Origin of the sequence: Granulicella sp. dw_53 (assembly GCF_018449545.1) — a bacterium.
Taxonomy (GTDB): Bacteria; Acidobacteriota; Terriglobia; order Terriglobales; family Acidobacteriaceae; genus Edaphobacter.
In genome coordinates this window covers 1-57,671 of sequence record NZ_JAAVUR010000016.1, presented here as the reverse complement: position 1 = coordinate 57,671, position 57,671 = coordinate 1, and the positions used below count along the sequence as shown (strand labels likewise).

General features: G+C 56.3%; 54 protein-coding genes and 1 tRNA gene (1 of these 55 running past the window's edge). 31 read left to right on the top strand and 24 right to left on the bottom strand.

All coding sequences use genetic code 11. From position 1 onward, the window contains the following. The 3 genes from HB393_RS20735 to HB393_RS20725 all read right to left on the bottom strand — a co-directional run. Positions 1–279, bottom strand: partial view of a hypothetical protein gene (locus HB393_RS20735; protein WP_213807118.1) — the 5' portion only. The gene continues 18 nt to the left of window position 1, outside the view; only the first 279 of its 297 coding nucleotides appear in the window; its start codon is at positions 277–279; the stop codon falls past the left edge of the window. 74 nt (positions 280–353) lie between these two features. Then, positions 354–683 carry a hypothetical protein gene (locus HB393_RS20730; RefSeq protein ID WP_213807117.1) on the bottom strand — a complete coding sequence of 110 codons (330 nt, stop codon included), beginning with the start codon at positions 681–683 and terminating at the stop codon, positions 354–356. 84 nt (positions 684–767) lie between these two features. Further along, positions 768–995 carry a hypothetical protein gene (locus tag HB393_RS20725; protein ID WP_213807116.1) on the bottom strand — a complete coding sequence of 76 codons (228 nt, stop codon included), beginning with the start codon at positions 993–995 and terminating at the stop codon, positions 768–770. A 46-nt stretch (positions 996–1,041) separates the two neighbouring features. On the opposite strand from HB393_RS20725, the gene HB393_RS20720 reads away from it, so the two are divergent. Together HB393_RS20720 and HB393_RS20715 are read left to right on the top strand one after the other, a co-directional pair. Continuing rightward, entirely contained in the window at positions 1,042–1,203 is a 162-nt protein-coding gene (locus HB393_RS20720) for a hypothetical protein (RefSeq protein ID WP_213807115.1), read from the top strand. A 1,025-nt stretch (positions 1,204–2,228) separates the two neighbouring features. Then, positions 2,229–2,465, top strand: a complete 237-nt coding sequence (locus HB393_RS20715) for a hypothetical protein (RefSeq protein WP_213807114.1) — start codon at positions 2,229–2,231, stop codon at positions 2,463–2,465. Between the two features lie 142 nt (positions 2,466–2,607). Here the strand turns inward: HB393_RS20715 and HB393_RS20710 are convergent, their stop codons facing one another. From HB393_RS20710 to HB393_RS20695, 4 genes are all read right to left on the bottom strand, one after another. Next, positions 2,608–3,978 (bottom strand): type II toxin-antitoxin system HipA family toxin, encoded by a 1,371-nt coding sequence (locus HB393_RS20710; RefSeq protein ID WP_213807113.1) that lies wholly within the window; start codon positions 3,976–3,978, stop codon positions 2,608–2,610. Beyond that, the gene (locus HB393_RS20705) at positions 3,975–4,229 is read right to left on the bottom strand and encodes an XRE family transcriptional regulator (RefSeq protein WP_213807112.1); all 255 of its coding nucleotides are present in this window, start codon (positions 4,227–4,229) and stop codon (positions 3,975–3,977) included. The genes HB393_RS20710 and HB393_RS20705 overlap by 4 nt, the downstream gene beginning before the upstream one ends. 686 nt (positions 4,230–4,915) lie before the next feature. Continuing rightward, positions 4,916–5,794, bottom strand: coding sequence for an SDR family oxidoreductase (locus HB393_RS20700; RefSeq protein WP_213807111.1), 879 nt, complete (start codon positions 5,792–5,794; stop codon positions 4,916–4,918). A gap of 530 nt (positions 5,795–6,324) precedes the next feature. Continuing rightward, complete coding sequence (locus HB393_RS20695) at positions 6,325–6,912, bottom strand: TetR/AcrR family transcriptional regulator (protein ID WP_213807110.1); 588 nt, start codon at positions 6,910–6,912, stop codon at positions 6,325–6,327. Positions 6,913–7,210: 298 nt separating this feature from the next. On the opposite strand from HB393_RS20695, the gene HB393_RS20690 reads away from it, so the two are divergent. Continuing rightward, positions 7,211–7,672 (top strand): DUF1569 domain-containing protein, encoded by a 462-nt coding sequence (locus tag HB393_RS20690; RefSeq protein WP_213807109.1) that lies wholly within the window; start codon positions 7,211–7,213, stop codon positions 7,670–7,672. Between the two features lie 118 nt (positions 7,673–7,790). Here HB393_RS20690 and HB393_RS20685 read toward each other — a convergent pair whose 3' ends face one another. Together HB393_RS20685 and HB393_RS20680 are read right to left on the bottom strand one after the other, a co-directional pair. Then, positions 7,791–9,260, bottom strand: a complete 1,470-nt coding sequence (locus tag HB393_RS20685; protein ID WP_213807108.1) for a sulfatase-like hydrolase/transferase — start codon at positions 9,258–9,260, stop codon at positions 7,791–7,793. A gap of 70 nt (positions 9,261–9,330) precedes the next feature. After that, positions 9,331–12,654, bottom strand: a complete 3,324-nt coding sequence (locus HB393_RS20680; RefSeq protein ID WP_213807107.1) for a TonB-dependent receptor — start codon at positions 12,652–12,654, stop codon at positions 9,331–9,333. A gap of 198 nt (positions 12,655–12,852) precedes the next feature. Between HB393_RS20680 and HB393_RS20675 the strand changes: the two genes are divergently transcribed. After that, positions 12,853–14,178 (top strand): hypothetical protein, encoded by a 1,326-nt coding sequence (locus HB393_RS20675; protein ID WP_213807106.1) that lies wholly within the window; start codon positions 12,853–12,855, stop codon positions 14,176–14,178. Positions 14,179–14,219: 41 nt separating this feature from the next. Here HB393_RS20675 and HB393_RS20670 read toward each other — a convergent pair whose 3' ends face one another. The 3 genes from HB393_RS20670 to HB393_RS20660 are packed head-to-tail and all read right to left on the bottom strand — an operon-like array spanning position 14,220 to position 17,397. Further along, positions 14,220–15,197, bottom strand: coding sequence for an ROK family protein (locus HB393_RS20670; protein ID WP_213807105.1), 978 nt, complete (start codon positions 15,195–15,197; stop codon positions 14,220–14,222). 3 nt (positions 15,198–15,200) lie between these two features. Then, a complete protein-coding gene (locus HB393_RS20665) occupies positions 15,201–16,607 on the bottom strand; it encodes a sugar porter family MFS transporter (RefSeq protein WP_213807104.1) in 1,407 nt (468 codons plus the stop codon). A 19-nt stretch (positions 16,608–16,626) separates the two neighbouring features. Next, entirely contained in the window at positions 16,627–17,397 is a 771-nt protein-coding gene (locus HB393_RS20660) for an SIS domain-containing protein (RefSeq protein WP_213807103.1), read from the bottom strand. Here HB393_RS20660 and HB393_RS20655 point away from each other — a divergent pair. The 3 genes from HB393_RS20655 to HB393_RS20645 are packed head-to-tail and all read left to right on the top strand — an operon-like array spanning position 17,381 to position 20,718. Continuing rightward, positions 17,381–18,874 carry an FAD-dependent oxidoreductase gene (locus tag HB393_RS20655; RefSeq protein WP_213807102.1) on the top strand — a complete coding sequence of 498 codons (1,494 nt, stop codon included), beginning with the start codon at positions 17,381–17,383 and terminating at the stop codon, positions 18,872–18,874. The genes HB393_RS20660 and HB393_RS20655 overlap by 17 nt on opposite strands. Continuing rightward, positions 18,871–19,890 carry a hypothetical protein gene (locus HB393_RS20650; RefSeq protein ID WP_213807101.1) on the top strand — a complete coding sequence of 340 codons (1,020 nt, stop codon included), beginning with the start codon at positions 18,871–18,873 and terminating at the stop codon, positions 19,888–19,890. The genes HB393_RS20655 and HB393_RS20650 overlap by 4 nt, the downstream gene beginning before the upstream one ends. 33 nt (positions 19,891–19,923) lie before the next feature. Further along, entirely contained in the window at positions 19,924–20,718 is a 795-nt protein-coding gene (locus tag HB393_RS20645; RefSeq protein WP_213807100.1) for an SDR family oxidoreductase, read from the top strand. Between the two features lie 23 nt (positions 20,719–20,741). Here the strand turns inward: HB393_RS20645 and HB393_RS20640 are convergent, their stop codons facing one another. Beyond that, positions 20,742–21,536 (bottom strand): DeoR/GlpR family DNA-binding transcription regulator, encoded by a 795-nt coding sequence (locus tag HB393_RS20640; protein WP_213807099.1) that lies wholly within the window; start codon positions 21,534–21,536, stop codon positions 20,742–20,744. A gap of 387 nt (positions 21,537–21,923) precedes the next feature. Here HB393_RS20640 and HB393_RS20635 point away from each other — a divergent pair, with 387 nt between their 5' ends. Then, positions 21,924–25,586, top strand: a complete 3,663-nt coding sequence (locus HB393_RS20635; RefSeq protein WP_213807098.1) for a TonB-dependent receptor — start codon at positions 21,924–21,926, stop codon at positions 25,584–25,586. A gap of 50 nt (positions 25,587–25,636) precedes the next feature. Beyond that, positions 25,637–28,213 (top strand): hypothetical protein, encoded by a 2,577-nt coding sequence (locus tag HB393_RS20630; RefSeq protein ID WP_213807097.1) that lies wholly within the window; start codon positions 25,637–25,639, stop codon positions 28,211–28,213. 454 nt (positions 28,214–28,667) lie between these two features. Here the strand turns inward: HB393_RS20630 and HB393_RS20625 are convergent, their stop codons facing one another. After that, positions 28,668–29,246: a ferritin-like domain-containing protein gene (locus HB393_RS20625; protein WP_213807096.1), complete on the bottom strand. Its 579-nt coding sequence runs from the start codon at positions 29,244–29,246 to the stop codon at positions 28,668–28,670. Between the two features lie 830 nt (positions 29,247–30,076). On the opposite strand from HB393_RS20625, the gene HB393_RS20620 reads away from it, so the two are divergent. The 3 genes from HB393_RS20620 (at position 30,077) to HB393_RS20605 (ending at position 32,699) form a co-directional block, all read left to right on the top strand. Beyond that, on the top strand, positions 30,077–30,559 hold the full coding sequence (locus HB393_RS20620) for a mobile mystery protein A (RefSeq protein WP_213807095.1): 483 nt from the start codon (positions 30,077–30,079) through the stop codon (positions 30,557–30,559). Continuing rightward, positions 30,556–31,146 (top strand): mobile mystery protein B, encoded by a 591-nt coding sequence (locus HB393_RS20615; protein WP_213807094.1) that lies wholly within the window; start codon positions 30,556–30,558, stop codon positions 31,144–31,146. Before HB393_RS20620 ends, HB393_RS20615 begins: the two co-directional genes overlap by 4 nt. Before the next feature lie 386 nt (positions 31,147–31,532). Next, positions 31,533–32,699 carry a site-specific integrase gene (locus HB393_RS20605; RefSeq protein WP_213807092.1) on the top strand — a complete coding sequence of 389 codons (1,167 nt, stop codon included), beginning with the start codon at positions 31,533–31,535 and terminating at the stop codon, positions 32,697–32,699. Between the two features lie 108 nt (positions 32,700–32,807). On the opposite strand, the gene HB393_RS20600 is transcribed toward HB393_RS20605, so the two are convergent. Beyond that, positions 32,808–32,884 (bottom strand) — tRNA-Val (locus tag HB393_RS20600). A 77-nt stretch (positions 32,885–32,961) separates the two neighbouring features. On the opposite strand from HB393_RS20600, the gene HB393_RS20595 reads away from it, so the two are divergent. Further along, positions 32,962–33,549, top strand: coding sequence for a CDP-alcohol phosphatidyltransferase family protein (locus tag HB393_RS20595; RefSeq protein ID WP_255551424.1), 588 nt, complete (start codon positions 32,962–32,964; stop codon positions 33,547–33,549). 43 nt (positions 33,550–33,592) lie between these two features. Here HB393_RS20595 and HB393_RS20590 read toward each other — a convergent pair whose 3' ends face one another. Then, on the bottom strand, positions 33,593–33,751 hold the full coding sequence (locus tag HB393_RS20590) for a hypothetical protein (protein ID WP_213807091.1): 159 nt from the start codon (positions 33,749–33,751) through the stop codon (positions 33,593–33,595). Between the two features lie 196 nt (positions 33,752–33,947). Between HB393_RS20590 and HB393_RS20585 the strand changes: the two genes are divergently transcribed. The 6 genes from HB393_RS20585 to HB393_RS20560 all read left to right on the top strand — a co-directional run bounded on the left by HB393_RS20585 (position 33,948) and on the right by HB393_RS20560 (position 39,919). Then, positions 33,948–34,427, top strand: coding sequence for an Rrf2 family transcriptional regulator (locus HB393_RS20585; protein WP_213807090.1), 480 nt, complete (start codon positions 33,948–33,950; stop codon positions 34,425–34,427). Between the two features lie 77 nt (positions 34,428–34,504). Next, positions 34,505–35,773 carry an IscS subfamily cysteine desulfurase gene (locus HB393_RS20580; protein WP_213807166.1) on the top strand — a complete coding sequence of 423 codons (1,269 nt, stop codon included), beginning with the start codon at positions 34,505–34,507 and terminating at the stop codon, positions 35,771–35,773. A gap of 20 nt (positions 35,774–35,793) precedes the next feature. Next, positions 35,794–36,072: a hypothetical protein gene (locus tag HB393_RS20575; protein WP_213807089.1), complete on the top strand. Its 279-nt coding sequence runs from the start codon at positions 35,794–35,796 to the stop codon at positions 36,070–36,072. 73 nt (positions 36,073–36,145) lie between these two features. Further along, positions 36,146–36,571, top strand: a complete 426-nt coding sequence (gene iscU / locus HB393_RS20570; RefSeq protein ID WP_213807088.1) for a Fe-S cluster assembly scaffold IscU — start codon at positions 36,146–36,148, stop codon at positions 36,569–36,571. Between the two features lie 239 nt (positions 36,572–36,810). After that, positions 36,811–37,179, top strand: coding sequence for an iron-sulfur cluster assembly accessory protein (locus HB393_RS20565; RefSeq protein ID WP_213807165.1), 369 nt, complete (start codon positions 36,811–36,813; stop codon positions 37,177–37,179). Positions 37,180–37,498: 319 nt separating this feature from the next. After that, positions 37,499–39,919, top strand: a complete 2,421-nt coding sequence (locus tag HB393_RS20560) for an EAL domain-containing protein (protein WP_213807087.1) — start codon at positions 37,499–37,501, stop codon at positions 39,917–39,919. Between the two features lie 395 nt (positions 39,920–40,314). On the opposite strand, the gene HB393_RS20555 is transcribed toward HB393_RS20560, so the two are convergent. Next, positions 40,315–40,716 (bottom strand): hypothetical protein, encoded by a 402-nt coding sequence (locus tag HB393_RS20555; RefSeq protein WP_213807086.1) that lies wholly within the window; start codon positions 40,714–40,716, stop codon positions 40,315–40,317. Positions 40,717–41,072: 356 nt separating this feature from the next. On the opposite strand from HB393_RS20555, the gene HB393_RS20550 reads away from it, so the two are divergent. Together HB393_RS20550 and HB393_RS20545 are read left to right on the top strand one after the other, a co-directional pair. Continuing rightward, entirely contained in the window at positions 41,073–41,864 is a 792-nt protein-coding gene (locus HB393_RS20550) for an alpha/beta hydrolase (protein WP_255551422.1), read from the top strand. Positions 41,865–42,228: 364 nt separating this feature from the next. Then, positions 42,229–42,672 (top strand): hypothetical protein, encoded by a 444-nt coding sequence (locus HB393_RS20545; protein ID WP_213807084.1) that lies wholly within the window; start codon positions 42,229–42,231, stop codon positions 42,670–42,672. Positions 42,673–43,208: 536 nt separating this feature from the next. Here HB393_RS20545 and HB393_RS20540 read toward each other — a convergent pair. After that, entirely contained in the window at positions 43,209–43,955 is a 747-nt protein-coding gene (locus HB393_RS20540; protein WP_255551421.1) for a DUF6624 domain-containing protein, read from the bottom strand. Between the two features lie 72 nt (positions 43,956–44,027). Between HB393_RS20540 and hscB the strand changes: the two genes are divergently transcribed. Continuing rightward, complete coding sequence (gene hscB / locus HB393_RS20535) at positions 44,028–44,669, top strand: Fe-S protein assembly co-chaperone HscB (RefSeq protein ID WP_213807082.1); 642 nt, start codon at positions 44,028–44,030, stop codon at positions 44,667–44,669. Here the strand turns inward: hscB and HB393_RS20530 are convergent. Beyond that, positions 44,666–45,154 (bottom strand): DinB family protein, encoded by a 489-nt coding sequence (locus HB393_RS20530; RefSeq protein WP_213807081.1) that lies wholly within the window; start codon positions 45,152–45,154, stop codon positions 44,666–44,668. The genes hscB and HB393_RS20530 overlap by 4 nt on opposite strands. Before the next feature lie 27 nt (positions 45,155–45,181). After that, a complete protein-coding gene (locus HB393_RS20525) occupies positions 45,182–45,619 on the bottom strand; it encodes a VOC family protein (protein WP_213807080.1) in 438 nt (145 codons plus the stop codon). Positions 45,620–45,823: 204 nt separating this feature from the next. Here HB393_RS20525 and hscA point away from each other — a divergent pair, with 204 nt between their 5' ends. From hscA to HB393_RS20510, 3 genes are read left to right on the top strand one after another with little or no spacing between them, the layout of a single operon-like run. Continuing rightward, positions 45,824–47,845: a Fe-S protein assembly chaperone HscA gene (hscA, locus tag HB393_RS20520; protein ID WP_213807079.1), complete on the top strand. Its 2,022-nt coding sequence runs from the start codon at positions 45,824–45,826 to the stop codon at positions 47,843–47,845. Positions 47,846–47,848: 3 nt separating this feature from the next. Beyond that, positions 47,849–48,277, top strand: coding sequence for a 2Fe-2S iron-sulfur cluster-binding protein (locus HB393_RS20515; RefSeq protein WP_213807078.1), 429 nt, complete (start codon positions 47,849–47,851; stop codon positions 48,275–48,277). Between the two features lie 56 nt (positions 48,278–48,333). After that, a complete protein-coding gene (locus HB393_RS20510; protein WP_213807077.1) occupies positions 48,334–48,816 on the top strand; it encodes a hypothetical protein in 483 nt (160 codons plus the stop codon). A gap of 11 nt (positions 48,817–48,827) precedes the next feature. Here the strand turns inward: HB393_RS20510 and HB393_RS20505 are convergent, their stop codons facing one another. Continuing rightward, on the bottom strand, positions 48,828–49,682 hold the full coding sequence (locus HB393_RS20505) for a hypothetical protein (RefSeq protein ID WP_345945347.1): 855 nt from the start codon (positions 49,680–49,682) through the stop codon (positions 48,828–48,830). 71 nt (positions 49,683–49,753) lie between these two features. Here HB393_RS20505 and iscX point away from each other — a divergent pair, with 71 nt between their 5' ends. After that, positions 49,754–49,969, top strand: coding sequence for a Fe-S cluster assembly protein IscX (gene iscX, locus HB393_RS20500; RefSeq protein WP_213807075.1), 216 nt, complete (start codon positions 49,754–49,756; stop codon positions 49,967–49,969). 110 nt (positions 49,970–50,079) lie between these two features. Here the strand turns inward: iscX and murJ are convergent, their stop codons facing one another. The 3 genes from murJ to HB393_RS20485 all read right to left on the bottom strand — a co-directional run bounded on the left by murJ (position 50,080) and on the right by HB393_RS20485 (position 52,717). Then, positions 50,080–51,681 carry a murein biosynthesis integral membrane protein MurJ gene (murJ, locus tag HB393_RS20495; protein ID WP_255551419.1) on the bottom strand — a complete coding sequence of 534 codons (1,602 nt, stop codon included), beginning with the start codon at positions 51,679–51,681 and terminating at the stop codon, positions 50,080–50,082. Between the two features lie 98 nt (positions 51,682–51,779). Further along, positions 51,780–52,073, bottom strand: a complete 294-nt coding sequence (locus HB393_RS20490; RefSeq protein ID WP_213807074.1) for a hypothetical protein — start codon at positions 52,071–52,073, stop codon at positions 51,780–51,782. A 95-nt stretch (positions 52,074–52,168) separates the two neighbouring features. Continuing rightward, positions 52,169–52,717 carry a MerR family transcriptional regulator gene (locus tag HB393_RS20485; protein WP_213807073.1) on the bottom strand — a complete coding sequence of 183 codons (549 nt, stop codon included), beginning with the start codon at positions 52,715–52,717 and terminating at the stop codon, positions 52,169–52,171. 222 nt (positions 52,718–52,939) lie between these two features. On the opposite strand from HB393_RS20485, the gene HB393_RS20480 reads away from it, so the two are divergent. From HB393_RS20480 to HB393_RS20460, 5 genes are all read left to right on the top strand, one after another. Next, on the top strand, positions 52,940–53,551 hold the full coding sequence (locus tag HB393_RS20480) for a hypothetical protein (RefSeq protein WP_213807072.1): 612 nt from the start codon (positions 52,940–52,942) through the stop codon (positions 53,549–53,551). 73 nt (positions 53,552–53,624) lie between these two features. After that, the gene (locus tag HB393_RS20475; protein WP_213807071.1) at positions 53,625–54,320 is read left to right on the top strand and encodes a hypothetical protein; all 696 of its coding nucleotides are present in this window, start codon (positions 53,625–53,627) and stop codon (positions 54,318–54,320) included. Between the two features lie 55 nt (positions 54,321–54,375). Then, entirely contained in the window at positions 54,376–54,963 is a 588-nt protein-coding gene (gene pyrR / locus HB393_RS20470) for a bifunctional pyr operon transcriptional regulator/uracil phosphoribosyltransferase PyrR (RefSeq protein WP_213807070.1), read from the top strand. Between the two features lie 136 nt (positions 54,964–55,099). After that, entirely contained in the window at positions 55,100–56,056 is a 957-nt protein-coding gene (locus HB393_RS20465; protein ID WP_213807069.1) for an aspartate carbamoyltransferase catalytic subunit, read from the top strand. Positions 56,057–56,215: 159 nt separating this feature from the next. Then, positions 56,216–57,571 carry a dihydroorotase gene (locus HB393_RS20460; protein WP_213807068.1) on the top strand — a complete coding sequence of 452 codons (1,356 nt, stop codon included), beginning with the start codon at positions 56,216–56,218 and terminating at the stop codon, positions 57,569–57,571. Positions 57,572–57,671: the final 100 nt, after the last annotated feature.

Below are 57,671 nucleotides of genomic sequence, written 5' to 3'. Positions count from 1 at the left end.
TACAGGCTCAAGGCGAAGGATTTCCAGCTGTTTCAGAGAGAGGACAACGTCTTCACAGCAAGCTGCGGCATTGGGAGCGGTGGTGCCAGCAGCGATAGCTTTGACGATCTGGGCATGAGTCTCTGGCGTAATCTCTGCCCGTGACACGAGCTCCAAAAAGACCCTCTCGTGTGCGTACTGGGCGACGACAGGCTCAGGAGCGTTGCGACCGCCCAAGATAACGGCATTGACTCGAAACTGACCCAGAGAAGTGTGGCCGAATGCAAGCTTGATATGCATGATATCCACCTTAGTCTATGACGTACCTTTGCGTCATGAGGCGGCTGTGTTGTCCAGCCAACAGATCAATATCACTACACCGTCAATTCACTCACATGACGTAAGAAATCTTCAGGGGGAACGGAGCAAGAAAGCCTGTAGATCTCTATGTTTGCCTTCACCGATATGCCACCAATCGTCTGGTGCTCCTCAGTTGAGACGGTGTGACTAAGAATAAATAGATCGTAGGGAATCTGAGATTGAGTGATATATTCCTTGAACTCATCAGCGGTGGTAGCAACGTCGGCAATAAAGCCCGCAATTTGAAGGAGTAAAGTTCTTGTCTCCAGCAGCCCTTCTTCAGGGCCTAAGATGAGAACACGGCGTGAATTGGACAGTGAGCTAAAAAACATTGCTGAAAACACCCCTCAGATGTTCGTCACCCGTTTTACTGTTAGGTGCCTGACATAGCCTTTTAAAAAAACAACCCTCATCTACCCAGTTACATCTCAGGTTTGACGACACCAACGCAAGGCAGATTCACGTTGACCACCAACCTTAGAGGCTGCTTGCGAGACGTAGATCAAATCGCAAATGAACAGAACCTTCATCAGATGGTTGAAGCTCTGGTCAATTTGGTTTATCTCATTGAGCTTGAACTTGACCATCCGGCCAAGGTGTTGGAACTTACGCGAATGGCTGACGGTCAACTCCGTCGTCTGATCAAGATTGTTCACGAAAATTCAATCGCCCTGTCGATCCATCGGCGGAATAGAGAACATTATGCAACGTCTGTTGATTCTGAATTCGGAACAACTGGATGGCGACCAACTGATCGTTCATTTCTCGGACGGAACTTACGCCATTTACACACCGGAACAACTAGCAACACTTGCGCCCGACAGAAAACTAGAGGAGCCAGAATCGGAAAATTCAAATCCTTGACTCGTGCCAGCATAGCCACTTGTCCTCAAGGCGTCTACTGAATCCGCTCTTTGCCTGATTGAAAGTCGTACCGATTTGGGAAATAGGATCCGTAATCGGTCGAGTCTAGTTCACCCTGTTTATTTTCTGTTCGACAAATCCAATCGCCCTTAATACGTCGGGATGAACATCTCTCTTAAAAACCAGCATTGTGCAATTGCAACTGAAATCTTCAGACAGAGCTTCCTCTGATTCTTCAGGGCTGATCAGGTCAGCGCATAGTAGTTCACATATACAAAATGACTTGGTCCGGTAGACCTTCAACCAACTACGGGTCGGTTTGCCTGGAGCTAATACGTGAACTCTGTAGCCTTCTGCTGCGGGGACGATGAGTAGACGGGTATCCATGCCGGGAAGTATAGAACAAGACAGTGAAAGCCTCGCGTCTATTGTGTACCAGGGGAATAATCCGGTTGCGTTTGGAATTTGCTGCTATTCATTGCAGAGAAATCAACCCTTGAAGCCACGTTGAACTTTTGTCTTTGTTGGGTTTGTGCATGGATCGTGGAAGATTGCTACTTGCTGCAAAAGGGCCAAAAACATATTTCCAGTCGGGTGTATTAACTGGGGTTGCCATTTCTCCGTTGGTTCGTGCCGGCATCACCTCATGGCCTCGATAGGGCGACGCTCTACAAGATTAGATACTGAGTATGCTCCTCAGCATGACCAAGCCAGCGATTGCGTCGAGGGATTCTCTTCCTTGGGTGAGGATCAACTTCCTGCGAGTGCAGCACTCGATCAACAGTGATTAAGGTCAGCGCTCATTGATATGTCCTGCGTTGTTATTGACTGAGATGGAACGGTCGGTATGAAAATATATCAGTCGCATATTCCTTCTGCTTCAGAAGGCGGAATCTGTACGTGCAGTCCTACAAGACATACGGCGTGAAGATATCCCGGACGAGATAATCAGGGTGCTTCAATGACTGGCTCGGATTCTTCTGCGCCCTAATGAGATTCGAGACTTGGCGGAAGCTTCTGGAGTAATGGAAACGGCAAACTTTGGAAGCCTCTGTTTCCTCGCTTTTGACAGGGAAGGTCGATCATTGAAAGCAATGAGCGCCTCTCCTCAGGACCACTACGTTCAGGCACGCTATCTTGAAGGATTTCTCGATCCACCTAACGACAAGCTTTTGGTGCTATGGCCGCCCGCCGTCCTGCCGCCTATTCCGCAGTTCCCGATAAGCTTGCTCGCTAACGCGATTTCTATCGGCTATGTTTGACGATAAAGGTCGCGACAATAATGAGAGTACCTAGGATAACGAGCAGACCTGATGTTTGGAGAAAAATCTCTTAGCTCTCCGATGAAACCGAGGGGGAATGATGCGTCGCATATGATTCGACACCTCATGTTCACGGCAATGACTACTCTTCCGAGCGCGAGGTGCGGGAACCAAGGAGCGGCGAGCGACCGAAGATCGTCCTTGGGTTTTCGAGCTTTGGCGGGTCGGAAATGCCTTCAAATACTTTATCTGCGGGCCAATCCCCGGCAGCGTAAGCCCGGCGATCGCGAAGATTAGTTATGCCTTCCTGCCAGGCCAGAAGCATCCGCTTCCCGATGTCCCTGAACTCGGGAAGCTGGGACATCCTTTCACGGACCAGAGGCACGGTGTCGGCAACCGCATCACTGATGCGCTCCAATATGACCGATTGCTCGCGTAAAGGTATGCCGAATGTGCCCGCGATGAACTTGGATAGACTCTTGCCCGGCGTCCATGTCTTCTTGCCGAGAAACGATATGCCCGGCGGATTTCGCTGATAGCCCGCGTAGACGCTTGTCGTCAGGAAATCGTAGGCCGGAGAGAGGTGTACATCAGCATGCGAGGTATAAAGCAGAGCGACGTTTTTTGAGTGACAGTCGGCATTATGCAGAGCGTAGGTCAATAAGAGTGTTTCGGTCAATCGTTGGAATGTTTCGTACTGACGTGGACCTGGTACGTGATCCCGCACGGCGCGGGCGATCCGCTCCCACGTTGTCTCATACTTTTGTGCGGGACGCAGACCAAGCAGAGCGCAGAAATCTTCCATCCCCCAAAGTGGCTGTCCCTCATCATCCACATCGAAGCGGTACACCACGAGGGCATTGCCATCCCGTGATACCTCGACCTTCGCGCTGGGAAGCACCTTTCCTATGACCTGCATACACAAGTACTCATTGAGTGCGGCAAATGGCAACCGCCCCGAAGAGCCTTTGATGATGTGACGACGGGTTAATAAAGTAGCTTTTTGATGGGGACCGAGCTGTTTGCCGGAACCCGTGGCATCTGGCGCCGCCTCTTCCTCGACATCCAGAAACTTGGGCAGGACTCCGGAGACACCACTGGTCGCGTGTTGCCGGACCAGCTCCGCGAAAGCCTCTTCTGAGTTGTCCCCTTGCAACAGTTCGGCGACCTCAATCGACTTGGCGGATTCTTCCAGCACTGCACCGGCAGCAGCTACCTGAATGCGTCCCACCATATTCCTGCCAATCACAGATAAAAGAGCTATTGGGCTTGCCCCAATATGGGGACCGAATTGCTCCTGAAGCACCTGGAGGAGATATCCTTCCGGCAGGTTCATTTGCAAAACCGGAGGAAGCTGGTCATCCCAGATGTAGGATTCTGTGCGAACCGGCATAGTCAAAGAAACAAAATCGTCTGTCGTCGTATTGGGAAGGTAGTTGAGCACACTCTTAAAGTCGCCTACAGACTCAAGCACGGCGACCTCGCGGCCAAGGACATAGACGGAGAGTTTCACGCGCTACCCCGTTCTCGCCTCAGTTCATCGAGCGAGCCGGACATGCCGGACTTCACGAATGTCACTTCCATGCCCAAGACTGCGAGAACGGAAAGAAGCTTTCGCGCACCGAATTCGGAGACCTGCCCTCGTTCAAATCTCAGGAGCAGCTCCGGCGTGATGCCTGCTTGGACCGCTACGTCCTTCTGCTTCAGCCGGAGTTCCCGGCGGGTAGCTGCTACGACTTCGCCGAATTCCTGAAGAGTTTTCATAGTTGAAGTATACGTCAAATTTTCAGACAAAATCAATAAAAATTGATGTATAAATCAATCGATTAATTGGAATTGAATGTCATCAAGTTTAAGCTTTGTAAAGAGATCGGACGGTTTCCCTATGGCAGAGCAAGCGTATATAGTCGAAGTTCAGCCGGATTATTTAATCGCGCGCAAAGCCACCTCAGGCCCTAGAGGCTTCTATGAGACGGCTGTAGAAATCAAGGGGCTTTTGGTTTTTCTTTTCATAGTCTTTTTGCTCTTGTTTTCGCTTTTGTCGATTGGTCTCTTGTTTGGGTTCCTGTCGGACTTCTATCCACACTCGAAGAGGGCTCTTTTGAACCCGGTGCTTGTTGGGGTCCGATGATGAGGAATCGAGGCTGCTATCTGTTAGTCGGCCTTTGCTGGCCAGGTTCTAGAGCGCAGTCCCCCGAACACGAGATGGAATCGTCTGGAGCAAAGTCGTTTTTTTCCCTTTTTCCCTGTGTATTCTTGGTGCGGGTTCAAGCCGCGACGATGGCTTGCGTGGAAGATTGGGGGAAGGATATGAAGGTCTGACGATTGCGCCACATGCTGTGCAGCAACACGGTCAGTTTTCCCAATCGGTTTTTGGTGTTTGAGGCTCCATCTGTGGACGCTCGTCGATGAGTTGCGGACCGGCATTGATCCCGATCCGCAACGTCGATTTACACTCCTGCAGGCACTGCTGGAGATTGTGCCAAGAAAGCCAGGCCAAGGGCCTCAAGCAGTTTCGACTGCACTGTCGCCGCTGCTCCATTGATTAGATCCGCGCCGAAAGCTTGACCCACGACCACACGGTCAGGGCGCGAGCCGTTCGACTGCGTTATCAGATCGGCGATGGCTACTGCCACATCGTGTGGATCCGGCGCATTCTCTCTCTTGAACCCATCCAGGATCGTCTGGAGAATCTTCTCGGGTATAGTCCCGATTGGCCCATAGGCAGCAACGCGTCCGACGTCACCGGGATATTGTGCGCTGACGAACATGTTCGTTGGATAGGAGCCCGGCTGGATCAGAACCACGTCGATGCAAAACTGCGACAGTTCGTAGCGATATGTGTCATTGAGTGCCTCGACCGCAAACTTGGAAGCAGCATAGGCGCCATTGAACGGTACGACGACGCGCCCAAATATAGAGCCGATATTGATTACCAGGCCTTCGTGCTGACTGCGTAGCGTCGGTAGCACGGCCCGCAACACACGCTGAACGCCGATGACATTCACATCGAAGAGCTCGCGCAACTGATCTGAGGTAAACGCTTCGGAGACGTTCAACGAGCCGAGGCCGGCGTTGTTGATGACGACGTCGACTCGACCGGTCTCGGCGAGGACCAAGTCGACGCCCTTCTGTACCGACGCGTCGTCGGTCACATCGATCTCTCCTACATAGATGCCCCTTGCACGCAAAGCATTAGCGTGGAGTCGGTTCCGGCCAGCAACGTCACGCATTGAAGCGAATACAGTATGGCCTGCAAGAGCAAGCGTCTCTGCGGTGTCGCGGCCGAAACCGCTACTCGCGCCGGTAATAAGGATAGTTTTGGACATATTCAATTCCTTTCGTTTGTGCGAGAAAGATGCGAGATTCTCAGTTTTATGAGGAGATGTCCCTTTATTGCCTTTTTAGAGGTCGACCGACATCTATTTAGATTTTGGATGACATCTAAATTGGAATGGACGCAGAATTTCCGATTAAATGCGCCGCGAAAGAGGATTGAGCATGAGGAAATCGAGACAAGAGACTGCCGAAGGACGGCGACGTATCAAGAATCAGGTACGGTGATGAGGAAGCCCGCGTTCGTTATCGAATCGATGGCCGAGTCGCCGAAAGGCAATTGTCATCCGGGCCTTAGAAGACCCCAGGCTTAATGCCGCAATCGCGACCTTCGCCCAGCCACCATGGCGACTCGGCGGACAAATGCCCGTTCGCCGCTTTGGAAGCGAGGTAGCGCGAGGCGATCTTTGACCCCGCGAGACCGCAAGGATTGGCTTCTTAAATGGTCGACGCCATTGCCGGCCACCTTGATGGGTATGCCGCCTATCGTAATTCTTGAAGCTCTCCCACCTCTTCCGGGTTTTTAGCGGATATCCTTCGAAGGCCTCAAAAGATGCTTCCGCGCCTCCCGAAGTATGGAGTCTGAGATCTCTGGATCAGTGACAACGCGCGCCATGACTACAGCTCCAATCATGGACGAAAACATCCATAGCGCCTCTTTTTGCGCAGCTGGTCGACTCATCCCACCGAGTTGACCGGCGATCAAATCAACCATCTTCAGGAATCCCGTGGTTGAAGTCTCACGTACCGATTGGTCGTCCCGCGCCATCTCGCTGCACAGAGCAGCAAAGGGGCAACCGGAAGCCACGTCGTCACGCAAATTCGTAGAAAGATATTCCTTGACTGCGGTTTGGAGCCCGCGTTTCGGTCGTGCGTTCGACAGCGTGCGACGCCAGGATTCGATCATCGAATCGATGCTAAATGCGACCGACTCTTCAGCAAGTTGTTCCTTCGATTCGAAATGCTTATAGAAGCCGCCGTGGGTCAAGCCGGCTGCGGCCATCAACTCAGAAAGCCCGGTTTTTTCGATTCCGTTTCGGCGGAACTCCTCTGATGCAGTCTCGATGATGCGTTGCCGCGTTTCGGCGGTCGTCTTCCTCGATTTCCTCATACTTCAAACCTCCCGGGCTGACCGTCAGATTCCGGCCGGTGGAGACTTCTTAAAAGTGCTCCATTTCAACTTAGATGTCATCCAACATGTAAATGATGTTTAATAACTCGAACCGCATCAGGGAAAAGTAGATTAGAAATCGCCTCAATTTTCCAGCGCAACGAAAGGAGATGTCCATTTCCACCGCGACGTTGTCTCATCGCGATCCCGCCGAGGTAGTCGCCGAGTGGGAAGCTCCCACGCAGCTCGTCTCGAGATAATCCAACATGGAATTCAACCAAGAGAGCGACGGAGCTTCATGAAGAACCTTCTTCAACCCGAAACAGCGGAAGAGATAAGACGGCGCCTGATGCTCCTCCGGCCTGACAGCGTAAGGCAGTGGGGCAGCATGTCCGTCACCCAGGCCCTTGCACATTGCACCTGTAGCGTACAGATGGCGATGGGCATCATCCGGCCGAAACGTGAACCGTTTCCCACAAACATCGTCGGTTCACTCTACAAGCCGCTGTTTTTCAGACGGGAGATACCTTTTAGGCGTAATTCGCAGACAGCGCCGGAGCTTCTCTCTGCACACTCTACCGCGTGCGACTTCGAAAGCGAGCGCACGAAGCTGCTGACCACGATCAACAGTTTCATCACTACGGCACCGCCATCCCGCCCTCAGTATTCACATGCCTTTTTTGGAAGGCTCACGAGTCAGCAGTGGGCTGCACTGGTTTATCGAAACCTAGACCATCATTTACGACAGTTCGATGTTTAGAGCGGCTTCCGCATGACCGGACCGAGCACCCACTACGAGAACACGAGGTCTTGTGCGAGAGGGGGACCATGGTTTGGCGCGGAGAATGTCGCGGGCGACGCTACTTGAAAGCCTCTGTTCAGCGCCGGTCTTCTGGTTCCCAAGCCCAATCCGGCTGTGGGCCCGTCAGTATGCGTGGTGTTGCCCCCGGGGGTGTCACAACACTTGCAACGTTTTTCTGTAGGGCAGCATGCGCTTGTTGTGTCTCCTGAGGAAATGTCTGAATCTCCTCATCCAACTGCGTTTGTAATTGGCGGACGATTTCAGGGTGCTTTTTCGCTACGTCGTAGGACTCCATCGGATCCGTGTGGAGGTTATAGAGTTCTGGTTTCGGAAGCAGATAGTTTCCTGTTGATCCGGGCCGGTCGTTGATGTAGATTTGCCCGTCACTTTGGGCCACGCGAAGCTTCCAAGCTCCGACGCGAATGCAGTGCACGACCATGTTGCCCACCGGCGTAAAGTAGAGTACTGGTTTGGCAGGTGCGGGGTCGCCGTGCAGGAAGGTAGCACTCGCATCGAAGCCGTCCAAAGGCAATCTTGATTTGGACAGACCACACCAATGGCTCAGAGTAGGAAGTAAATTCAGATGATTTGACCACTCGCCGCTAACCGTTGCCGCAGGAATGTGGTCGGTCCAGCGAATGAGAAATGGCACGCGGACGCCGCCTTCAAAGGTAGAGCCCTTACGCCCACGGGTTTTGCCCGCCGAACCCTGGAACCACGGCCCATGATCGCTAGTAAAGATGACTACCGTATTGTCGGCTCGGCCACTCTTCGCTAAAGCATCCATCACCATGCCCACGCTCCAATCGATCTCCTCGATGGAATCTCCCACATCGCCAAACTGCGAGCGGCCTTTGAATGCCTTCGATCCGCGTGCGGGATCGTGCGGGTAGGAATACGCGAGATAGAGAAAGAAAGGGCGCTTATCACCGTTCTCCAAAACCTTGAGTGCCTCTTCGGTGTAGCGCGGGGTCAATTCATCTCGATCAGTATCCCGGTCCAATGAGGTGACGTTACGCATCAACGGCAGGGGCTTCATGTCGTCGCTATAGGGCACTCCGTAGAAGCTGTGAAAGCCTCGATCTGTGGGCCAATAGCCGTCGACATCACCCAGATGCCATTTGCCGATGGCATGCGTCTGATAGCCAGCATCCTTGAAGAGATTTGCCAGCGTCCGCTCATTCTTATCGACGCCTTTGGAGTGAGGAAACAGGGCGCCCGGAGTATGGCTGCGCGGGGCATAACGACCGGTGAGCAGAGCCGCCCTTGAGGCCGAGCAAATAGGGTGCGCCGAATTGTGTCTCATGTACCGCGTACCCTGAGCGGCCAGACGATCAAGATTCGGCGTAGGAATCGCGGAGCCGTAGCAACCCAGATCGCCGTATCCCAAGTCATCGCAGATCATCAGAACCACGTTCGGTCGCGTCTTTGCTGCATCCTGTTGAGATCCGATATCGGGCGTAGGCGCAGCAGTTGCTGTGCGGAGGGCGGGCGCCATGAGGCTGGCTGCCATACTCTTTACAAAGGTGCGTCGGTCCTGGCTCATCGATCCTCGAAGAAGTTAGAACGGGGTTTACATCGTGGGACGTGGGAGTTCACATCATCTTCCAACGTGCTTAGAAGGTGAGTTTAGCGGCAAACTGATACTGTCGAGCCGCGGATCCCGGTGCCGTAGCAGTGCTGACACCGAAGTTGTTTGCACTGGTAGCGACGAAGCGGCCATTTGAATCGGGTGTGCTTGCGTAACTGCTGATGGCGCCACTGGGCTGCGCGAAGTTCGGCGTGTTGGAGATGTTGAAGCACTCCGCACGGAATTGCATTGCCAGCGTCTCGTGAATGGGAAAGGTCTTGAACAGTGATAGATCGGCTCGACGCTGGTGTGGGCCGTAGACAATGTTACGGCCCGCGTTGCCCGCGGTGCCGATGGCCTGCCGCGCAAACGCCGCCGGGTTCAACATTCCTCCTGTGGCGCTGCGGCTGGCCGAGTACAGGGGAACTCCGGGAACGCGATCCGGGCGATCACTGGTGACGGTCGGCAAGTTGATGTAGGCGCGTCCATTCTGCGTTACATTGCTGGTAATGGCGTAGGGTGAACCCGTCTGCCAGAAGACAAGCGCGTTGACCTGCCAGCTCCCCAAGATCATCTTCGCCACCCGGCCACCCTTGAAGGGGATGGCATAATTGGCGGTCGTAGCGATGCGGTGGCGGACATCGAGCGTGGAGTTTCCATAGTCATATCGGCTAATGATGGCCGGCTGCAGACCGTAGCCAGCATCACCCTCGGTGCCCTGGTTGTTGGTATTGTCCATGGCGTGTGCCATCGTGTAGTTTGCATTCAGCGTCAACCCGTGGCTCAAGCGTCGCTCAAAGCTGGTTTGCAGGGAGTGGTATGCGGACACGGCGAAGCTGCCGAAGAACTGGATTGTGTTCACATTGGGCAGTTGTGGGGCATAACGCAGCGCGGGTACAACGGCGCTGCCGCTGGGTGCGGGCAAGTTGTAATTACCGATCTGTGCATTCAAGTGGCGTCCTAATTCGCCCACATAACCGAGCGTGATGACGTTTCCGCCAAAGTCACGCTGTAACAGCAGGTTGAACTGCTCCACATAAGCGTTCTTGTAATTGTAGGGTTTCGCCCAGACGGCTCCGCTGAGGGCAGTGGTAGAAACCGTTGCCGGAAAGGCCACAACACCCGCCGAGATCGGAGTAGTTGAAGTCAGCGTGCCTGTCGCAAATGCGTAAGGGGGATTTTGCAGATAGAAGGCGTTCTGTACATCGTTGGCGTAGAAGCTCATACCGAAGCCACCGCGCAGGACCAGCTTTGGTCTTGCCGTATAGGCGAAGCCAAAACGCGGAGCGAGGTTGGCGTGGTTTGTCTTCACCCCACCCGTACTGTTCACCGTTAGGGTCGCGGCGTTCAAATCCAGATTGCTGAAAAAACCTTCCTTTTCGTTGGGAGCGGTGAAGATGTCATAGCGCAGCCCAATATTCAACGTGAGATTAGGAAGCGCACGCCAGTCATCCTGGACAAACGCGCTCTCTTCCCACGTACGGACGTGTGGGCGTCGTGTGAGCCCCTGCCGTTGGTAGCTGAAGGGCTGGCCTCTAAAGAAGTTAGAGATAGCCGCGATGGGCGTCGAGCCGTTAAAGCTGATAGCTGGCTTGCCATAGTTCTGTTGCAGATTGCTGACAAGGCGACGGATGACCGCATCGCCAACTTTGATCGTGTGGTTCTTGCGCGCCCAGGTTATACCCGCCGTGTACTGGTAGGCGCTTTCATTCAAGAGTATAGGTAGGAAAGTGGCGTCGCCGAGACCGGTCCAACCGCCACCGGGACTTACCGGCGCGAGACCGTCGCAGCCGATGCAGCCGTTGGCGTTCGGGATGTTGTATGCACCACCGGTATTGAAGGCTTGTCCGGCATTTAGCTGATTGACGTGATCCAGAAAAAGGGTGTAGCCAGTGCGCAGATCCAACAACAGGTTCGGCGTGATGGCATGGGTGTAGCCCAACTGACCATTGTGCGTCGTGATCTCCGATAGGCCTGGATACGTGCCCGCCTGACCGCCGGGACCGAGGTTGCCTACAGATGGAAACTGGCCCGGCACGAACGTGTTCACTTTGTTATAGCTGTAGCGGCCGAACAACGTATCAGAGTTCTTGAAGTGCTGATCGATGCGTAGATCTCCGAGGGTCGTGTTCTGTGAGCGCGCGGGATTGTAGAGATAGTTATTAGTCGGCACGCTGGTGCCTGGCGTGAAGCTGCTGCCTGCTTGATTGGGATGGGGATAAAGCTTGAAGTAGGCCAGCGCCGTCGCGTCGATGCTGGTAATCACCGGACCGCCAACATCGGAGAGATCCCCTGGATGATCAACTTCATATGCGGTCGGCACTGTGGAAGTGTAGACCGTGCCAGTGGCGTCCACCTGGCGGAACTCTTCCAAATCCGCGAAGAAGAATGTGCGACCCTTCACAATCGGCCCGCCGATGCTACCGCCGAACTGGTTTTGGCGAAGCTCCGGCTTGCGTGGCAGCACGCTGGTTCGGGCAAAATAGTTGCGTGCGTCTGTAATGTCATTCCGGAAGAATTCGTACAGAGAACCGTGAAACTGGTCGACGCCCGACTTGGTGAGGATGGTGATGGCGGCGCCGGCTGTTCGGCCCACTTCGGCAGTGTATGTGTTCGTGTCGACACGAACAGTCTGAATTGCCTCCACCGATGGGCGGAGCAGTATGAGTCCTTTGAATCGCTCGTTGTTGTCGAGTCCGTCGATCAGATTATTGTTCACCAGTTCGTACTGCCCGTTGGCGGACACTGAACTGGACTGGCGACGGTCGTCAGGACGGGTTCCGCTGGTCAGCGAACTCGGCGCGCCCGCGTTCACCCCGGGTGCCACCTGAATTAACCCGTAGACGTTCCGGCCGTTCAGGGGGAGATCGCTCACGGCCTTGGAGTCGATCGTCGAACCAACGTTGGTGTTGTCGGTCTGAAGTGCGGAGGGCTGAGCGGTCACCTCCACGGTTTCACTGCTGCCGCCGATGGTCAAGGCAACATCCACCCGGTCACGGTCACCTGCTACGAGGTTCAGCGAGGGATTGCTTATCGTTTTGAAACCCGGACCGGTCACAGTCAGCGAATAGGTCCCGGGCTGAAGTTGGGTGAAGGTGTAAGCACCGTTATCTCCCGAGTGAGCCTCTTTCGAGATATGCGTCCCAGTATTTTCAATCCGGATGGTCGCGCCGGAGACAGCCGCATCGCTTGAGTCAGTAACAGTGCCCAGAACGTCGCCAGTCGCTACCTGGCCCCGCGCGCCGACAGTGCTCAAGCAGAGCGCCGCCGATAACGCCACGGACGCTCGCCGTGCTATTGTCGGTGCCGTCATGGAGAAACGAAGGGTGTAAGCCGGGTCAAATGGGTGCAGCGAGTGAAGACGGTTCAACTGGTGCCTCCGAAGGTGTGTGCGCGCATTCGGCCCGCCGGGTAGTTCAATGGCTACACTCCGACGAACGGTGCGGTTACAAAGCGCCCCCAATCATGGGGAGCGTAGATATGCTTGACCATGGGAATTCTCGGGGAAGATCAACAATTCCCGGGGAAACGGGCCATAGGTTACTGCCGCAAAGTAAGATAGCGACTTATGGCAGCTACTACGAATCCTTCGGTTACCCTGGGAAAACTTCCCCCTGAGCAGCGCGATGCAATGCTGCGGCTACTGGAGAGCAGCACGTTTGCTTCGGCGCCGCGTCTGAGATCGATGTTGGCCCACCTCATGCATGCGATGGAGGAAGGCTTCAGTGACGACGTCACAGAGCAGAGCATCGGCCAAGCCGTATTCGGTCGACCAGCCGGGTATAACGCGAGCGAAGACAACATTGTGCGGGTAACAATTCGGCATCTTCGCAACCGCCTCGACGACTACTACAGTGCAGAGGGTGCGGCGGATCCTATCTCTCTTGTCATTCCCAAGGGCAAATACATTCCCTTCTTCGTCGTCCGTGATCTCTCGGGTGCCCCTACGTCACTGCCCAAGGACGGCGACCCTACTTCAGACGACCTGCCCGAGCCCACTCCACCCCTAATCACTCCTTTGGAAACTGCTTCGATAAAGCAATCTTTCCGCTGGGTTTGGCTCGCCGCCATTGTCATCATATTGGCGTCGTTTGCCGCAGGGTACGCTATCAGATCGGCTACTCCTTCCCCTGCGCCAGCCAGCGGTGTACTGGGAAAGCTGTTCCTTCCAGGGGACAACATCGCTCTGGTGGCCGTAGACGCCAACCTTCAGGCCTATAGGCAGATCTTCGGGCGGCAGGTGAGCCTGGATGACTACATCCATCGCACTTACGCTAAAGAAAACCTCGAGTCGCAAGACCCACGCCTCGAAAACGCACGACGCTTCGCAACCGGCGCGAATGAGACCAACGTATCGTCCGTAATCATAGGGGCAGCCTTTCGTCAGGCCCTCGACGGACGGCGACTCGTGATCAAGCACCCGCATGACGTCTCCGTCCGTGACTTCCAGAATCAGGGCAACGTTATCCTCCTCGGAGGGCCGTGGAGCGATCCGTGGGGCCAACTCTTCGAGACTCGCTTCAACTTCCGTCTGGTCCCCGAAGCCGACAATCCTTCCAGCTCCGATGTCCACAATCTGCAACCTGCCGCTGGTGAAAATGCAGACTATCGTCCGCATATGGATGGCAATCTGACCGTCAACTACGTCCGCGTTGCTATTATCCGAAACCTGGACAATACCGGACACGTCATTCTTCTAAGCGCCACCAGCGCCGAATCATTGGAAGCTGCCAGCGAATACCTCCTCTCCGAGGAATCGAGCAACGAACTGCTCTCTAGATTCCATGTAACGTCCGTAAACGCGTTACCTCCTGTCGAGCTATTGCTGGAAGCAAAAGGTCTCAATGCAGCTCCGGGAAACCACCGGATCCTCGCTGTACGTAACGTCCCCTAGCGCTCATCGAACGAGAAGTGTTGCTCTGCAGCTCTGCGACGTCATGTACGCCCTATTGGGTTAGGCACAGCGTCAGCTGTCTCGAACAGGGTTGTCATTCCAAGTAAACTTGCGTTCTCCCCTAGTAGTGCTGGCCTGACATCCACGATGCCCCACGGTGTCCAAGCATGCCGCTGAATATATTGGGTTAGGGACGGTAAGATGCGGGGAGAAGCCTTCACGGCCCCACCACCCATGATGACGGTATCTGCATCATAGGCATGGATCAGCGTGATGGTCGCTGCTCCCCATACGCGAATACAGTGTTCTAGCAAGGCAATTGCTCCCGGATCTCCCTCCTCGCTTGCCTTGCCTAAACTGCGAAAGTCAGAATAAGTCTGCCCAGCTTTTCGGGATAGTGACATAAATTCAGACCTCCTACTGATCTCATTCAACCCCCAGGTTGAAGCTTCAGTCTCTACACAGCCGAGATTTCCGCAAAAACATTTGGTCGGCTCTAAACTGATACTGAAATGCCCGCCTCTCGCGCCAGCGAGCGAATAGCGGCCTTTTACCAGCTCGCCTTCCATGATTGCCGCAGTGCCGAACCCTGTCCCGAGAAGAATCATTACAACATCATTCGCTCCCTTCGCGGCTCCCCCCACCGACTCACCGAGCAACGCCAATCTAGCGTCGTTCTCAAGTTGAAAGGGGAGTCCGAACGTCTCCTGGCACCACAACTCCAGATTTAAATTCATCGCATCGTTATATTTTTCACCGATACACCAGACTCTATTCCGCCTTGTATCTACGAGTCCACAGAAGGCAAGACCGACTCCGCAGCACTGCGACATATCTATGCTTGCGCCCAACATAAGCTGACGAAGTATCCCTTCGAGACTCGGAAGAAGAGGCCGCAACAATGCACCCGAGGCAACCGGGATCGTTTTGCTCGCGACGACGCCGGTCCTGTGCACAATACCGCAAGTCGCGTGTCCGCCACCCAACTCAATCCCCAGGATGTATTGGAGTTTTGACATGCCCTATTCTTCGGCCGCCATCAAAGTTGGAGAATACTCCCATAGTTGTTGAATCTCCTCTAGCGATTTTCCCCGCGTCTCAGGAACCATCTTCCAAACGAACAGCAGTGACAGCACTGAAAGCGCTGCGTAGATCAGGAAAGCACCCGAGACTCCAAAGCGTTTCGTTAAAGACAAGAATGTAACCGTCACCAGCAACGTAGCAGACCATAGACTACCGGTGGCAAGGGATACCGCTCTACCTCGCACTGCATTAGGAAAGACTTCCGAGATGTAAGCCCACATTCCAGGAGCCATGCCGACAGAAAAAAAAGTGACATACGATAGGACACTCAACACGACTAACGCCGCACTAGTACGCTGCAGAAAGAAGCAGGCCGCCATGGAAACTAGCGATACAGCCATACCCGCCGATGCAGAGATCAATAGAAAGCGTCGGCCTAACCTATCGATAATAAAGAGGGAGACGATAGTACCTATAAGGTTTACCGCACCCACTACAACATTGATAGCAATCGATGCAGTTGCACTCTGACCGCTAAACCGATCCTGAAACATAATAGAGCCATAATAGAGGACCGTATTAATTCCAGTTATCTGTGAAAAGACTGCCAATGCAATAGCGATGAGCATCGGACGCCGCAAAGGCTTCGTCCACAGCGTCTGTCGTAGTCCGAACTCTGCCTGCAAAGCCTCGTTCACTTCGTGAATCTGCCTGTGTGCACTCTCCGGTGAAGTAATGGTCGCCAAGATCCTTTCGGCATCGACGGTACGCCCTCTTTGAATCAACCAGCGCGGGCTTTCAGGTACAAAGAAGAGTCCACCCCAAAGTGCAATCGACGGTATTATTCCAATGCCGAACATCCACCGCCAGCAATTCGGTCCTGTAGAAGCCAAAGCCCAGCTCACGCAATAGGCGATCAGAATACCAATAACAATTGCCAGTTGGTTCATCGTTACGATCCTGCCTCTGCGATCGGCAGGCGCAATCTCGGCTAAGTAAAGTGGCGCCAGGACTGATCCCGCGCCGATTGCAATACCACCCAAAAATCTGGCAACCGAAAACTGTTCGAGCGTTTGAGCAAGAGCCGTCGCGCCCGATGAGGCGGCAAAGATCAGAGCGGAGGCAGAGAGCATTCGGCGGCGGCCGTATCGATCGCTTAACCTGCCTCCTATTGCAGCACCTACCATCGCGCCAAAGAGCAAGCTACCCGCCGCTATTTCGGTGTCCCAGGCCGAAAGATTGAACTGCTGAACCAATGAAATGAGAGCCCCATTGATGACTGCAGTGTCAAATCCAAAAAGCAGGCCGGAGAGCGACGTGACGAGGGCAAGCTTGAGCAGGAAGTTATTGGAACCTTCATGCTTTTTATCAATAAGACCAGCTACTTGAGTCGCGATGCCATTCATTCTGGGTTCCCAGAAATCTCTATTGGTATAGGTGGGCTATGCTCTTCCGATAGGCTTCATAAAAGTCTTCAAGTGCGTCTTCGGGCTTTTGTAAGTTGGGAAAGTGATGGCTTGGTAGGACAACGGGCTTTACGCCGCGTGCAATTAGTTTTTCTGCTGTAGCCGAGCGAACCATATTGATTGCCATTGCTCCAGTCAGCGTGGAGACTGGTCCAGTCGGCCAGTCGAGCCCCTCTATCTTTTGGGCACAGTCGCCCGGGGGACACTGATTATCGATGACTACATCTGCCAAATCAATCAACTTCTTGCCTGATGGATGGTTTGCAGAAGATTGTTCGGAATGTTGACGAGAGACCAAGGCAATTACCTTCAATCCTCTAGCTCGCGCACCCATCGCCATCTCCACGATAAGAGGTCGAATGCCGCTCGTGGAGACCAGAATGAACGAATCGTTCGGGCCAAACTTGAAGCTCTTTAGAATCTCCTCGGCTAGACCCTGATATTTCTCGAGAGCGAGAGGAACTCGTAAACCATTCGATCCCACAATGGCTGCGTGGTTTGAGAAGGCGAGTTCGACGAGAGCAAAAAATCCAACCAATCCGCCCTGCCGGGGGGTCATCTCGTCACACATGAAGCGAGAGTGTCCGGAGCCGAAGACAAAGACGAGCCCCGCGTTAGCGATCGAGCTCGCGCAAATCTCCGCAGCCGCGTCGACACTTGAAGCTTGCGTGGCACGAAACCGATGCAAATGTTCCATAGCGATATCAAAGTAGTTGGCTGCCGCGCTCATTCCGTTTCCTAGTTTGGATTTATGTGGATTGCTCTTCACTGACGCCTCGCGATTCTACTCATATCAATTCGCGTTCGTCAAATTATATGATCGTATACTTGACAAACGTTCATTTTTATTGACATTCTGTTCACTCTGTATGGGAATTTATAGAGACCTGCAACCCATTGCGAAAGTCGACGTCGTCGTCGTCGGCTCCGGCTCTGCCGGATCTACTGCCGCGATTGCAGCGGCCAGGCAAGGCGTGAACGTCCTACTCTTGGAGCGATACGGATTTTTGGGAGGCACCAGCACGGGTGTGTTGGACACTTTTTACGGCTTCTATACGCCTGGGGCGGAAGCCCATAAAGTTGTTGGCGGCATAGCAGACGATGTTATCGCTCGACTCAAACATCTGGACAGAATTATTGAACGCCCAAACACCTATGGTGCAGGCTTGGGCATTACTTACCATCCGGACTATCTGAAGTGTGCGTGGGAACAGCTCGTCCAGGAATCGGGCGCCCAGATCCTATTGAATTGCTGGGTGCAGGACGTCAAGCTTATAGAGAACCGACTCACTAGCTTGATCGTAGCAACCAAACAAGGCCTGGCATGTATTGAAGGAAAAGTCTTTGTCGACGCTACTGGCGATGCTGATCTTTCTTATTGGTCCGATGTGCCCCTTGAGTTAGCTGGCGATCGCCACGATGCTCAGTCGCTCACGACCACGTTTCGCATGTGCAATGTTGACATCAAAGCGCGCCGCACTATCGATAAGGCTCGATTTCACGAGCTCATGAAAGAAGCCGCATACCACGGCTATGAACTTCCTCGCCGGGAAGGCAGCGATCACATCACGACGGTGGACGGTGTGTTGGCCACGAACATGACTCGGGTCAGGTCATTTGAAAAGCGGGCCGCGGGCGTCGTCAATGCTACTGATCCTGCATTTCTTAGCGCTGCGGAAATCGAGGGGCGCAGACAAGCTCTCGAATATATTCGCTTTCTGCGTGACTGTGTCCCCGGATACGAACAGGCCAAACTGGCCGCATTTGGAACGCAGATCGGGGTTCGTGAAACAAGAAGAATCATCGGCGATTATGTCCTTACTAGGGAAGACGTTCTCTCTGCCCGTCAGTTTGACGACCAGATTGGGTTGTGCGGTGCGCCCATTGAAGAACACGGCCCGGGCGATACCACCAAGTGGGAGTATCTACCCGACGGGGAATGTGTGGGCATTCCATATCGCACACTGCTTGCGCAGAAGCTGGAAAATCTCTTTGTCGCGGGCCGCTGCTTTTCTGCCACGCATGACGCGCACGCAAGCGTGCGTAGTATGGCTCAATGCATGGCGATGGGGCAGGCTGCGGGTAGCGCCGCGGCGTTGTGTGTACGCAACAATATCGACAGCCGTTCGCTACCCTTTGCTCTCTTACGCGACAGGCTTCTTTCGTCTCACGCAATTCTAGAACTAAAGGCAGGACGGATCGCATGAGCATCATCCGTACCGTACTTGGGGACATTGCCACAGCCGACCTCGGAGTCTGCTACGCCCACGAACATATCGTGATCGATCGCAGCTATGTAACCCAACACTACCCAGACTTCCTGCTCGAGGATGTCGACCGCATCGTGACGGAGCTCCACTCGTTTCGTGCGGCTGGTGGTCGCGCGATGGTAGATTCGATGCCTTGCGGCGGAGGCCGTAATGTGACCAAGCTCGCGGCTGTCTCTCGCCAATCCGGCGTTCACATTCTTTGTCCCACCGGAGTTCACCTGCAGCAATACTACCCACACGGTCATTGGACCGAACGAGCCACCATTGAGCAGCTTTCGAATATCTTCATTGGGGAGATTGAGCTTGGGATCGACGCGAACGATACAAACGGGCCAACTCTAGATCGGACAGGCCATAAAGCGGGTCTCATCAAAGTCGCCAGTGGTTTGGACGTTATTGGAGCCCGTGAGCAGAGAGTCTTCGAGGCCGCCGCCATCGCACACAACAAGACAGGTGCTCCTATATTGACGCATACGGAGCAGGGAACAGGAGCCTTACTCCAGATTGAACTGCTATCCCGAATGGGCGTTCAACCATCTCACATTGTGATATCTCATCTCGATCGTAAGCCAGATCCTACTTATCATCGCGAAGTTCTCTCCACCGGAGTATTTCTCGAATACGACTCCGCCTTTCGCTGGAAGACTGAGGATAACCCTACGCGAGATTTGCTCGTAAGCCTCGCCGGCCATGGTTATCTAAATCAGTTGATGTTGGGAATGGACGCGTCGAGGCCGCGATACTGGACCAGCTTTGGCGGTTCCCCAGGCCTCTCCTTCTTGCTGGGTACATTCTCCAGGGAACTGCGTGATCAGGGCTGGACTGAGCAACACTTGAACACAGTCTTTGTAGAGAATCCTGCTCGCGCCTATAGCATGTCAGCCGATCCTCTTGATAGAACACCAAGAGAGGTAATCAATGATCAAAAACTCTCCAAAGCTGGAATGGGTTAGTCCCGAAATTGCATGGGACAAGATAGAGAAACTATGAGGCTCAAAGGCAAAACGCTCTTTGTAGCAGGCGCATCCGGAATGGCCGCCAGCACAGTACAACTCGCGCTGGCTGAAGGTGCACGCGTATTTGCTGTCGACCGGAATCCCGATGCAATTAGGTCGTTGGTCTCGACGGTTTCTTCCTCGTCCGATTCGATGCACACTTACTGTGCCGACCTGGCAAGTGAGGAAGGGGTCGAGCTGGCTTTCAAAGAGTGCCTGCATGTATTCGGTGAATTCGATGCAGTGTTTTATGCCGTTGGGATGAGCGGGCGCCAATTCGGCGATGGAACGCTTCACGAGTGCACGTTCGATGGTTGGGAGATTACGCACCGCAATAACTCCACCTCCGCATTTCTAGTCTCGCGTCGTGCTCTTCAATATTTTCTGAGTCGAGATCCGGTCATGCCAGCGAATCTACGCGGCACCATACTCAATATGGCGAGCGTCTTGGCTTACTCCCCTCAGAGGGATTTTTTCGCCACTCACGCCTATGCGGCTAGCAAAGGCGCAGTTATCGCAATGACGTTAGCCGCTGCCGCGTACTATGCTGCGAGTAAGATCAACATCAATGCGATTGCTCCCGGACTCGTCGCAACTCCTATGAGTGTTCGCGCGCAAAACGATCCCACTGTCCTCGAATTCTTGAAGCATAAACAGCCACTTCCCGGAACTCTGCTCGATGCAGAGGAAGTGGCACAAGCAGCAGTGTTTCTCTTGAGTAATGAAGCAAGGTATATTACCGGTCAGGTGTTGGCCGTGGATGGAGGATGGACGGTGAGCAACTAAAAATTCTCAGTCCAGTTGGCGCATCAGACGCGCCGAACTTCAATGCCTTGGTCGATGAAAGGTCTCACAAGCTCTTCCGATGCCTCCACCCCAGTGATGATCATGTCGACCAGGCTAAGATTGGCCACGACGTGCGAAGCGACTACCGAAAATTTTGTATGATCCGCAACGACGACTCTCTGTCGAGAACGTTCCCAAAAGACCCGGTTGACAGCGGCCTCTTCTTGATGAAAATCCGTCAATCCATTTTCGATGCTGATTCCATTTACGCCCAGGAATAATCTGTCGCAGATCGTTTGCCGCGCGGACTCGATTGCTCCTGATCCAACGAGTGAGAACCAAGTCCCTCTCATGACTCCACCTGTCAGGGTGACAGTCAGATTGCTGCGGCGGCCAAGTTCCATTGCCATATTAACGGCATTGGTGAATAGCGTAACCCGGCGGTCCAGAGGAACGCTGCGTGCTACCTGGGTTGTTGTAGTGCCAGCGCTGATTGCGATCGTCTCGCCCTCTTGAATCAACTCTGCTGCCGCTATCCCAATCCGGCGTTTTTCGGGACTTTCTTTCTTGATCTGTTCCTGAAAGGAAGAGTCGGTCGAAAAGGCCTCATAAAACAGAGGTTCCAACGAGGTAGCCCCACCATGATCACGGCGCAAGAGACCACCAGATTCGAGCATACGCAAATCCCGTCGAATCGTCGGTTCCGAAACCTCAAACGTCGCACATAGGTTTTCCACGTCGATACGGTCGGAGTTTGTCAGAAGAGTGACGATTTTTTGAAGGCGCCGTCGCCGCGCCTCATTTCCTCTTAGCTCCATGTAGCGAATGTATCAGGAATGCCCGACTTGCGGCATAACGATCAAAAACGCTGATTGGTTTTGGGATTTGATTTCCCAAATATGGCCAACTCTCGATATGCTCACCAAAATAGACCGTTTTTACCATAAACAATCATTTATCTTGACTATTTTTATTTCCGTTCAATACACTGCGTCGGTCTTGAAAATCGAATAGGCATACGGGCTGAACGCGCGCGCTTTTTCTTGACTTCACATCGCGCTATGTCAGTTCGAGTGCGTCGTCACCGGAGCCAACGGTCGGGAAGTTGATTCGTTTACCCGCCTGCACTGTGAAATAGCTTGCTGGCTATCGGGACAATCTTTTGGGCCAATGCAAGGCAGAAATTGTATTTTTGGGGAGGTTTGATGATCAGTGTCAAGCGTGTCGCAAACGCAGCTATAGTGGCTCTTCTTCTGCTGACCGCAATCGTGCTTCCTTCGTCGCTCAGAGCGCAGATCGATGCGGGAGGAATTACGGGAACAATTACAGATAGCTCCGGCGCGATCGTTGTCGGTGCCAAAGTTACTCTCACAAACGAAGATACGAGGGTAAGTTTCGAGACCGAGTCGACACGGACAGGTACCTACAATCTTGGGTCACTCAAGCCTGGCCTCTACACATTGAAAGCGACCTCAAACGGCTACTCCACTTATGTCACGGAGCACCTCGGTGTTCACGTACAGCAAACCCTAACTGTTGATATCGGTCTCACGGCCGGTGCTGTTTCACAACAGGTAGTCGTGACTACGGCGACGGCTCTACTGCAAGCTGAGAACGCTGCCATCGGTCAAACCATCGGGACGGAAAGCGTCAACAATCTGCCTTTGAACGGGCGAAATTGGGTCTCGCTCGCCCAGCTCTCTGCGGGCGTTTCGACTGCGCCCGTGGGCCAGCCGACAAGTAACGCTGGAACGAATGGGAGTGCCTTTTTCTCGGTCGGCGGAGTAAGTCTCTGGCAAAATGACATCCGTCTGAACGGAATCAACAACAATGTTGAGCTCTTTGGCGGCGCGTCAATCGGGACAAACGCAGCGATTACGCCTCCGCCGGACGCCATTCAGGAATTCAAGATACAAAACGGGGACTACAACGCCGAATTCGGTCATTCCACGGGTGGCATCGTGAACGCAGTCACGAAGTCCGGCACCAGCAGTCTTCATGGGAATCTTTGGGAATATCTTCGCAATGAAGCCTTTGATGCAAACGACTATATCTCGAATCTGAACAAAAGACCGAAAGCCGAATACCGCCAGAATCAATTTGGAGGAACGATAGGGGGGCCGATCTACATCCCGAAGCTTTACAAGCAAAACGACAAGACCTTCTTCTTCTTCTCGTATCAGGGAACCAGGATTATTATTCCGGCGTCATCGACAGCCTCTGTTCCAACTGCCACGATGCGAAATAGTGGCTTTACAAACCTTCAAGATATTCTTACCTACACAACGGGTACCAAGACAGACGCGCTAGGTCGCACCATTGCCCTTGGTACGATTCTGGATCCTGCAACCACCCGCATGGTCGCTGCTGGAACGACGGATCCCGTATCTCTGCTGCCCAATAGAACAGCAGCAGCCATCTACGTCCGAGATCCTTTCTACAGTGGAGGCAGTGTTGCAGGCATAACGGATTTCACGGCAGTCAAGAACTCTCTCAATCTGCTGCCAGCGAACAGGCTCGATGCCAACTCCATTAACCTGCTTAATATCTATCCTTCGCCCACCAAAGCGGGTGTGGCGAATAACTTTTTCTACAATCCAAAGCAAACGCAGAATGCGAACCAGTATGACCTCAGAATTGACCATAACTTCAGCACAAGGGATCTCGTCTTTGCCTCGGTAGATTGGAACAATACGGCTTACGAAATTCCTGGAGGGCTTCCCGGAATTGCCGTCGGTCAGAATGGTGCACTCTCTCCGAGGTACCCAGCTTATGCCGTCGCGGTAGGTTACACGCGTGTATTTAGCTCCTCCCTGGTGAACGATATCCATGTGGGGCGCAACCACATTAACCAGAACTCGCTTTCGTCCTTCGGCAACACTCCCGGCATCCCCGCTAATTTTGGAATCCAGGGAATTGCACAAACCGCAAATAATGGAGGACTCCCGCCCATTTCTCTTAGCGGACTCACGGCTCTCGGAGTTCGTGGCTATAATCCCACCTTGTCTTCTATTGGCAGCATCGAAGTCGTGGAAAATCTGACGAAAACGCTCCGCAGTCACACCTTCAAAATGGGTTTTCAGTTTGATCACATTTCGGGAACTATCACCCAGCCCCCATACGGACGCGGAAATTTCTCATACACCGGCCAATATAGCGATGTGGTCAACAACAACAGTACCCTCTTGGGAATGGCGGATTTACTCCTGACGCCGACGCGTTCTACGGTTCCCAATGGAGTCGACTACATCGGCGGTCTGACAAATTACAGTGGATCTAACTTCGCGCAGACCAGTTACACACGCCACTATATAGGTGCTTATGCCCAGGACGATTGGAAAGTAACGCCGGATCTGACACTCAATCTAGGCTTACGTTGGGACTACTTTCCTCCCTACTCCGAGGCTTCCGGTCGACAAGCCAACTTCATCGCGGACGGTGGCAACGGGTCCACTGGCACGCTTTATATTCCAACAGAAGGATGTGCCACACCGAGATCCGCGTCCTTCGATACACTGCTGGCATCCAGCAATATTCAATTGAAATGCGTTCCAAAATCGGCCCTTGGCCAAACACAAATTACCAACTTCTCTCCTCGGGTAGGCTTTGCCTATCAGTTTCTTCCCAAGACCGTCATCAGAGGAGGCTACGGGGTCGCCTATGGTGCTCTCGCGAATACGGGCTATAGCGGAACGTTGGGTGCTAACTATCCCTTCGAATATACCGTCACCTATAACAGTAGCAACTCTTACACGCGCTTCCTGGCCTCCAATGGCCAAACCGCTACTGTGCAAAATGCTTTTGCGGCGACAAACTATAACGATCCGAGTGTTCTAAGCGGTTCAGGCCTCAATCTCATAGGCCGTCAGCTCGACTATCACACGCCGTATCTTCAGGTGTATAACCTGACGATACAAAATCAGTTCACGTCAAAGGATTCGATTCAGGCCGGATATGTCGGCAGCGTTGGCCGCCACCTGAATGCAGGAGCAATGGGACACAACTCCACCTCGCAGATACTCCCGCCGGGAACGAATATTTACAATTACATTCCTTTTCCTAAGTTCAGCTACAACTCCAACTATGAAACGACAAATGCGGTTAGTAGTTATAACTCGCTTCAAACGACGTACGTGCGGCAAGCAGCCCATGGGCTATCCGTCCTCGCGAACTATACATTCAGCCGCTGCCTTTCGAATCAGGCAACAATCAATTCCGTCCCTGGAACCTATAGGGCGCCGTGGCTACCCGGCTTCGGCATCAACGCGGACTACACATTGTGTGACACCCATACAGCACATATCACGCACCTCTCGGGAACATATGAACTGCCCATCGGGCTGCACCGAGCGGTCTTAGGGAAGGTGGGCAGGTTGGTAGACGCCATCGTGGGTGGGTGGTCCACAAACTTCATCGTTACGTATCAAAGCGGACAGCCTTTCAGCGTTACGTGTCCAACGGCAACTACAGCAAACTTCGGTTGCTTTGCATTAGTTAAGCCTGGAGCCGACATCTACGCTGGTGGACACACGCAAGGGCATTGGCTCAACGCAAGTGCGTTCACAAATCCACCAGTGGCTACAGCAGTTGGTCAGAGCGACTACTCCCCGCTTGGTGCGAAACCGATGCAGGCGCTTGGCCCCGGTTACTTCGATATGGATGCTTCGTTCTTCAAGGAATTCGTCATCCTGCCAAGAGAGCTTAGACTACAATTCCGAGCCGAGTCCTTCAACGTAACAAACAATGCGCAGTTGGGACAGCCAGCGTCGGGCAGCCTGAATTTTCTAAATGCAACTACTTTCTCTACGATCACTTCGCTGCGGGGTGGTCCGCGCCGGGTCCAATTGGCACTCAAGTTGGCGTTTTAGCGTGACATGATCGAGGGCCAACTGGGCTCGAAAGGAGAATCAGCGGAAGAATGCCAATACACACCACAGTGATTCGTCGAACAATGCTCGTTCTCCCATTACTGTGTTTTCATCTTGCATTGGCGGCAACATCTACTTCGAATAAGGTCGGCGCCAGATCGATGGGCGCAAAGAGGTACATTCCCAAACTCTCCGATTTCAGATTGGAAGGCGATCAGATAATTCCAGAGATCGACAGCAGCAATAACCTTGTCTTCAGCGGTTCAATTTCAGCTATTCCAGGAGGTTTGGGAGTCGACCGTTTTACGGCGCCTCCGCTCACAGTTGTGATGCAGCAAAAGATCGGGGTAATAGATGAAAAGACAGGAGCTGCAATCGTTGACGGGGAGCCGTCCAACGGATTTAGGAAGACTGCCAAAGAAAGAAGTGTATGGGAGCCCGGATCATGGACAACATATACACAAGGATGGCCCTTCTCGCTTCGAACAAAAATAACAGCGCTATCCCGATATCAGGGTTATATCGTTAGCGTAGCGGTTATAAATCATTCCAAGAGAACCGGCCACTTCGGTATAGGAAGCATCCAGCAGCCAAGCATTGCGAGTCCTCGCGAATGGAATTGGAACGCCGCCTTCCAACGAAACATCGATACACCCGTTACAACGCGAGATGGGGATATCGTTGTTCATCAGAACAGCGGCGGTGCGGTTGCAATCGCCTTAAGAGACGCGTCGATAAGAACCTTTAGCTCCTTGGCCGCGGCGAAAGCTGCTTTCACGCCATCGGGAGCAGGGAACCAGGAGAAGCCGGACGCGTCGAGCATTGCGAGCCTCGTATCGACCCGCCTCACCGCTGGGCCTGGCGCAGAGGCGATCGCATCGATCGTCGTCTCGACCGCAAGCGATGGGGCAAAGGCTCTCCAGGAAGCAAACGAATTGGTTGCAAACCCCGCAGCCAAGATCTCCCAAACTCACAACGATGCTCAAATCTCCCTGGAACGGTGGTTCCAAAGATTACCGGCCGTCGCCTCGTCGTCGCCTCAACTCCTCAAATTCTATCGTCACGCAGCTGCGCAACTGCTCTTCGACCGGTGGAGAGTAGGGAAAGCATTTCATCTCGACCCCTGGTATCCAACCTCAGGTCTCGATTCGGGTGCGATGAACACTTACGCATGGGACATCCAATATTCGGCGCTCGCATTTTCTCTCTTGGATCCTCCTTCTCTTAGACGGCTTCTTATTGCCCTGCCAGCGGCGCCTTTGACAGAGCATTTTTCAATCGAACCTATCATGGGAAAAGGCATAGGAACTTACTACGCATATAACTCCTACGCATATATCAACTCCGTGGATCAGTATTTATCCATCACCGGAGATCGCACTCTTCTTCAGGAACAAGTCCAGGGAAAGACGGTGTTGGAGTGGATGATTGCGCTCGCCGAGTGGGGCGAGAAAGAAAAAGATCCTGATGGCAATAATCTGCTGGACTACGGAGAAGATAAAAACCTACTTGAACTAAAGAAGACGAAGGGAGGGCCCGGATACTCTAACGAAGTGCCCAGCCCAAATGGAGAACGAGTCTATACATATCAAACGGTTGCAGACCTTATGGAGCAAGTAGACTCCGAACGATATAGCAATAAGATCTCCCACTTTCGAGCGATGGCAAAAAAGGTGACTGAGGCGATCAACAATATTTTGTGGCTTGAAAAAGAGGGTTGGTACGGGACGAGACAGCGCGACGGATCGGTAGTTCCGGTTTACTCAATTCAGATCTTTGACCTGCTCCGCATACCTGGTCTGGTCCCTGCGGATAGAGCGAAGCGCCTCATTGCACATCTGAAAGACGATGAGTTTGTAGCACCGTGGGGCATACGGTCTATGTCCGTTAAGGATCGCCTCTTTGACTATAACGATCACGACTGGGCAGGCGCGATGAGCTATGCCGGGGACGGGCCGCAGTTGAGCGCGGATCTTTTTACGTCCGGCTTCCTCTCTGAGGGATGGCTGGCCCTGGAAAAGATCTTTTGGTGGCCCGATCACATGGCCGTCTATCCGCAGGGGATCGCTAATGATAGCTATACGTCGCGGTTTCCGGCGGCCGCTCCGTTCGGCGGTCGAATCACCGCTGGCCGTGCGAATATTGTCGCCGGTGCGGCGGGCGTGGAAACCGTGCTCCGGGGACTCTTCGGCCTGGAGTTGGGAAGAGATGGATCGATCGGTTTCTCAAACAATCGGCCACCCGCTTTGAAGAATCTCGAACTAAGCTTTCCTTATTCTGAGCGTGTATGGACTGTACGCCCAGCCTCTGATGGCTTACACGTCTCTTCTAGCGATGGTTTTGAGTCGGCATTTTTGCGAGACGGCGGCAGCATGCTTATTAAACTTCAGGGCGCCAGCATCGATGTATGGCTGCGCTCACGTTCAGATGGTTCTGGGCACCTCACTCTAAACCTTCATGGGATCGAACAACTCCTGCACGTTCACGAATCGGCACAACTGGTATTTCGACGGAATGGCATTCTTTTGCAGCCAGAATTGAGTAGAAAAGAAGTGACTCTTGATACAAGAACCTCTCCGAACGAAGAGGAGCATTTGGAGATTCGAGCAATAAGAGCAACAAATTGACGAAAATGCCTGCTGGAAGAGAACTTCCTTCGGTTGGAAGTGCAAGATCCTTTGAACCTGACCGTTGCTCGCCAAAAAGAAGAGTGTCAATCTGAGGTATGAGGGTGCAGTCAAAGACGGTGGCACATTGCTGTCGGTCCACTGTGATACATCTGAGCAGATCGACACCGCCAAGGAAGCCCTAAAAGAGACCGGAGCCCATGATATCGCTTCCACCGGCGAGGAAGCCTCACAAAAGACCAACTAGAGTGGGTACGCTACAAAAGGGATCTCATAACACTCACTTGCCATGGCGTTACCAACTGAGCAGAATGCACCGATCTACCTGAATTCCATCGCTTCAAATAGCTGCCATGTGGGTGACACGGTGACAGAAAGAAAGGCGGCCTCACAAATGAGGCCGCCTTTTCTTAGGCCGCGGTCGTTAACCGCTTCGTTCAGATCACTACGGCTATTACTTCTTAAGGTCCGCAGAAGCCTTCGCCTCGTCCTCTTTGCTCTTCATGGCCGAATACTTCTCTTTGCCGGACTTAGGCTTCTTTGGTGCTTCGGGCTCCTGGGCGCTTTGTTTCATGATTGCAGCTCCGGCCGCTGTAATCTTCTTTGCCGCAGCTAATTCTTCTTTCAGGTTCGAGTTGAGCAGCTTCGCAATCTTGGCCATTCCCAACGTCGTAGCCATCGAGATGCATGCTTCGTAGCCGGCAATCTCGTAGTGTTCCGTTCGAAGAGCTGCGCCAATAAGTCCAGAGTCAAAAGAAGCGCCCTCTTCGTCTTTCTCAAGGGCATCTTTCCCTTCTTCGATGACCCCTTCCATTCCATTGCAGTGTTGTCCGGTTGGCTTCTCGCCCAGTTCGTTAAAGACTCTCTTGAGGCGTTCGACCTGGAACTTGGTCTCATCAAGGTGCGCTTTAAAAAGCTGTTTGAGTTTCGGATTCTTCGCCCCCTTTGCAAGTTTTGGCAGGGCTTTAACCAACTGATTCTCCGCGCTGTACATATCACGAAGCTCTTCCAACAAAACGTCCTTTAGTGCCATAAGCCTACTCTCCTCGGTGAATGAACCTTTTGCGATCCAAGAATAGCAGGTGACAGAGTAGGACCTCGCCGCAACCCTTCTTTTGAAGACCAAAGTTTGCGGGATCTGATTTCGACAGCGTTAGGCGTGTGACGCAAAGCCCTCAAAGCAAACGCTAGGTGGTACGGGTCGGCGGAGACTTCAGCGCCAGTGGACAGCACAGTCCAACTACGATCCGTCGGTGGTGTTACAGCCAAGGCTGGCCCTCGCAATGGAGGCGGAGTAGGGGACGTTCGGAGTTCGATCGCCGCTCTAGGAACGATTCGACTCTGATTCCTATCGATGCGCTACAGGAGTTCCGTGTGCAAGTAGAGTGCCGGGAGGACCGTTTCTTGGGACGCGGGATCAACCACTTTCACAGAAGTGCCTTCGATCATCCGCGTGCAACTTCCTCAACAGCAGTGATGGTTCAAGCGCATTATGAATGCAACACCCTTCTCGCAAGCAGAGAACAACTTCGGCGGTACCGTTGGAAGTCCGGCTTGGGTTCCCACCTCTATGACCGCAGAAGCCAAACCTTCTTCTTCGCCTCGCGTGAAGGGCTCCGTTTGACGCAACCTACCGCCGCCACGATTTAGTATTTCCCAGATCATTCATGCAGCAACGGGCGGTTGAAGCCGTGCGTCGGCACAGTTCGTGAGCTTCACGCGCAAGCCGATGCACCAGCAGCGAGCAGCAGAGACGCTTGGCAACTCAAAGAACTTTGCTGCCACATTTCTAAACAGTGTGACCACATATAAATAGTCATTTACGTGCATTTGACAATTTAAATATAGTCAAATAAGCTTTAGATGACCATAAATAACTTGTCATTTGATGACAACATGCGCAATGAATTCAAAGACCTTCGACTAAAACAATTGGATCGCAGCCTGGAGCCATATCAAGCTGCGCGGACCGCTCCGCGTCCGTCGAAGGGGTGGATACGCAGCATCCGCCAGGCGCTTGGTGTCTCATCGGGCGAACTTGGGCGCAGATTGGGGACGAGCCGCCAGCTCCCGTTGCAACTTGAGAAGGGTGAAGCGGAAGGCCGCATCACGTTGAAAAGTCTACGCGCCGTGGCCAATGCGCTCGATTGTGATCTCGTCTATGCTCTCGTTCCACGAGCGGGCAGTATGCAGGATCTGATCGAAAATCGCGCGCGCGTCGAAGCAAAGAAGAATGTCCTCGGAGTAGAGCACTCGATGGCGCTGGAAGACCAAGCTGTCGGCAGAATTCACGAGGCGCTCGAAGCTGAGACGCGCCGCCTCGTTAGAAAGCGTGAATCGCGATGACGCTCTTCACAATAGCAGACGGAAATACCGCGCTGTCTCCCGAAGAGCAGGACGACCTCATCCCCGATCTCACGACGAAGGAAGAACTCAATGAGTGGGAGCGCCAGAACATCCTTGAAGCCTACGGGTGGGCGCTCAATCTACGAAACTTGAATCGGCAGGATCCTTTTGCAGAAGCCTATATAAGAGAACTGCACCTGCGGATGTTCGATCAGACGTGGAAATGGGCTGGGACCTATAGGATTACCGAAAAAAACATTGGCATTCCTCATTACCAGATTCGTGAGGCACTGGCGGCTTTGTTGGGGGACGCTCATTATTGGGTCGAACATCAAACCTTCGAACCGGACGAACTTGCCATTCGGTTTCATCATCGTCTCGTCTCGATTCACCCATTTGCTAACGGCAACGGCCGTCATGCTCGGCTGATGGCGGATGTGGTGGTGAAGAGATTGAACAGGCCAATCTTCACATGGGGTCGCGCGGACATCGTGCGCGTCGGCGATTTTCGTCGCGTTTATATAGACGCGCTTCGGGCTGCCGATAAGAACGATATCCAACCGCTTCTCTCCTTTTCTCGTTCGTAGATACGACGTCCCGAGTACCCGGATTCGGAAAAATATCAATAAATACCAATCCATTGCCACTTTGACTTAGGTCGGCTTCATCGGGCACGAGAGACATTGCTTTCGTTCTGCGTTCTCGGACTTGAGGTCGAGCATTGTCAACCATCGGCAGCTTCCAAGATTCCATCTGAGCCCTACGTGGACGGCGCGCGAGCGGCTGCTCATCTTTGCCTGTCCCGTAAGACTCTTCTTCGCCTGGCCCGTCGCGGCGCGGTACCTGGGTATGGGATCGGGAAAGGACCCAAGCGGATGTGGCGATTTCGTCTCTCCGAACTCGATTCCTGGATGCAATCAGAGGTAACATCAGGCAGCGACGAGGGCCGTTCAGCAGAAAGGAAGAACTTTCTATGAATCGGCCACGATATCAATTGGGTACGTTGTACTCAGAACCCCGCAAGAGCGGACCGGATGTATGGGTCTACCGTTGGCGCGAGACCGACGAACAGGGCAGGCGAACACTGCGCAAGCAGATCGTCGGCACGGTTCGCGAGCTTCGCACGCAAGCCGACGCGCAACGAGCGGCAGAGACGCTTCGGTTGAGCGTCAACCGGTATACGATCGACCACGGCGGATCTGTCGTTACGGTCCACAAACTTGTGGAGCACTACCGTATGAAGGAAATGCCAATGGACACGCACGAGGGCAAGACCCGGGCAACAAAACTCGTGTATCAAAACTGCTTGAAACTCTACATTGTTCCGCGCTGGGGGGACTATCCCCTTCGGCGAGTGACCAGCGTGGAGGTGGAAGACTGGCTCAAGACTCTGAAGCTTGCTGCTTCAACTCGGACCAAGATTCGCAATCTGATGAGCACCATCTTCCGTCACGCGATTCGCTGGGGCTTCCTCGGGCAGCAGGAGAACCCGATCGCCCTGGTGAGAGTCAAGGCGGGACGAAAACGGGTGCCGGATACGCTCACGGGCGAAGAGTTCCGCGCGCTGATGGCGGTTCTTCCAGACCGCGAGCGGGTCATGGGAGGCATCTGCGCTACCACCGGCCTTCGCGTCTGTGAGGTGCTGGGCCTCAAATGGGAGGACATCGATTTCGTCAGGAAGACGGCCAACGTTCTGCGTTCGTACGTCTCTGGGAGTATCGGTCCTTGCAAGACGGAGGTCTCGCAGCAGCCTGTGCCCCTGGATGCGATCACCCTCCAACGTCTGATCGCATGGCGCGGTCTCTGTGCCTTCGGGGCGGATACCGACTGGATCTTTGCCAGCGAGAGACTCTTCGGTAAATTGCCGGTCTGGCCTGACATCCTGCGCAGCAGGATCCTGCAACCCGCGGCGAAGAGGGCAGGAATCACCAAACACATCGGCTGGCATACCTTCCGTCACACCTACAGCTCGTTACTGGCTGCCACCGGAAGCGATGTGAAGGTGGTGCAGGAGCTGATGCGGCATGCCAAGGTAAGCACCACCATGGAGGTGTACACCCACGCAGGAATGGACAAGAAGCGCGTCGCTCAGAGCAAGGCGGTCGATGTGCTCTTCAACCGAACGCCTCAACAAACATAGGAAAGAAAGAGAAGAATGGGAGGGTGCCGCACTGCAGGATGTTCCCACATCGTTCCCAGCCACTTGGCATCTGTTCCCAGATTCTTACCACAAGTAATTGAAAGGATATGGTAGGCACGAGCGGATTCGAACCGCTGACCTCTACCGTGTCAAGGTAGCGCTCTAACCAACTGAGCTACGCGCCTGCATGCGTCATTTCAGTCTAAAGCAAGCTACCTATTCGGGCAACCACGCTGCTTCTGAGTCCTCCTATGAATTACGATTGGCTCACCCCATCGTGCCGTTCCTAAGCCAATTCCGCGCCGCGCCGAACCTGCTCACGCTTCTACGGCTCTTCATCATCCCGTTTCTCGTGATTGAGATCCTCGACGCGCACTACCGCATGGCCTTCGCCCTCTTCCTCCTCGCCGGTATCTCCGACGCCCTCGACGGCCTCTTAGCCCGCTGGCTCTCGCAGCGCACCACCCTCGGCCTCTACCTCGACCCCATCGCCGACAAGCTCCTCCTCAGCACGCTCTTCCTTGTCTTCACCCACGTCGGTCTCATGCCGCGTTACGTCACCGTGCTCGTCTTCAGCCGCGATCTCGGAATTCTGCTCATCGCAACCCTGCTCTTTGCCACCGGAACCCTGCGCGACTTCCACCCCAGCTTCTTCGGCAAGCTCAACACCCTCTTCCAGATCATCACCCTGACGGCGGTCCTCTGCGAACGCATCTTCGCCTTGCCGCAGGTCGCCATGCTGCGCGACGGCCTGGTCGGCCTCATCGCTGTCCTCGCGCCGCTCTCCGCGGCTCAATATGCTTGGATCGTCATCCGCAGGATGAGCGCCCCGGCGCAGACGCAGGTCTAGCAGCAAGCAAAGCCTCTTGCAGCCAGAAAAGAGAACCTGTGAACTAGTCTTCGGTGGACTCTGCCGCCGCCTCTTCCTCGATCGCCATATCGCTGTACTCTGCGGAGTCGAAGACCTCTCCGCAGCTTTGGCACTCAACAAATTCTGCGTCGTCCTCGCGGGCGACAACTTTGACGATGGGGTGTTTGCACTGGGGGGTCATGGGGGAGGTGTGATTGATGAATTCTCCTCAACCCCGGGCAGCTTGTCAATCCTGTTTTCTTTCTTGCAGTCTGCCTTTAGCCTATTTCGGCATCGCGGAGATCCCGGTTGCGTCCTATTTCCCTACGGACTACACTAAACAAGACTGTAGGGTCGGGTGTTTTCTAGCCGTCTCTGCACCAATGGGGGACCACGATATGCTGCGCCTGACCAAAAAAGCTGATTACGGTCTGATGGCTCTCAAGTATCTCGCGGAGCAGTCAGGCCCCGGCGCCACGCAACATGTGGCGCAAAGCGCAAAAGACATCGCTGAGGCGTATCACATTCCTCCTCAGCTGCTTGCAAAGATCCTCCAGACGCTGGCGAAGGCTGGTCTCTTGGTCTCGCACGCCGGAACCAACGGAGGCTACGCCCTCTCCCGTCCAGCAGATGAGATCTCTGCCTTCGAGGTGATCCGTGCCATCGACGGTCCACTTTTCATCACCAGTTGCATCACCATCCATGGAACTTGCGACCTTGCTGGCCATTGCACCATCAAAGAACCACTGCGCAAGGTGAATGACAGTATTAAAGACCTGCTCAGCGCCATCAGGATCGCCGATCTAATCGAGGTTCCCGATCCCGACCACGTCGAGAGAGCCCCGGTGGGCGGTGGCTTGGTGACCATCGCTGTCTAGCGGTCCTCGCCGGAGTTTTGCATCTGCCCTCTGCAATAGAACTGCTATCGAATTTAGGAGCAACAATGAGCAATGAAATGAGCAATAACGGAGTCGTCATCACCGAGTCTTCGGTCCCGCTGCCGGAGGGAGTCCACCTCCCCATCTATATGGACAACCACGCCACCACCCCCATGGACCCCCGCGTCCTTGAGGCCATGATGCCTTACTTCGGGGTGAAGTTCGGCAACGCCGCCAGCCGCAACCACTCCTTCGGCTGGGAAGCAGAGCAGGCCGTGGAGAAGGCTCGCGAACAGATCGCCAAGCTTATCGGTTCCTCCGCCAAGGAGATCATCTTCACCTCTGGAGCCACGGAGTCCAACAACCTTGCACTCAAGGGCATCGCCGAGATGTACCGCGAGCGTGGCAACCACATCATCACCCAGGCCACCGAGCACAAAGCCGTCCTCGACACTTGTAAGAAGCTGGAAAAGCAGGGCTTCCGCGTTACCTACCTGCCTGTCCAGGCCGATGGCCTCATCGACATGGAAGACCTCAAGCGCGCCATAGATGACAAGACCATCCTGGTCTCCATCATGTACGCCAACAACGAGATCGGCGTCATTCAACCCATCGCCGAGATCGGCAAACTTTGCCACGAGAAGGGCGTCATCTTCCACACCGACGCCGTCCAGGCCGTCGGAAAGATCCCCGTCGACGTCCAGAAGGACAACATCGACGTCCTCTCCCTCTCCGGCCACAAACTCTACGGGCCCAAGGGCGTCGGCGCCCTCTACGTCCGCCGCCGCAACCCCCGCGTCCAGATCTCTGAGCAGATCAACGGCGGAGGCCACGAGCGCGGCATGCGCAGCGGCACTCTGAACGTCCCCGGCATCGTCGGACTCGGCGCAGCCTGCGAGATCGCCATGAACGAGATGGAAGCCGAGGCCAAGCGTGAGATCGAGTTGCGCGACTACCTCCGCGCCAAGTTCGAAAAGGCCCTGGACCACATCCATGTCAACGGCAACATGGACCATCACCTTCCCGGCAACCTCAATATGAGCTTCGTCTACGTCGAAGGTGAGAGCCTGCTCATGGGAATCAATGACATAGCAGTCTCCTCCGGCTCGGCCTGCACCTCGGCCACCCTGGAACCCAGCTACGTCCTCAAGGCCCTCGGCCTTGGAGACGACGTCGCCCACAGCTCCATCCGCTTCGGTCTAGGCCGCTTCAACACCAAGGCCGAAGTCGATTACGTCTCCGACAAGCTCATCGACGTAGTCCTCAAGCTTCGTGAGCTCTCCCCTCTCTACGAGATGGTGAAAGAAGGCATCGACCTCACCAAAATCGAGTGGGCTGCCCACTAATTTTTTTGAGGAACTGGCTGATGAAAGCAATCAACTCGGAATTGAAGCGCAAGATGGCTTTGGCTGGGGGCATTTCCTTTGTAATGTTCGGTCCGACTCAGTTCAAGGCCATGTTCGCTGACCACTCGATGATTCCGTTGTCGGTAGCATTCCTGATCGGCGTATCGCTCATGTTCTCGGCCTTGCCCTTCGGCGTCGAATGGGGCAAGCAAAGAGCAGTAAGACAAGCTCTTGAGACAGATCATTGGCGAGAGAGCTACAAAGCCTCTCCGGAATCACATTTGCTTCATCTGAACTGAACGACGAACGATATTCAACCCGGCGCACCTAAAACGCCGGAGTATCATCTAAACAAGAGACGAGGAGCACATCATGGCATATAGCGACAAGGTAATCGACCACTACAACAATCCCCGCAACGTCGGTCAGATGGATAAGGCCTCCACTGAAGTCGGCACCGGTCTCGTCGGCGCGCCGGAGTGTGGCGACGTCATGCGCCTCCAGATTCGCGTCAACCCTGAAACCAACGTCATCGAGGACGCCAAGTTCAAGACCTTCGGCTGCGGTTCGGCCATCGCCTCCAGCTCCCTCGCCACCGAGTGGGTCAAGGGCAAGACCATCGACGAGGCCCTCGCGATCACCAACACCGATATCGTCAAGGAACTCGCGCTTCCTCCAGTCAAGATCCACTGCTCGGTCCTCGCGGAAGACGCGATCCGTGCAGCCATCGGCGACTGGAAGAAGAAGAACAACGTCACCGAGACCGCAGGCGCACCTGTGGCCGTCGCGGCTCACTAAGCACCTCGCTTCACCCCTGATACGGCGCGGCGAACATTCGCCGCGCCGTATCGCATAGGGAACGTTATCCATAGTTCCAGGGACGGCCTAAGCCTCCCGAAAGAATCGAATCAGTACGGGGCCCAGCCCCCGAGGTAAAGACTTTGGCAACAGTTCAACTCACCACCGGCACCCCACCGCCGCCCTCCGCCAGCGCGCCCGACCCGCTCGCCGGCGTCACCCTCCTCACCCCGGACGGCATGTCCCCCGAGGCCGCGGTGAAGGGAATTCGCCTCACCCCCAAGGCCCTCAAGCGCATCCGCGCCGCCATGGCCAAGGAGAACGTCTCTCCGGAGCAGGGTGGCCTGCGCGTCGGCATTCAGGGCGGAGGCTGCTCCGGCCTCAGCTACAGCATCCGCTTCGACTCCAAGGCCCGCGACCGCGATCGCACCTTCCTCTTCGACGACACCGCCTCCGCCCCCATCCGCATCTTCGTCGACCCCAAGAGCTTCATCTACCTCACCGGCATGGTCCTCGACTTCGAAGAGACCCTCATGCGCCAGGGCTTTAACTTCATCAACCCCAACTCCACCAAGAGCTGCGGCTGCGGCTCCAGCTTCTCCTCGTAACCAGCCAGTCAAGACTCGAAAAAGAACCCCTACACGGCCACGCCAAGGTAGGGGTTCTTTTCGCTGCTGTCCAAAGAAAGCCAGCCGACCGTAGAAATTCAAGGCCACTTAGACCATCGAGAAGCGACCAAGCCGATCCCAACCTCAGCCGAATAGCACGAAAGTATAACCGAAATAAGCGTCTTTCTCGTCGCTATGTTGTGTAGGCAACGTTACGCCCCGTCAATTTCCTGAATAATTATCTTGGACGCCGGGCCCTACATTGTTATCCACTCTACTGCCCACCCTCGTCCCTCTGTTTTTTGTCGCTGTACTTTTTGTGCTCCTCCGACAAAGCCGTGAAGACGATCGCATTCGCTTCTGGATCTACGCATGGCTGTGCCGCGCCGTCGCCATCCTGACGGTGCTGCCGTTCGGATCCCCGCGCACGCTCCACACCATACAATTCCTCTCCGCGATAGGCGGGCTCGCCGCCAACATCTGCTGCATCCTCTCATCCCCCGCCCTACGCAAGGACACGCGCCAAATCTACTGGGCCGGCATCGGCCTCGGAGTACCAACCTTCGCCTTCGCGGTCTTCGTCTTCTTCGGCAACGGAAGCCACTGGCCGCTATATCTCATCCTCGCACTCGGATTTAGCGGCGGCTCCGCAGCGGCCGTGCGCAGGTTCCGTTACGACAGGCTCAAACTCATCCCTACCCTGGCGGTATGCGCCCTTAGCTGCATCCCCGTGGCCCTGACCGTCTCTCATGGGAATAGCTTCGACGCCCTCTCCCTCGTCTTCGTCCAGATGGTCCTCGTCAACATCATGATGTTCTGGTGGAACTACACCGACCGCTCCGCCGGCCTCTACGTCACCCTCGGCGGCTTCGTCATCTGGATCCTCTCCACCCCTGCGGTCGCCCACATCGTCCACCGCGAGCTCTTCTCCGAGGGCACCGTCACCGGCGATCGATTCGTCGGCATCGGCATGGTCATGATCCTCATCCAGGAGAGCCTCAAGAGCGCCCACCGGCTCACCTCCGATCTCAAGTCGCTCTTCACCCACAGCCCGCACATGATGTGGGTCGTGGATCCGGCAACCTTGAAACTCAAAAGTGCCAACCAGGCCGCCGCTGCTGCCCACGGCTACTCGCTGGAAGAATTCGAGAAGCTCCGCCTGCACGATCTCGTCGATCCCGCCATCATTCCCCAGATACTGCACGAGATCAAGTCGACTCCAAGCTCTACGATCGCCTCCCCGCACCTGCGAAAAGATGGCACCCAGTTCTTCATAGACATTGAGGCACGCGAGATCGTCATCGGCGGACAAAATCATCGTCTGGTCATGGGAGTCGACGTAACAGCCCGCGAGGCGCTCCTCAAACGCCTTACCTACGAGGCCTCCCACGACCACCTGACCGGCCTGTACTCCCGCAAAGGCCTCCTCGCGCTCGAAAACGACTTCCTCGAGGCCAGCCAAAAGAAGGGCAAAGGCGTAGCCCTCGCCTGCATCAGCCTCCGCCACTTCAAGGCCGTCAACGACACCTACGGCGACCACACCGGCGACCAGTGCCTCAAGGCCATCGCCCAGCGCATCGAGACCTACGTCCGCCCCTGCGACATCGCCGGACGAACCGCCGGCGACCACTTCGAGGTCCTCTTCGGCGAAATCAGCGACACCGCCGAGGCCGAGCGCCTCTCCACCTGGCTCCTGGCCTCGCTCGTCGAACCCATCGTCATCGGCGACATCTCCATCCGCATGCGCGTCAGCATCGGCCTCGCCACCGCGCCCGAGGACGGCGACGACGTGGCCAAGCTTCGCAGCCGAGCCCAGACAGCCATGTGGGAGGCCAGCAAACTCGGCATCAGCGAGGTCTGCCGTTTCCTGCCCGGCTACGCCGCCGACGAAGCCAAGGACCTCCGAATCGTAGCCGCCATGGAAGAGATGCTCAAGAACGGCACCTTCGAGGTCCACTACCAGCCCATCTGCCAGCCAGACGGCCACATCTGCGGCCTCGAAGCCCTGCTCCGCATGAACCCTCCCAAACTCGGCAACATCAGCCCATCAGTCTTCGTCCCCGTCGCCGAAGAGAGCGGCCTCATCCTTCCCCTCGGCCAGTGGGTCCTCGAACACGTCTGCATGCAGATCAACGAGTGGAAACGTCAGGGCATCCCGCTCGTTCCAGTCGCAGTCAACATCTCCGGCCTGCAGTTCCGCCAATCCGACTTCTCCAGCCGCATCCTCGGCACGTTGAACTCCTTCAACATCCCCAGCCGCCTCCTCCACCTCGAGCTCACCGAGTCAACCGTCCTGCAGAACATCCCCGACGCGCTCGAAGAGATGCAGAGACTATCCGCCAACGGTCTGCGCTTCTCCATCGACGACTTCGGCACCGGCTACTCCTCCCTCGGAAGACTCCAGGAGATGCCCATCTCAACCCTCAAGATCGACCGCTCCTTCATCCAGGGCATCACCCACGAAAACAGCACCATGGTCGCCTCCATCATCTCCCTCGCCCACGCCCTCGGAATGAAGGTCATCGCCGAGGGAGTCGAAGAAGAAGAACAGTTAGACGTCCTAAGCCGCCTCAACTGCGACTTCATGCAAGGCTTCCTCTTCTCAAAACCCCTCCCGCCCCGAATCCTCGAGCCCCTAATGAGCTCCGGAAGCTGCCTCACCTCCACCGACTCAACAGACGAGAACCTCATCCAAATCGGACCATCAGTAGAGAGCATGACCGTCCCACCAAACGCGTAGCACCCGCAGCAACTCCCGAACTCCACCCTCCGCGAAGAACATGCAGGTTGATCCTAAAATGGAAGTCTGCCACCAATAAAGTGACATATACCTACTTGGACCGCTCTTCAGTACCGGAGAGAAGGTATGCCCGGAATCCACATGCTCTCTCGCTCTCAACAACCGTCGGACTCTCTACTGAAGCCTCCATCAGCGCTCTTGAAAGTAGGTAGTCTCCCTCTATGACAAATTTGCAGAACAGGACTCACGGTCAGGATTCAATGAGTGACTCGTCCTGTTCTCACCAGTTGAGAAATACTTGTGATTTGTCCGTAACTCAGTCTCACTGACTTTAGGCCGACAAGATGAGTCCGCTAGATATCGACCATAAATGACCTTGGAGTCAGACAGTAAGACTATGGCGCCGTGTTCTTAGTAAACATAGTCAAGACACCAGCAACTATGAGACAGCTCAATCCGATTACAAAACTCAGCCCAGCTCCAAACGTCAATCTGACAGCTTGTGATTCCATGCGGCGATAAATCTCAATAGAAGCACCTGAAACAGCCTGTCCACCCGCCAGAGCTATTAGGCCTAATGCAAGTCCGCAAAGAACGATCGCAATAATAAAGGCGACCCAGGAAGTTAGGAGAGGCCACCGTGCCATCGCTTTGTACCCTACGATCTTCTCTGCAAATGTGACCGAAAACACCAAAATACCCGAAACAAGTGTCAAGAACTGCTTGCACAAATCTTTGAGTTCAGCATAGTCGTAAATCATAAAACTCTTGGCTTCATCTGGAATTTGCCATTGCATTTGGTGTCCTCGATGGCCGAATAATACTCTTGATGTACATGGTCCCTAACCTAAATTATGCGTCGATTCCCGAATTGGTCGGCCAACAGAAGCAATCAGGTTCACGCGTAATCGCCGAGTCAATTTTCGAGGATGGGCTGGTTGGAAACGCGCATTGGCCTGTTCTCGTCAGTTGAGAACACTTGGGCGGATTGCTTCCGATATGCCGACTTCACGTTCTCAATACAACAGTGGCGATGTGCAGCTACGATGGAGGTATGGTGTTCTCGATCACAGACAACCTCGCAAGAACCTGGCTCTCCTCGCTAGTTTTGCTGTTGGCTGCTGCTTGCTTACGTGCACAGCAGAGTAGCCCAATGGTTCCTATAGAAAGCTATGTCCGCGTGAACGGTGTGCAGTACGCTCAAGGCAAATCAGCTCCACTGCTTGCGGACATGTACCTCCCAAAAGATTCGGGGCCGCATCCGGCCATCGTCTTTATCCATGGTGGCGGTTGGACGGGGGGCAGCCGGACAGGTTGGAGTAAGCTCATTGCGCCGTTTGCGGAGCACGGATATGTGGGCATGGCGATCGATTATGACCTCAGTCCGGGAGTTCGCTTTCCGGTCGCACTCGAAGAGTGCAAGGAATCCATCCGTTGGCTCCGTGCCCACGCGAGTGAGTACCGTGTCGACCCGAACCGTATTGCCGTCGCTGGTGGCTCTGCCGGAGGCGAGCTGGCGGCACTTGTGGCATTGACCAACGGCGATCCGCGCTACGAGTCCGGTACGTTCAAGAACTTCAGTTCAAGTGTGAAAGCGGCTATTCTTTACAGCGCCGACCTTGATCTAACGAAGTTTTCTGAGACAGACGACGCGATTCTCCCTTATCTGGGAGGCTCGTGCTCGGCGCAACATGATCTTTGTCTTGAGGCTTCTCCACAGTTTCATCTCGGTGGCAAACTGCCTCCCATCTTTGTCGGACAGGGGAACGCAGATGAGGATGTTCCATACTCCCAGTTCACGAGCTTCGTCGCTGCCTATAAAAAAGCGAACGGAAACATCACTCCCTTCACTGCGGAAGGGGGGCCACACGCCTATGCCGCGGAGCCTCAATGGTTTCAAGCAAATGCAGATGCGGCCTTGAGTTTCCTCAGAAAGAATTTGTAGCGCACCCAGAGCGCTTCTGGATTAGTCCCGGTGAACGCCTTTCTCGGAAGTAACGGCTGTCGTTTGATGAGAAATCGCCGAGTATCCCATTTGATCGTTGCATGTTGGAAACATGCATTGGCCTGAAGTTAGCAGTCGACTTCTGCGGCCGCCTGCAGATAGCTTGCCCTAATGACTTGCCGATAGTGATCGGTTGTCCTGACACGAACCCAACGGATTGGATTCGCGGTCTCTCGCCCTAGCGGAGCTAGAACGGGCACCCCAATTTGGTGCAGAGTGGGAGTTGCGAACGCTTAGCACGGGCCACTCGCCACGGGGTGGGTTGTGGTATTGTGGCTTCAAGTCACCGAGCAGGAGGCACGACGTGCCAGCACCTGAGGGCTGCAGCGAACAACGTCTAGACATGCTGATCCTCGAAACGCATAAAGCCACAACCGCATTCTTCGACAGATTGTTACTGGTGAATGGTGGCACGCTTTCATTAATCATCACTGTAGGCAGCACAGCATTGCTCACATCTCAACATCCGCTCACACTCGATGTTGAGTTGCGGCAGCGAATTTTAGTTGGATGTTACCTGTTTGCTTTGTCTTTTTTCTTTTGCTTGCTTCACAACTATTTGAAGCTCCCAGGCATGGCCACAGCCTTGTCGTATTCGCTCCTCAGGGAACAAGCAATGGGCACTTGGCAGAAGGTGATTGCCTACATTTGCACCGCACTGGGCATCATCGCGGGAATGTTAACGGTAGCCGGGTACTTTCTGCTCGTGAGGGTGTTAGGTTCACTGCCGATACCGGTACATCAATAGCGATCAAGATCAAACATGCAATGTACTGTGAGAACGGACACCGCGTTGCATTCGTCGCCCTGAATGGGGGAGCGTGATACACGCCCAAGTGTAGAACAAATAACTCTCCCTCAAAATACATGAGGCAACTGTTTACGCGATGCAAAGCTTCTGCGGCATCACTGAGCGCATTATCGCCGACGCGCTCTTCGATCAAATTATCCTACCGGGGGCAGCTAAAGCCCGCGTCCGCCGCTGTCAAGTCCTCAAAAGCCGCTTTTCTCCGTAATTCAATCAAAACAAACAAGTTAATAAATAAAACAAAGTGGCATATTAGTTATGGCACGCTTGATAAAATAGAACCAGCAACGAAAAAAGAAAGCCCCGGACATTCCGGGGCTTTGCTCTTTAACAATCGAAGGGACGTAACTCAAGCTCCTGCACGGATTTGGCCGTAAGCCATTTGCATAGAGGATTTTAGCGCAGGCTCCTGCCCGTATCTCGTTGCAACGAATCCGTTTATCCGCAGGCAAGGGGGGCACCCCCCCGAGGGAGGGCTACTTAGCCTCAGCAGGCTTCGCCGGCGGGGTCGCCATCACGATCTGGTTGGTCGCCTTCAGGTGGTAGATCTCCTCCAGGGTCTTCTTATAGACATCCATAGGAGGCAGAAAAACCCGCGATCGCCGCGCATCCAGCCCACCCGGGTCTTCCACGGCATACATCGCCATGCCCCCGGTGATCAGCTTGAACTGCGACCCATACCGCTGCAGCTTGCCCTCGGACACCAGCTCCTTGTCGATCACCAGTGCAAGGCTGGAGCCATCGATCTTGCCGCTATCCGCCAACTGCTCCAGCTGCGGCAGCAGCGAGAGCTGCCACGCATGATCCCGCGAGTGGGTCAGGATAAGCATCGCCGCATTGGACGCCTCGATGCCGACCAGCGCAATCGTAGGCCAACCCTGCTTGGCAACGATGTCCTTCAACTGCTCCGTGAGCACTGCGTCGATCTCATTCAGATTGGTCGCCACTTGGAGATTCTTCTTGTCCTTCGGCGTACCATCCTTGAAGCCGCGAGCCTCCTGGTCCTGAACCACCATGTTCAGCAGCCGCGTACGAAGCGCGGCATCGGTCCCCGGACCATTCGTCTGGATCAGCTCCTCGTGCCGCCGCTTCAGCTCAGCCTCCCACGCCGGAAGAGCGTCGCCCTGACGGGCCGCGCCAGCCGCACCACTAGGAGTTTGAGCAGCCAGCACAGAAGGAGCGAACGATGAAGCGAACAAAACGGAAGCGAACAGCCAGGACAAGGGACGGCACATAACAACAGTGTAAGTTCATTTCCAGCGGATTTGCCTCAAATCGTCTAACCTTAGAGACCGATGAGTGATATTTCCAACACCGATATCCAGACCGATTTCTTTACGTTCTTCTCCCTGCCCCGCAAGCTTCAGCTCGATACAGCATTGCTGGAAAAGAACTTCTACCTCCTAAGCCGCAAGCTCCACCCCGACCGCTTCGCCGCCAAGCCACTCGCCGAGCAGGAAGCCGCACTAGCCCAGTCGTCGCTCCTAAACGACGCCTACCGCACCCTAAAAGATGCAATCCTCCGCACCCAGTACCTCCTGACCCTGGAAGGAGTAGAGCTGGAAGAGCAGTCCAAAGCCGCCACCGAGGCAGCCCGCGCCACCGGCACGCAAAAGAAGCAAATCGTTCCGCCCGAGCTCCTCGAAGAGGTCTTCGAGTTGAACATGCAGCTCCAGGAGATGCGCGCAGCGAACCAGATGGGAGAAGACGAGCCCGAACTCCGCCGCGATCTCCTCACCGCCAAAGACGCCTTCGACACCAAGATGGTCGAAACCCAGGCCGAACTCGAAGCTCTCTGGTCCGCTTGGGACACAGCTCTCGACGCCGGAGACAAAACCGCTCAAACCAGCGCTCGCGACGCCATGGTGACTTTGCTCAACAAACGCAGCTACCTGCGCAACCTCGTCCGCGACGTCAACGAAGCACTTGGCCTCTAGACTCGCTCGGCAGTAACGATCCGACCAACCTGCTCCAGATGGTTGATGTCGTGTCCAGCCATCGTCTCCACGATCGTCCAGAAGATCATCGTTCCGCGCTCCGGATGCGTCGTCGGACGATGCTGATCCGCCTCGGACACAGTCCCGAGCAGCTTCATGTTCCAGTTCCTGGTCGCCTCGAACATTGCCATCGCCGACGCGAAGTCGTACGCGCCATATCGCTCCGCCCAGATCTCCTGGTCGAACGGCTGGATCATCGCATGCTCCTGACTGAGCGTCTGCCGCAGCCGGAAGCCGAACGCCAGCTCGCAGTCCGCCATATGCGCCACGATCTCGCGGATGCTCCACTTGCCGGTCTCCGGAGCCATGTCGAGCTGATCCTCGGTAAGCTGATCCGCAAGCTCCTTCAACCGGTTCGTCGTAGTAAACAGCACAGGAACCGGATCTTCATCACCAAGAAACTTCTCGTACGGGTTCAGCTCCATGCCCACCAAAATACCACGCCCATCTGCCTATTCAGGAGTTTTCCACGGATCGTAGGTTCCAATGGACCAAATGTGACCTTCAAGGTCGCGGCAGGTAAAAGCTCTGCCTCCATAGTCCATATCGGCGATATCCATCAGCATCGTCGCGCCAGCAGCCTTCGCCGCAGCGTAGACCTCGTCAGCGTCGTTCACAATCAGGCAGGCAGATTGCGTTCCGCGCATCCCGATCTCGTCTGGCTGAGCCATCAGCTTGCTGTAAGCGCTGCCATTCTCGACCGATCCCAGCATCACCATGCCGTTGCCGAAGCTAAGCTGAGCGTGCATAACGATATCGCCTTTGCCCAGATACACCGCATTCTTCTCGAAGCCGAAGGCGCGGCACAACCACTCGATCGCCGCCAGCGCATCGCGGTAGCGGAGAGCAGGGATAACGGTAGATCGACAGTCTTTAGCGTAGTTATTCATGGACGAGATGATGCCACCATAGCCTCAGCCGTGTCATGGGAAAAAACCGCATCATGCATCGACCTCGCGGCCCTGCACATCCTAAAAGAGTCGAACGGCGCATCCAGTTAGCCTTCTCTGCACTTTAGTCGGTCAACTGTAGGACAATGGAGGAGGAACAGTGTGCCGTAAGAGATAGAGCGCACAGACGAAGGGTCTTTCGGAATGCCAGAGGAACGCGTAGTAGGAATCGATCTCGGAACCACCAACTCTCTCGTCGCCTACATGGAAGGCGATACGCCCGTCGTCATCCCCGGCGAGGACGGCGAACGCCTCGTCCCCTCGGTTGTAGCCTTCAACACCGAAGGCCCTAACGAGGGCTTCGTCGTCGGCAACGCCGCTCGCGCTACGCTCCTGGCCGACTCCGCCAACGCCGTTTACTCGGCCAAGCGCTTGATGGGCCGCGATATCAACGACGTACAGGACGAGCTGAAACTCTTCCCCTTCAAGCTGGCCAACGATCTCCAGCCCGGCGAAGTCCTCCGGCTGAACGTGGGCGGCCTGATGCTCACCCCGCCCGAGATCTCCGCCTACGTCCTCCAGCAACTGAAGAAGAACGCCGAACGCTTCTTCGGAGCCCCGGTCACGAAGGCTGTCATCACCGTCCCCGCCTACTTCAACGACGCCCAGCGCCAGGCCACCAAGGACGCGGGCCGCATCGCCGGCCTCGAAGTCCTCCGCCTCGTCAACGAACCCACCGCCGCGGCCCTGGCCTACGGCCTCGACAAGAAGAAAGACGGCCTCATCGCCGTCTATGACTTCGGCGGCGGCACCTTCGACATCTCCATCCTCAAGCTCCACGAGGGCATCTTCGAGGTCATCGCCACCGGCGGCGACACCCACCTCGGCGGCGACGACATCGACAACCTCCTCATCGCCATCGCCCTGGACGACATCGCCGGCGATCTGGGAGCTGAGACCGGACAGGCCGCCCGCAGCAACGGCGAAACCATCCAGGCCCTCCGCAAGGCCGTCATCGAGGCCAAGATTCGCCTCTCCACACTGGAGGCGGCCACCCTCAACGTCAAGCTCCCCGACGGCAAGCTGTACCTCCGCGATATCACCCGCCAGCACTTTGAGCAGATAGCGGCTCCGATCATCGCCCGCACCGCCGCTCCGTGTAAACAAGCTCTCAAAGACGCCCAACTCGACCCCTCGCAGATCGACGAGGTCGTGCTGGTAGGCGGTTCTACCCGCATCCCCGCCGTGCAGGCTCTGGTCGACGACCTCTTCCAACTCGCCGCCCGCGGCAAGCGGCCCCACACCGAGCTCAACCCCGACGAGGTCGTGGCCCTGGGCGCAGCCGTTCAAGCCAACATCCTCTCCGGAGGATCCGCTGCCACCGAGGATCTGCTGCTCCTCGACGTCACTCCACTCTCCCTCGGCATCGAAGCCCTCGGCGGAGTCGTCGCCAAGATCATCCAGCGCAACTCCACCATCCCCGCCAGCGCCACGGAGCACTTCACCACCGGCGTCGACGGCCAGACCAACGTCGCCATCCACGTCGTCCAGGGCGAACGCGAGCTCGCCAAGGACTGCCGCTCGCTGGCCCGCTTCGACCTGAAGAACATCCCTCCGATGATGGCCGGTCTACCCCGCATCGAGGTCAAGTTCCTGATCGACGCCAACGGCATCCTGCACGTCTCCGCGCGCGAGCAGCGCAGCGGCCAGCAGGCGGAGGTCGAGGTGAAGCCTACCTACGGCCTCACCGACGAGCAGGTCGAGAACATGATCCTTGCCTCCTTCGATAACGCCGAAGAGGACATCCAGCAGCGCCAGGTCATCGAGGCCAAGAACGAGGCCCATACGATCCTCACTGCAGTTGAAAAGGGCCGGTCGCACGCTGCCTGGCAGCAACTGACCAGCGACGAGATCGGCACGATCGAGATCGCGATCACCGAACTCAAAGCTTCCGTCCTGGGCGGCGACTACCATGTCATCCGCAACGGCATCGAGCGCCTCGATAAAGCCACCCGCCGCTTCGCCGAGATCATGATGGATACCGCCGTCACCGGCGCCATTACCGGCCAGACCATGCAGTCCGCTGGCGAACAACTTGGAACAGGGCCCTCCGCTCCTCACCCTTTTGCGCCAGCCCAGTTCACCGCTGCGGCGGAGCCAGATAAAATGGATCAATCACCCGTACCAGTTACAGAGGCCCAGGCCGGAGAGTCGACGGAAGACTAACCCATGTCCCAGATTCAACAAGAACCAGTAGATACCTTAAAACCCGCAGCCGAAGGCATGGTTCGCGTCACCTTCCTTCCCCAGAATCGCACCGTGGAGTTCCCCTTCGACACCCTCCCCTACGAGGGACATGGTCTGCCGATGAGCTTCCTTGACGTCGCCGAGAACTACGGCATCTTCCTCGACCACGCCTGTGGAGGAGTCTGCGCCTGCACCACCTGCCACATCCACGTCAAAGAGGGCGCTTCTGGCCTCAGCGAGGCTGAAGACCTCGAGCTCGACCGTATGGAGACCGCCGCCGACATCCAGCTCAACAGCCGCCTTGGCTGTCAGGCGGTCATCGAAAAGCCAGGCACTTACGTCGTAGAGATCCCGAAGTGGAACCGCAACTACGTGCAAGAGGGCAAGCCCTCCCACGGGCCCGGCAGCTAACATAGAATCACTGCCAAGAGCCTTTCAAAATCACACAGCAAGAGCCTCTCCTCCAGATGAAGATCGTATCGGCACTCCTTCTTCTCTTTGCTATTACTGCGCCTAGTGCGCTGCAGGCACAGGCGCATGCTGGATCGGACTGGACCCGCGTCCAACAGATCGATCCAGGGACGATGTTGCACATCGCATCGCAACATCGTCCCGCCATCTGCAGCTTTGTCTCCGCGGAAGCGGACTCCCTCACCTGTACTCAGACCCGCAGCCACTTCTTTATCCGTGCCACCCAGACTCTGCACTTCACCAGGCAGGAGATCACCTCCATCAAGCTCTCCCGCAAGCCGCTCTCGCTGCTCGCTGGTGCAGCGATCGGCGCTGGTGCTGGAGCAGGTATTGGAGCGGCAGTCGATGCCAGTTCCAGGAGCCAGGAAGACCCCCATCTCGCGACCGCCCTGGGCGTTATCTTCGGTGGTATCGCTGGCTCGGCCGTTGGTTCGAAGCTGGACTTCCTCGCAGGCCCGACCCTCTATCGCGCTCCCTAGACGGACTTAGCTCAACCCTGCACGATCCCATACTTCGCATCGAGAAACCGCTGCAGGTCGCTCGGAAGACTGCCCGCGAGCTCCTGCCACGTCAGTAGCTTCAGCCGCCACGCAAACGCCGGAGCATGCACAGCCGCCATCACCGAATACCACATCTCCACCAGGTCTCTCCGCCGTCCGTCGCACAGCACGCAGAACGCTGCCTCGCTCGCATACGCGGCCAACACATTGCGGATCAGTTGATATCCTTGCACCATTCCCACCGGCGTCCAAGGCAACCGGCTCACATCGAAGACCGCCTCGAAGTCCCGGTACCGCTCGATCAATCTGGGCCGCGACTGCTGAAAGCCCGTCTCCGTCAGCTTCGCCTCCAAAAATAGATCCCCCAGGCGCATATCGATCTCCGTCGTATCCACACGGCCACTCTTCAAGGGAACGCCAGGACGAATCCCGAAACACGGCTGACTCGCAGCATCGACACCTAACAGCCGCGCCACAGCAGGCAGAAGTCCATCGCCCGAAGCCACACCCGGATGGCAGAAGATATTCATTAGCAGTGCATCCGAGCTGTTCACGGAATCCAACTCCATCCACTGCCAATCTGCCCTCGCCCTCACCCGCCTGGAAGCCGTATGGACCTTGGTCAGACGCCGCGCCCACTCCGGATTCGCGCAGATGCCCTGGTACGAGGCCGGATGAAAGTTGCCATGCCGTCCCGCCTCGTCCCGCCCGAACATCACCACCGGACTCGACCCAGGCGAGAGCTCATGCAACAACTTCTCAGTCCGCGCCAACACTTGCCCCCTCGCGCTTAACTCCCGCCGCAGCATCGAAGCACTATAAGAAATCACACCCTTTGGATGCACCGTCGCCCTCATCCCGACAGATCTCTCTCTCCGGCGCGGCAGAGGTAAACTAGCATCCAGAGGACTAAGCCATGCCCCGCGAAATCGACTGGACCGACACCGAAGAGATCGGCATCCAACTCCAGGAAAAATTCCCCGCAGTCGAACCTTACACCGTTCGCTTCACAGATCTCCACCGCTACGTCACTGAGCTCCCCGGCTTCATCGGCGATCCCGCCAAATCGAACGAAGGCGTCCTAGAAGCCATTCAGGCCGCATGGAATGAAGAGTACGAAGACGCCAAGTAAATCCACTACAGCAAAACCATAGATAGCTGGTGCCTACCTTTGCGGCCGTCTAATCGTCGCAGGGTGGGCATCGGGCGAAGCCAACCGTAAGCACCGACTCGGCGGGGAACCTAACCTTTGCGCCGAAGAATCTGCCCTGGCAGCTTCGACCCCATCGCCACCAATACCCCCAAACCAAGCCCTCCCCAAACTATCGTGCCCGCGCCAATCATCAACACATCCCCCATATGCCCTCGTGGCACATGCAGATAGCGCACGCAAGCCGCGGCTCCCAGAAATCCCGCACAGGCGGCCAGCAAAGCGCGCCCCAACTCGCCACCCTCCATCCCGCTCAAGGGAACCAGGCCCCGTCGGCTTAACTGCACCGCCAGCGTTACCGTTAGGGCAAGGATTCCGATATCGGAGGCAACCGCCAGCCCAATGATCCCGAAGCGGTGAAATAGCGTGCTGTAGATCGGAATCGAGACCAGCGTGACCACCCAGCCCGTAATCGCTGGTACTCGCATATTGCCCGCCGCATAGAACGCCCGCGCATAGAACCCCTGCGCCGCCCACAGCGCAATCGAGAGTGCGAAGATTACGAAGTAGCTCGCCGTCTCCGCCGCATCCTTGGGGCTGAACGACCCGCCGCGGATCAGATCCACGATCGGCGCCGCCAGCGCCACCATCCAGCCCGCCGCCAGCAACGACACCGCGATCACACGCGAAGTCGCACGGTTCACCGCGGCTCCAAAGTCCGTCAACCGGCCCTGGCTGAAGAGCGCCGCGAAGAAGGGCAGGGAAGCGACCCCCGCCGCCTGCCCCAGAATCCCCATCGGCGCATTGAACAACGTCTTCGCCACGCTAATCCGCGAGATGCCGCCTGTATCGCCAGAGGCAAAGTACGCCAGAATCCACTTATCCGCCATCGCCAGCGAGACGCCGATCATCAGTGGCAGCGACATCCGCAGCCACTCCAGAAACGCCGGATCGCGCAGATTGAAGATCGGCTGATACCGTAAGCCACTTCGATATGCTCCTATGGCATTCATCAGCAACGATCCAACGAACGCTCCCGCCAACACTCCAATCGCCAGCGAATACGCTCCCAACCGCGCCGAGAAGAAGAACGCGCCGGCGATGATCCCGACGTTGTAGAGCAGCGGCGTCACCGCCTGGTACAGAAAGATCTTCCGCGCCATCAGCTTCGCCCCAAGCACTCCACCCGCAAACCACAAGAGCGAGCCGGGCAGCATGATCCGCGTCAGCGAGGTACACAATGCTGCGCGCTCCGGGTCGAAGTCGCGAAAGGCGACGTGCGTAAACGCCGGTGCGAAGATCTCTCCCAAAATGACACCGAGCGTGACCACCACCAACATCCCGTTCAGGACAACCGAAAGCGCCCGGTCTCCACCGGCCTCGTCGCCGGCCTGCTTGTAGCGATTCAGAATCGTCACCAGCGAGACCGAAGCCACTCCCCCCACCAGGAAGTAATTGATCATGTCCGGCAGTTGGAACGCGGCGTAGTACGCATCCGTCACCGTGCCCGCGCCGAACAGCAGCGCGATGTACTTCGTCCGCACCAGCCCCAGCATGCCAGACAGTATGTTCGAAGCCATCAGCAGCAACGTCGCCGAGAAAGCCGTATGCGTCGCCGAGGGCCGCAGCATCCCCAGCAGGCTGCGTCTCGCCGGCAGCACAGGGATCGGATTGGAGAGGAGTGGCTCGCTCAAAAGGGTATCGTCTCGCAGAGAAGCTTCCGCTCCACCATTCTACGGTCGCGCACCTTGGATTGATCGACGGAACTACCCAGTGACTTCAGGACGAGCCTTCAACGTCCCTGACGGGCCTTCTCTCGCGCTGCCTTATGCCTGGCCTTCCGCTGCTTGGCACGCGAAGGCTCAGAGATGCGAGCCACCGTGAAGCTCACCCTCTGCCGCTTGCTGCATCGCAGGCATCGCACCGGATAACGCATCAAGAAGAGATACTTCAGATCTTCCATCCGCAGCGTGCTTCGCCGGAACCCCTGCGACCGGCAGAACTTGCATTGAATCGCAATTTGGCGCGCTACACTGGCGACAGGAATCAGACTCTCCTCGTAGGAGGAAAAAGAGGGCTGATGCATCGATCTTCGCTTCAGTGAACTGCTGCCAGGGAGGGTCATCGTTCGGGCCTGAATTATTTTCTGCTATCAGTTTGTCTGATGCAATGGGGGCGTCTTCAGTCTTCCCTGGGACTGAGATTTCCGTCGATATTTGAGCCGAATAGATCTTTCCCCACGTCCCTGCTCTCCAGGCTTGTTCGCAGTCCAGCAAGGCGGGGTGCCTTGGGCTGCCGGAACGGTGTCACCGCTCCCCGCGCGCTCGCCGGCTTCGAGAGCATCGCCAGCAGATCCTTCATCTCCTTGTGCAGCTTGCGCAGCCGCTGCTCGTCGACGCCTCCGGCGCCTTCTGGCATCGCCAGCGCTAACTGGGAGGTGCTCTGCTTCATCTCGCTCTTGATCGCCTGCCGGGCCCCGGGGATCGTATATCCCTCGTCATAGAGCAGGCATTTAATCCGAAGCGCTGTCTCTACATCCCGACGCCGGTAGAGTCTCTGTCCCGTCCCGCCCTTGTTCGGCCGCAACTGGGGAAACTCGCTCTCCCAGAACCGCAGCACATAAGACGGCACCTCGCACAACCTCGCCACCTCGCCGATCCGGAAGTAAAGCTTATCCGGAATCTCCGAGCTCGCCGAAGTACGCCTGCGGATTGGCTCATGCTGCGCCATGCCAGATGACTCCATCTTCACGCCGCCTGCGAGATCGCCTACGCCCGGCGACGGCCAAAATACCCGCTCTGCATAAAGTATAGGCCACCTCTGCCTCCGCTCCAGTGCACAATTCGAGCCCTCCCGTCACCTTTTATTCCCTCCACCCGCCTGCGTAAACGGAACATCCCTCCCCGCGACAGCGTATCGTTACTCGAAGCTGCTTTCTCGAGGGGTGGAATCATGAATTTAAGACGAACTCTGGCTACTGCGGCTCTGCTCACCCTGACGATCACCCTCGGCTGCCGTATCGAATCGGACAAGCGCGGCGAAAACGATAACGTAAAGATCGCCACCCCCTTCGGCGGCATGTCCGTCAAGACCAACGACTCCGTCGTCATCGACGGCATCGGCCTGCCCCCCTACCCTGGCGCGGAGATCGTCAAAAAGAAGGACAAGGACAACGGCGCCGCCGACGTCAACCTGAGCTTCGGAAACTTCCAGCTCCGCGTCAAAGCCGCCAGCTACCGCACCCCCGACGCCCCCAGCCAGGTCGCGGCCTTCTACCGTAAGGCCCTGGGCCGTTACGGCGATGTCATCCAGTGCTCCAACAACAAGCCCGTCGGAACCCCCACCCGTACCGCGGAGGGCCTGGGCTGCGACAACGACAAGGAGAGCCACGTCTCCGCTGGCGACGAGGTCTCCGGTAAAATGGAGCTCAAGGCGGGCTCCAAGCTCCATCAGCACATCGTAGCGATCGATCCCGAGGGTAGCGGTACCAAATTGGGCCTGGTTGCTCTGGATCTGCCGGGCCACATTACACTTGGCGACGATAAGGGTGATTTCAAGCAGTAACGGCCGCGGACTGCGCCTTCGGTTACCGGACCGGCTCCTTGCCCCACTCTTCTTCGTCGCGTAGCTTCTAGATATGCAAGAACATTGCCATCGTTGCGGCGGTGATCTCCCCCGCGGAGATGAAGTCACCCCCTTCTGCCCTCATTGCGGCTCACCCCAGCTCTACCTCCAGGAGTACGATCGCCCCATCCTCGCCCCGGACGCCGATTCCTCCGAGACCACCGGCGCACCCCCACCTCCGCACCCCCAGTTGATCGAATGGAAGACCGCCATCCGCTGTGCCGCGCTGGTCGCAGGCATCGCCTCTGTCCTTAGCCTGGTGGCGACCCGCGTGCCGCTGGTCTCGCCCCTCAGCACCCTCACCATCCTCACTGCCTCGATCCTCACCCTGACCCTCTACCAGCGCCGCCGCCCCCGCGCCCGCATGAACGCCTCCGTCGGCGCACGCATCGGTCTTATCGTCGGAATCTCGCTGGTCGTCTGCCTGGCTATTTCGATGGCCATCGCCGGTCTTATCGCTCGCTTCAGCCTCCACTCCATGGCCGCCTTCGACGCCGAGCTCGCCCAGCAGATGCGCACCCAGATCGAGCACGCCGCCGCTGCCAACCCCACCTCGCCCGAGCTGCTGCACTACTTCCTGACCCCCGAGTTCCGCGCCGGCATGATGCTCACCGGCATCGCCATGCTCGCGCTTCTGCTTCTCTTCCTCTCCACCGTAGGCGGGGCCGTCGGCGGTCTCTTCCGCACCCGCCGCACCCCTGCCGCCTGAAGCTCAGCCCCCTCCCATCACCCCTGCCCCTGCTGGTATCATCACCCCAATCACCATGACTGACTCCACGACGCCCAGCACCCCACTCAAGTCCCCTAGGCTCCGCGAAAAGGGCCGCCTCATGTCGGCCTCCGAGATCGAACGGACCCTCGTCCGCCTCGCCCACGAGATCGTAGAAAAGAATGACGGCGGTTCCAACCTGGGACTCGTCGGCATCAAGCGCCGCGGCGTCCCCCTGGCCAAGCGCCTCGGCGCACTCATCGAAAAGATCGAGAAGCACCCCGTTGACGTCGGCACACTCGACATCAGCTTCTACCGCGACGACCTCTCCACCGCCGGCCCCCGCCCCACCGTCACCCCCGGCGACGTAGGCTTCGACGTCAACGGCCGCGACATCGTCCTCATGGACGACGTTCTCTACACCGGCCGCACCATCCGCGCCGCCCTCGACGCCCTCTTCGACCACGGCCGTCCCAAGTCCGTCCAGCTCCTCGTCCTCATCGACCGCGGCCACCGCGAGCTTCCCATCCAGGCCACCTTCACCGGCCGCTCGATTCCCACCTCCAGCCGCGAGATCATCGAGGTCAAACTCAACGAAGTCGACGGCCAGGAACAAGTCCTCCTCGTGGAACTCGTAGACTAGAAACCAGCAATCTCAAACCAACAACAAACCCAGCAACCTCAAAACAGTGTCATCCTGAGCGAAGTCGAAGGACCTGCGGTTCGCCCGTACCTGCACCAATCTCCAGGAACCCATCCCAAGCCGCCCGAGCCCCTTCATGATCTCTGCCACGCCCCACTCCGGCTCCCTCCTCACCATCGACGGCCTCCCCATTTCAGAAGTAGCCTCGATCCTCTCCCTCACCACGCACCTCGCTAGCCTCCCTGTCCCACAGCGATCCGCCATCCTCACCGGCCGCCGCATCGCTCTCCTCTTCTACGAGTCCAGCACCCGCACCCGCACCTCCTTCGAGCTCGCGGCTAAATCCCTCGGAGCCACCACTACCCTCGTCAGCGACAAATCATCCTCCATCGAAAAGGGCGAGTCCCTCAAGGACACCGGCCTCACCCTCCGCGCCCTCGGAGCCGAGTGCATTATCCTCCGCCACCCCTCCTCCGGCTCGCCCTTCCTGCTTGCCCGAGCCACTGGCCTCCCCGTCCTCAACGCCGGAGACGGCATGGCCCAGCACCCCTCCCAGGCCCTCCTTGATCTCCGCACCATCCTCACCCGCCTCCACCTCGACCCCTCTACGGTCCACGCAAAGTCCCTCTCCGGCCTCACCATCACCATCACTGGGGACATCCTCCACTCCCGCGTCGCCCGCTCCAACGCCATGCTCCTCCCCCGCCTCGGCGCACACGTCATCCTCTGTGGCCCCGAGCCTCTCCTGCCCGAGACCGCCCACGGCCTCTCAGACGACATCGAAATCACCCGCGATTTCGACCAGGCCCTCAGCCGCTCCCAGATCGTCATGATGCTCCGCATCCAAAAGGAGCGTCTCGCCGGCCTCGACCTTGATCTGGCCCACTACATCGACCACTTCCAGCTCAACGAGTCCCGGCTCGTCACCCACGCCCCCCAAGCCTTGGTCCTCCACCCCGGCCCCATGGTCCGTGGCCTCGAAATCTCCGGCGAAGTAGCCGACGGCCCCCAGTCCGCCATCCTCGACCAGGTCGCCAACGGCCTCGCTATCCGCTCCGCCCTGCTCGTCCGTGCCCTCGGAGCCCAGGCTTGACCGCCACCGCCAGCCGGGTGCCCCATCTTCGCGACAGTTTTATCGTCGCTAAGGTAGGCATTCGCGAAGCGAACCGCATTCCTTACCCTTCCACAAGAGTTCTGGTGACTCGTTCTCAAAGTTTCGCCGTGAAGCTCCAGCAAATCAGCGCCCCACACCATGACTAATACCCAAGACCTCCTCATCCTCGACGCCCGCGCCATCGATCCCTCGACCAACCTCGACGCCCCCCGCGACCTCCTCCTCCGCGAAGGCCGCATCGCCGCCATCGAGAGCCCCGGCGCTCTATCCTCCATCAAAGCCGAGACTATCGACGCCACCGGCCTCGTCCTCTCCCCCGGCCTCATCGACATCCACGTCCACCTCCGCGAGCCCGGCCAGACCTGGAAAGAGACCATCGCCACCGGCACCCGCGCCGCTGCCGCCGGAGGCTTCACCACCGTAGTCGCCATGCCCAACACCGTCCCCGTCAACGACTCCGTGGACAGCCTCAACTGGATGTTGGACCCCGCCCGCAAACCCGCCATCCACCTCCTCGCCATGCCCGCCGCCACCCTCGGCAGCCTGGGCCAGGACCTCTCCCATTACGAAGCCCTCGCCAAAGCCGGAGCCGTAGGCTTCACCGACGACGGCAAGCCCATCCTCGAAGACGCCATGATGCGCGCTGCCCTCGTAGCCGCCGCTCGCCTCTGCCTTCCCATCTCCCAACACGCCGAGGACACCCGCCAGAGCCCCAGCTCCGGCATGAACGCCGGTCCGCTCTGCTTCCGCCTCGGGCTACGCGGCATGACCGTCGAAGCCGAGTCTTCCATCGTAGAGCGCGACATCCAGTTGCTCCGTGACATAGAAAAGTCCGACAAGCTCCGCCCCCACCTCCACGTTCAACACGTCTCCACCGCCCGCGCCCTCGAAGCCATCCGCTCCGCCAAAGCCGAAGGCCTCCACGTCACCTGCGAGGCTGCCCCCCACCACTTCGCCTTGACCGAAGAAGCGGTCATCGGCGGCGGCCCGAACTATAACGCCTGCTGCCAGGGGATAGAAGCCTCCTACAACACCAACGCCAAGATGAACCCGCCCCTCCGCGCCGAGTCCGATCGCCAGGCCGTCCTTGCCGCTCTCCTCGACGGCACCATCGACTGCATCGCCACCGACCATGCCCCCCACGCCTCCCACGAAAAAGAGGTGGAGTTCGAGCGCGCCCCCAACGGCATCACCGGCCTCGAAACCGCCCTCGGCCTCGCCCTCCGCATCCTCCACCGCGAACAAGGCCTCTCCATCTCCCGCGTCCTCCAACTCATGAGCACCAACCCCGCCCAGCTCATCCAGCTCAAAGACCGCGGCAACCTCACCGTAGGCAGCTACGCCGACCTCATCCTCTTCCACCCCACCGCCGAGTGGACCTTCCAGGCCGCAGCGTCGCTCTCTAAATCCAAAAACACCCCCTTCGACCAAACCCCCATGCTGGGCCAGATCAAAGCCACCCTCAGCGAAGGCCGCATCGTCCACCGCTCCTAAGCCCTTCCCAGCGGCACACTGACCACCCTTCACTTCTTACTAGCACCCACTTTTACTAGTACCAACCTTCACTAACACCGACCCTCACTTGCACCCCCAC

Coding starts and splice junctions, on each gene's coding strand:
- hscB (WP_213807082.1), top strand. CDS start 44,028: ATGAGTGATATTTCCAACACCGATATCCAGACCGATTTCTTTACGTTC.
- HB393_RS20475 (WP_213807071.1), top strand. CDS start 53,625: ATGCAAGAACATTGCCATCGTTGCGGCGGTGATCTCCCCCGCGGAGAT.
- HB393_RS20555 (WP_213807086.1), bottom strand. CDS start 40,716: ATGCAATGGCAAATTCCAGATGAAGCCAAGAGTTTTATGATTTACGAC.
- iscX (WP_213807075.1), top strand. CDS start 49,754: ATGCCCCGCGAAATCGACTGGACCGACACCGAAGAGATCGGCATCCAA.
- HB393_RS20665 (WP_213807104.1), bottom strand. CDS start 16,607: ATGAATGGCATCGCGACTCAAGTAGCTGGTCTTATTGATAAAAAGCAT.
- HB393_RS20460 (WP_213807068.1), top strand. CDS start 56,216: ATGACTAATACCCAAGACCTCCTCATCCTCGACGCCCGCGCCATCGAT.
- HB393_RS20480 (WP_213807072.1), top strand. CDS start 52,940: ATGAATTTAAGACGAACTCTGGCTACTGCGGCTCTGCTCACCCTGACG.
- HB393_RS20580 (WP_213807166.1), top strand. CDS start 34,505: ATGAGCAATAACGGAGTCGTCATCACCGAGTCTTCGGTCCCGCTGCCG.
- HB393_RS20485 (WP_213807073.1), bottom strand. CDS start 52,717: ATGGCGCAGCATGAGCCAATCCGCAGGCGTACTTCGGCGAGCTCGGAG.
- HB393_RS20630 (WP_213807097.1), top strand. CDS start 25,637: ATGCCAATACACACCACAGTGATTCGTCGAACAATGCTCGTTCTCCCA.
- iscU (WP_213807088.1), top strand. CDS start 36,146: ATGGCATATAGCGACAAGGTAATCGACCACTACAACAATCCCCGCAAC.
- pyrR (WP_213807070.1), top strand. CDS start 54,376: ATGACTGACTCCACGACGCCCAGCACCCCACTCAAGTCCCCTAGGCTC.
- HB393_RS20690 (WP_213807109.1), top strand. CDS start 7,211: ATGAAGAACCTTCTTCAACCCGAAACAGCGGAAGAGATAAGACGGCGC.
- HB393_RS20525 (WP_213807080.1), bottom strand. CDS start 45,619: ATGAATAACTACGCTAAAGACTGTCGATCTACCGTTATCCCTGCTCTC.
- HB393_RS20465 (WP_213807069.1), top strand. CDS start 55,100: ATGATCTCTGCCACGCCCCACTCCGGCTCCCTCCTCACCATCGACGGC.
- HB393_RS20575 (WP_213807089.1), top strand. CDS start 35,794: ATGAAAGCAATCAACTCGGAATTGAAGCGCAAGATGGCTTTGGCTGGG.
- HB393_RS20640 (WP_213807099.1), bottom strand. CDS start 21,536: ATGGAGCTAAGAGGAAATGAGGCGCGGCGACGGCGCCTTCAAAAAATC.
- HB393_RS20530 (WP_213807081.1), bottom strand. CDS start 45,154: ATGGAGCTGAACCCGTACGAGAAGTTTCTTGGTGATGAAGATCCGGTT.
- HB393_RS20550 (WP_255551422.1), top strand. CDS start 41,073: ATGGTTCCTATAGAAAGCTATGTCCGCGTGAACGGTGTGCAGTACGCT.
- HB393_RS20635 (WP_213807098.1), top strand. CDS start 21,924: ATGATCAGTGTCAAGCGTGTCGCAAACGCAGCTATAGTGGCTCTTCTT.
- HB393_RS20565 (WP_213807165.1), top strand. CDS start 36,811: ATGTCCCCCGAGGCCGCGGTGAAGGGAATTCGCCTCACCCCCAAGGCC.
- HB393_RS20650 (WP_213807101.1), top strand. CDS start 18,871: ATGAGCATCATCCGTACCGTACTTGGGGACATTGCCACAGCCGACCTC.
- HB393_RS20510 (WP_213807077.1), top strand. CDS start 48,334: ATGAAGATCGTATCGGCACTCCTTCTTCTCTTTGCTATTACTGCGCCT.
- HB393_RS20700 (WP_213807111.1), bottom strand. CDS start 5,794: ATGTCCAAAACTATCCTTATTACCGGCGCGAGTAGCGGTTTCGGCCGC.
- HB393_RS20515 (WP_213807078.1), top strand. CDS start 47,849: ATGTCCCAGATTCAACAAGAACCAGTAGATACCTTAAAACCCGCAGCC.
- HB393_RS20620 (WP_213807095.1), top strand. CDS start 30,077: ATGACCATAAATAACTTGTCATTTGATGACAACATGCGCAATGAATTC.
- HB393_RS20720 (WP_213807115.1), top strand. CDS start 1,042: ATGCAACGTCTGTTGATTCTGAATTCGGAACAACTGGATGGCGACCAA.
- HB393_RS20490 (WP_213807074.1), bottom strand. CDS start 52,073: ATGCATCAGCCCTCTTTTTCCTCCTACGAGGAGAGTCTGATTCCTGTC.
- HB393_RS20705 (WP_213807112.1), bottom strand. CDS start 4,229: ATGAAAACTCTTCAGGAATTCGGCGAAGTCGTAGCAGCTACCCGCCGG.
- HB393_RS20715 (WP_213807114.1), top strand. CDS start 2,229: ATGGAAACGGCAAACTTTGGAAGCCTCTGTTTCCTCGCTTTTGACAGG.
- HB393_RS20685 (WP_213807108.1), bottom strand. CDS start 9,260: ATGAGCCAGGACCGACGCACCTTTGTAAAGAGTATGGCAGCCAGCCTC.
- HB393_RS20590 (WP_213807091.1), bottom strand. CDS start 33,751: ATGACCCCCCAGTGCAAACACCCCATCGTCAAAGTTGTCGCCCGCGAG.
- HB393_RS20615 (WP_213807094.1), top strand. CDS start 30,556: ATGACGCTCTTCACAATAGCAGACGGAAATACCGCGCTGTCTCCCGAA.
- HB393_RS20625 (WP_213807096.1), bottom strand. CDS start 29,246: ATGGCACTAAAGGACGTTTTGTTGGAAGAGCTTCGTGATATGTACAGC.
- HB393_RS20605 (WP_213807092.1), top strand. CDS start 31,533: ATGAATCGGCCACGATATCAATTGGGTACGTTGTACTCAGAACCCCGC.
- HB393_RS20585 (WP_213807090.1), top strand. CDS start 33,948: ATGCTGCGCCTGACCAAAAAAGCTGATTACGGTCTGATGGCTCTCAAG.
- HB393_RS20660 (WP_213807103.1), bottom strand. CDS start 17,397: ATGAGCGCGGCAGCCAACTACTTTGATATCGCTATGGAACATTTGCAT.
- HB393_RS20645 (WP_213807100.1), top strand. CDS start 19,924: ATGAGGCTCAAAGGCAAAACGCTCTTTGTAGCAGGCGCATCCGGAATG.
- HB393_RS20670 (WP_213807105.1), bottom strand. CDS start 15,197: ATGTCAAAACTCCAATACATCCTGGGGATTGAGTTGGGTGGCGGACAC.
- hscA (WP_213807079.1), top strand. CDS start 45,824: ATGCCAGAGGAACGCGTAGTAGGAATCGATCTCGGAACCACCAACTCT.
- HB393_RS20695 (WP_213807110.1), bottom strand. CDS start 6,912: ATGAGGAAATCGAGGAAGACGACCGCCGAAACGCGGCAACGCATCATC.
- HB393_RS20675 (WP_213807106.1), top strand. CDS start 12,853: ATGGCAGCTACTACGAATCCTTCGGTTACCCTGGGAAAACTTCCCCCT.